Source organism: Azoarcus taiwanensis (genome assembly GCF_012910885.1).
Taxonomy (GTDB): domain Bacteria; phylum Pseudomonadota; class Gammaproteobacteria; order Burkholderiales; family Rhodocyclaceae; genus Azoarcus_F; species Azoarcus_F taiwanensis.
In genome coordinates this window covers 1-56,864 of record NZ_WTVM01000006.1, presented here as the reverse complement: position 1 = coordinate 56,864, position 56,864 = coordinate 1, and the positions used below count along the sequence as shown (strand labels likewise).

The following is a 56,864-nucleotide window of genomic DNA, read 5'->3' as shown; positions in this document are numbered from 1 at the left end:
GAAAACAAGCCCGGTCAGGCCGGCTCGCTCGCGGTGTACAACCATCTGGCGCAGATCTTTGGTGCGATCACCCCCGATGCCGGACGCAAGGGGCTGGAGCTCTATGCAGAGCATACCGAGGACGCTCGTGCCAACCCAGGCAAGCATCCCAACATCGACCGCCTGTTCGGCCTCGTCGAGCGTGACGAGACGCTGACGATCAAGCAGGTGTTTGCGCTCTGAGGCTCGGCCGGCGAGTGAATCGCCGGTGTGAAAACGACTACGCCCCTGACCGGCGACTGCCGGCAGGGGCGTAGTGTTTCGGCGGTTGGGACAGCGTCAGACGACCGCTTCTTCCTTTTCCTTCTTCGGCTTGATGAACTGCTCGCGCGACACGCCGAGCCACATCACGACCGGGCTGGAGACCAGCATTGAGGAGTACATGCCGAAAATAATGCTGATCGCGAGGGCCAGCGAGAAGTAGTGCAGGGTCTCGCCACCGAAGATCAGCATCGTGAACACCACCATCAAGGTCGTCGTGTGGGTAATGATGGTGCGTGAGATGACTCGGGTGATCGCATGGTTGATGACTTCGGGGGTGTTCATGCCGCGCTTCTTCTTGAAGGTCTCGCGGATGCGGTCGAAGATGATCACGGTTTCGTTCACCGAATAGCCCAGTGCTGCCAGCACTGCGGCTAGCACCGCGAGCGAGAAATCCCACTGGAACAGTGCGAAGAAGCCCAGGATCACGATCATGTCGTGCAGGATTGCGACGATAGCGGCAAGCGAGAAGCGCCACTCGAAGCGCAACGCGAGGTAGATCATGATGCCGATGAGCACGAAGAGCAGGGCGAGCGCACCGTCCGCCGCTAGCTCGTCACCGATCTGCGGACCGACGAATTCGACACGGCGCAGTTCTGGGTCGGGACCGTCCATCGCCTGCAGGGTCGCCAGCACGTTCTCCGAGATCCGGTCGGAGTCCATGCCCTCGCGGGTCGGCAGGCGCACCAGCACGTCCCGGGCACTCCCGAAGTGCTGCACCTGAGCATCGGTATACCCTTCGCGGGAGAGTGCCTGACGGATCGGTTCCACTTGCACCGCCTCCGGGTAGCTCACCTCCACCAGCGTGCCGCCGGTGAACTCCACGGACAGGTTCAGCCCGCGGGTGACCAGAAAGAAAATCGCGAGCAGTACCAGGGTGACTGAAAAGACATTGAACTTCACGGCATGGCGCATGAAGGGGATGTCGTTATTGACGCGGAAGAATTCCATTTTGAGTGTTTCCTTTGTCTTCCGATGAGGCTCAGCCGATACGGATGCCGGCGAGCTTGCGCTGGCGTCCGTATAGGAAATTCACGAACATGCGTGACACCAGCACAGCGCTGAAAACCGAGGTGATGATGCCGAGACAGAGTACTACCGCGAAACCGCGCACCGGCCCGGAGCCGAATACCAGCAGGGCGATGCCGGCAATGAAGGTGGTGACGTTGGCGTCGAGAATGGTGTCGAAGGCGCGGTCGTAGCCGGCGTTGATCGCAGCCTGCGGGGAGGAGCCGTTGCGCAACTCCTCCCGAATCCTCTCGTTGATCAGCACGTTTGCGTCGATTGCCATGCCCAGCGTCAGCGCGATTGCAGCGATGCCGGGCAGCGTCAGTGTGGCCTGGAGCAGCGACAGCAGCGCGATGAGCAGCATCAGGTTGGCAGTCAGTGCCGCAACCGACATGATGCCGACCGCCGAGTAATAGACCGCGATGAAGATGGCGATTGCAACCATGCCCCACATCACGGAGTTGAAGCCGCGGGCGATGTTTTCGGCGCCGAGGCTTGGGCCGACCGTGCGCTCCTCGATGATCTCCATCGGCGCCGCCAGGCTGCCGGCGCGCAGCAGCAGCGCGACCTGGTTGGCCTCGGTGGTGGTCATGCGGCCAGAGATCTGCACCCGGCCGCCGCCGATTTCGGTACGGATGACCGGGGCGGTGACCACTTCACCGCGCCCGCGCTCGATCAGCAGAATGGCCATGCGCTTGCCGACGTTTTCGCGGGTGACGTCGCGGAAGATGCGTGCACCGGCCGAATCGAGCGTGAGGTGCACCGCCGGCTCATTGGTCTGGCCGTCGAAGCCGGGTTGGGCGTCGACCAGGCGATCGCCGGTCAGCACTACTTCGTTGCGCACCAGCAGCGGCGAACCACCGCGCTCAGTGTAAAGCTCGGTACCAAAGGGCACCTGGCCCTGCAGCGCTGCTTCGAGCGCACCCGGCGAATCGTCGACCATGCGGATCTCGAGCGTCGCAGTGCGGCCGAGAATGTCCTTGGCCTTGGCGACGTCCTGCACACCGGGTAGCTGAACGACGATACGCTCGGCGCCCTGCTGCTGGATGATCGGTTCGGCCACACCAAGCTCGTTGATCCGATTGCGCAGCGTGGTGATGTTCTGCGTAATCGCGAATTCCCGAATGGTTTGCTGCGCCTGTGGCGTCAGCGTGGCGATCAGTCGCAGGTCGTCGTCGGCGTCGTCGCGCTCGACCAATTGCAGATCGTTGGTGTTGTTCAGGATCGCGGTGCGGGCGGCGGCGCGTTGTTCCGCGTCGCGGAAGCGCAGATGGATGCTGTTGCCCTCGCGATTGATCCCGGCGTGGCGAATGCGACGGTCGCGCATCAGGGTGCGCAGATCGCCGGCAGTGGAATCGAGTCGGTTGACCACTGCGCCGGGCATGTCTACCTCGAGGAGGAAGTGTACGCCGCCGCGCAGGTCGAGGCCGAGATACATCGGCAGCGCGCGGATCGAGGTCAGCCAGTTCGGCGTTGCGGGAAGCAGGTTCAGCGCGACGATGTAGGAGGGGTCGGCCGGGTCCGGGTTCAGTCGTCCTTCGATGAGGTCGCGGGCACGGATCTGCTCTTCCGTATCGTCGAAGCGGAAGCGGATGCTGTTCTCGTCGATCAGCACCGCAGTGGGGTTGAGCCCCTCCTCGCGAAGTGCGCGATCGAGTGGCTGAACCAGGGCGCTTTCCAAATTGACGGTCGCCTTGCCACTGGAGATCTGCACGGCGGGAACTTCGCCGTAGAAGTTCGGGATGGTGTACACCAGACCGAAAAGCAGAACCAGGATGATGAGGGTGTTTTTCCAGATCGGGAAGCGATTCATGGCGGGGAGGGTTCTTTCAGTTGGTGAGGCTGCGCCGCAGGGCGGCGGGAGGGCGTCAAGCGACGACCGGAGCGGCGGGCTTGTCGGCCCGCTGCTCCGGGTTTGGTCCTCACAGGGTCTTCAGCGTTCCCTTGGGAAGCACAGTGGCGATGGATGGGCGCTGGACGACGATATTCACCTTGTCCGCGACTTCGAGGTGAACAAAGTTGTCGCCGAGGTCGGTGATGCGCCCGGCAACGCCGCCCTGGGTCACGACTTCATCACCCTTGGCGAGGGCTGCGACCATGTTCTTGTGCTCCTTGGCGCGCTTCATCTGCGGGCGAATCATCAGGAACCACAGGATCACGAACATCAGGATCAGGGGCAGCAGCCCCATGAAGCCGCCGGCGGCATCGCCGCCAGCCTGAGCGTAGGCATTGGAAATGAACACGTGAAACTCCGGTTGGGTTTGACAAACGAGACAGTATAGCAGGTGGTCGATCGGGCAGACTCCACCCGAGAAACGTGCCAATCACGAGTCTCGCCCGCCATCGATGCCGAAGGTGGCGTGCAAAGTTCGGACACCGGAGGTCCGCGGCGCGGGGCCGGTTTGTTCAGAGCATGGCTTCGTAGAGTTCGACAATCTCTTCGGCCATCTCGAGGATGCGCTCACTGGTTGTCGCCACGCTGGTGGCGAGCGTTTGGTCGTCGAGGCGACGTTCGTCCAGCGCGCTTTCGAAAAAGTACCATTGCTGTCGGAGGAGCTCCAGCCGGCTCTTGACGGGCAATGTATTGTCGGGATGCTCGGACAATTCGTTGAGCGCCGCGACGAATGCTGCGCGGACATTGTTCAGTTCGTCTGCGAGCGCCTCATTCTGAACACCCCAGGATATCGCCTGGTAGTTGCGGGCCATCCGTTGTGACAGAAACCGCAGATGTCCGGAGCGGTTCACCAGATAGCCCGAACTCGTATCGGCCAAAGCCTCAAGCTGGTTGGTTCCCTGATGGGCGAGCGCCAGCACGCGGTCAGACAGCTCAAGAACCGCGTGGGCATTATCGAGCTGTGGGGTGGCGCCTACGAGCAAATCCTTGAGTGGGATCCAGGTTTGTTCGAGTTCGAGATAGGTCTCACGGATCTCATTATTTGGCGCGTAGTTCTTGAGCTCCACGAGTTGGCGGTCGAACTGTGCGAGAGACGTGTCGAGTATGCGCTGCGAACGTTGTGTGTCGACATCCTGGCCGAGCTGAAAGTAAACCTTGGCCATGCGCTGGGAAAGCATGCGCGCTCGCCCGGCCTTGTTGATCGCGGTGTTGATGTCGGTAATCTGAGCGGTTGCCGAGCTTGGCAACGCAAGCAATACCAAGAGAAACATCAGCAGCAGGACATGCGGTGTACTGGTCCGTACGACGGTCATTATGGCTCCGATGGGATCGCGTAGATCGCGAAATTATGACGATGTGCATGGCCTGGCCCATGACATCAATCAAAATTACCCAAATCGAGCACCTGTTCCAAACGGGGATTCTCGTGACAGGCTGCACGGAATTGAGGCATGCGTCACACGCCTGAGGCCCCGGTCGCTCTTTCTTCAGCAAACCGCGCGCGAAACCCGGCGAACTGGCCAGCGGCAATTGCGTCGCGAATCTCGCCTGTGAGCCGCTGGTAGTAACGCAGATTGTGGATGGTGTTGAGCATGCTGCCGAGAATCTCGTTGGTCTTGTGCAGATGATGCAGGTAGGCGCGTGTGAAGTTGCGGCAGGTATAGCAATCGCAGGACGGATCCAGCGGCCGGGTGTCCTTCTTGTGGATGGCGTTTTTGATCTTGAGGTCGCCATAGCGCGTGAACAGCCAGCCGTTGCGGGCGTTGCGGGTCGGCATTACGCAGTCGAACATGTCGATACCGGTGGCGACGCCAGCGACGATGTCCTCCGGAGTGCCTACGCCCATGAGGTAGCGCGGTGCCTCGGTGGGTAGCTGTGGTGTGGTGTGCGCGAGAATACGCGCCATGTCGTCCTTGGGTTCACCGACGGAAAGGCCGCCGATCGCATAGCCGGAAAAACCGATCTCGGTCAGCCCGGCGAGCGACTCGTCGCGCAGGTCCTCGTACATTCCGCCCTGGACGATGCCGAACAGGGCATTGCTATTGTCGAGGCGGTCGAATTCGTCGCGTGACCGGCGGGCCCAGCGCAGCGACATTCGCATCGAATCCGCTGCTTCCTGGTGAGTGGCGGGGTAGGGTGTGCACTCGTCGAAAATCATGACCACGTCGGAGTCGAGCACGGTCTGGATGCGCATCGACTCTTCCGGGGTCAGGAACAGGCGTGCGCCATCTATTGGGGAGGCGAACTTCACGCCTTCCTCGCTGATCTTGCGTAGCGCGCCGAGGCTGAACACCTGGAAGCCGCCCGAATCTGTGAGGATGGGCTTGTCCCAGCCCATGAACCGATGCAGGCCGCCGTGGGCTTCGATCACCTCCAGCCCCGGGCGCAGCCAGAGGTGGAAGGTGTTGCCCAGGCAGATTTGCGCGCCGATGTCGCTGAGCGACTGTGGGGTCATCGCCTTGACGGTGCCGTAGGTGCCGACCGGCATGAACACCGGCGTTTCGATGACACCGTGGGCGAGCGTGAGACGAGCGCGGCGGGCGTCGCCGTCGCGGTTGATGAGTTCAAATTTCATGTGAGACTTTGTCGTTGCGGTGGGCGATGAACATCGCGTCACCGTAGCTGAAGAAACGGTAGCGCTGTTCGACTGCGTGATCGTAGGCTCGGCGCATGCGGTCCATGCCGGCCAGGGCGGAAACCAGCATCAGCAGCGTTGACTTTGGCAAATGAAAGTTGGTGATCAAGGCGTCGGCTACCTGGAAGCCGAAGCCGGGCAGGATGAAGAGTTCGGTTTCGTTCGAGCCAGGCTCCAGCGGACCGTCCTGAGCGGCAGCTTCGAGTGCGCGCAGGCTGGTCGTGCCTACCGCGATGACCCGACCGCCGGCGGCACGCGTAGCCTTGATGGCGTCCACGGTTTCTTCAGGAATCACGTAGCGCTCTTTGTGCATGCGGTGTTCGCCGAGGTCGTCGACGCGGACTGGTTGAAATGTGCCAGCGCCCACATGCAGGGTGAGCCAGGCGCGGCCGACGCCTTTGGCTGCGAGCCGTTCGAGCAAGGCATCGTCGAAGTGCAGTCCGGCGGTGGGCGCGGCAACCGAACCGGGTTCCCGTGCGTAGACAGTCTGGTAGCGTGATTCGTCATGGTTGTCCGCGCTTCGCCGGATATACGGCGGTAGCGGCAGTTCGCCATGATTGTCGAGCAGGTCGAGCAGGTTCTCGCTGTCGGGGAAGCGTAGATGGAAGAACTCTCCGACCCGGCCGAGGACGGTGACGTCGAAGGCACCGGCAAGCCGCAGGCTGGAACCTGCACGCGGAGACTTGCTGGCGCGGACCTGCGCGAGCGCCTCATGGCGACCGATTGGCCGCTCGATCAGGACTTCGACCTGTCCGCCGCTGTCCTTGACACCGTAAAGGCGCGCATGGATCACCCGTGTGTCGTTGAAGACCAGCAGGTCGCCCGCATTGAGGTAGTCGGGCAAATCGGAGAAGACCCGGTCTTCGAGCCGGTCATTGTCGATGACCAGCAGTCGGCTGGCGCAACGCTCTGGCAGGGGAGTCTGCGCGATCAGTTCTTCGGGCAGGTGGTAGTCGAAATCGTCAAGTCGGAGAGGCATCTGCTTGCTGACCTTGGGGCTCTTGTGGATAATACGGCTCCCGCGCCGGGATGGCGGAATCGGTAGACGCAGCGGACTCAAAATCCGCCGGTGGTGACACTGTGAGGGTTCGAGTCCCTCTCCCGGCACCAAGCCTTCGTGCGCATTCGCGTGCGGATGGTTCAAGAAAGCCGCCGCTCGCGAGGAGCGCGCGATGATACCTCAGCCGGGCTTCTGCTCACAGCTGCGGCTTGATTCCAGTTCTCAGCTTCCCTGTCACGCTTCTCGATCGCGCTGTTGTGGCGCGCAGATCGCCAGCGTTGCCGGATGCGTGTTACGGCGGCTCACCGTAATTGCGTAAAAGCTTTCCAGCAGATCGAGCGGCTTGCCGATGCGGCTCACCTCGTATTGCCGGCAGACCTGGTCGGCGATGAGTTCCGGTGCCGGGAATATGCCGATACCGGCCTGGCCGAAGGACTTCATCAGGGCGCTGTCGTCGAATTCGCCGACGATCGACGGTGTGACACGGTTGCGCTCGAACCAGTGCAGCAGGGGTTGGCGAATCGTGGCGTCGGCCCCGGGGAGCAGCAGCGGTACCCGGTCCAGGCATGCCGGAAAATCGTCGCCGAGGGTCTGGGCGAGGCGTTCCGCGGCGAAGAGGCTGATCCGCGATTCGACCAGTTTCTGACTCTGCCCACGCACATCCATATGAGTTGGCATCGGGCTGTCGGCGAGAACGAGGTCGAGCTTGTGAATCGCCAGGTCGCCGAGCAAACGTTCGAGTTTGTCTTCGCGACAGTGGATGCGGACGCGCTCACCGAGTTGCATGCTGGGTGCGAGTAGCTGCCACGCGATGCTCTTCGGCACCACGTCGGCGACCCCGACCCGGAACGGGATCGTGCGGCTGCTGGCCCGATTGGCAACTGCCTCCTCGAGTTCGGCGCCGACGCGGAAGATCTCCTCAGCGTACGCGAGCACTGTGTGGCCGGTTTCGGTGAGAGCCAGCCGCCTTCCTTCGCGGCGAAACAAGGTGGCGCCCATGCTGGCCTCGAGCGCTGCGATCTGACCACTCAGAGTCTGCGGCGCCAGCCCCGAACGCTCGCTGGCGCGGGCGATCCCGCCCGCGCGGGCGACGTTCCAGAAGTGATGAAGTTGCTTGTAGTTGATCATGTGATTGTTCGAAGAAAACGGATAAACATTTCGTTGAACTCGTATATTATCGAACAGTCTTAGCCTTAGCATTCAGGCACCGGGTGGCTTGACCACCATGCCCGGGGGTATGACCGGGTTTTCATTCATCATGTTGTAGCCGTGTCTCGCGTGACTGCGCGGGAGGCGGATCTGGTAGGAGGAAGCGATTCCATGGACAACCGTAGCATGACGATGAACCGCGCCGAGGCGTCGGTTCTGGCGACCAACAAGGTCATCCGCAACACTTACATCCTGCTGTCGATGACGCTGGCGTTTTCCGCCGTCGTCGCCGGCTTCTCGATGGCCTTGGGGCTGCCGCATCCGGGGCTGATCCTGACCCTGGTGGGCTACTTCGGCCTGCTTTTCCTCACTGCGAAGCTGCGTAACAGCACCGGTGGTCTGATCGCGATCTTCGCGCTGACCGGTTTCATGGGTTACACCCTGGGTCCCATCGTGTCTCACTATCTGTCCTTGCCGAATGGTCACGCGATCGTGATGCAGGCGATGGGCGGTACCGCTGCGATCTTCCTCGGCCTGTCGGGCTATGCGCTGACCACCCGGAAGGACTTCTCCTTCATGGGCAGCTTCCTGATGGTCGGCATTCTTGTCGCTTTCCTGGCGGGCCTCGGCGCGATCTTCTTCTCGATGCCGGGACTTTCGCTGGCGGTGTCGGCCATGTTCGTGATGCTGATGGCCGGCCTGATCCTGTATCAGACCAGCGCAATCATCCATGGCGGTGAGACCAATTACATCATGGCGACCGTCACGCTGTATGTGTCGATCTACAACCTCTTCACCAGCCTGCTGCACCTGCTCGGCGTGTTCAACAGCGACTGATTCAGGCTTTCAGCAGGGTCTTGGGGCGCCTCCGGGCGCCCTTTTCGCGTGTGCTCGGGTGCGATGATGATTGCAGTGGGCCGGACCAGCGTCGCGCTGCAGCCTGGCAAGCGGGTACAATGCTTCACTTTACGTTCGGGGCAGGGTAGATGTTGAGAACCGCCTTTCTGGATTTCGAGAAACCGATCGCCGACCTTGTCGAGAAGATCGAGCAGTTGCGCTTTGTGCAAGACGATCCCGCTGTGGATATTTCGGGCGAGATCGCACGTCTGGAGAAGAAGTGCCAGACGCTGACCCGTGACCTCTACGCGAAGCTCTCACCCTGGCAGATCGCGCAGGTCGCCCGTCATCCACAGCGTCCGTATACGCTGGATTATGCGAAGTCGGTCTTTACCGATTTCCAGGAACTCCATGGCGACCGCGCTTTTGCCGACGATCATGCGATCGTGGGTGGCCTGGCCCGATTCAATGGCCAGAGTTGCGTCGTCATCGGCCACCAGAAGGGCCGCGACACCAAGGAGAAGATCCAGCGCAACTTCGGTATGCCGCGCCCCGAGGGCTATCGCAAAGCGCTTCGGCTCATGCGATTGGCTGAGAAGTTCGGTCTGCCCGTATTCACCTTTGTCGATACGCCGGGCGCTTATCCCGGTATCGGCGCCGAGGAGCGGGGGCAGTCCGAAGCCATCGGGCACAACATCTACGTGATGGCCGAACTCAAGGTGCCGATCATCTCCACGATCATCGGTGAGGGTGGATCCGGCGGTGCGCTTGCGATTGCGGTCGCCGATCAGGTGCTGATGCTCCAGTACTCGACGTATTCGGTGATTTCCCCGGAGGGTTGCGCTTCGATTCTGTGGAAGAGCGCGGAGAAGGCCTCGACCGCCGCTGAGGCGATGGGCATCACTGCCGATCGTCTCAAGGAGCTTGATCTGGTTGACAAGATCGTGCCCGAGCCGGTTGGCGGCGCGCACCGGAACCATGAAGAGATGGCGGCCGCACTACGGCGTTCGCTGCAGGAGTCGCTTCGTCTCGTCAGTGGCTTGTCGCCGGAGGAGCTGGTCGAGCGTCGCTTCGAGCGGCTCATGGCCTATGGTCGTTTCAAGGACCGCGACGCTGCCTGAGTTCCGACTGGAGCAGACGGTTTCCGAAGCGCTCGCTCATGCGCGGGTTGGCGCAGGGAGCAGGCTCTGTGTCGCGTTCAGCGGCGGCGTTGATTCGGTCGCCGTGCTCGACGTGCTGACCCGGCTCGCTCCCCGGATGGGTTTCGAACTTCGAGCGGTTCATGTTCATCACGGTCTCAGCGCCCATGCCGATGCATGGGCGCTTTTTTGCACGCGGTTCTGTGAAGTGCGAGGCGTGCCGCTGGAGGTGTTCCGGGTGAGCGTCGCGCGCGACGATCCCGATGGCCTCGAGGGCGCTGCGCGGCGAGCTCGCCACGCAGCGCTGGCTACCATCGAGACCGACTGGTTGGTGTTCGGCCACCACCTTGACGATCAGGCCGAAACCGTGCTGTTCAGGCTGGTGCGCGGTACCGGAGTGCGTGGAGCGGCTGGAATGGCGGCGATTGTGCCGGCCCAGGGTTTGGGGGCGGGGCGCCTGCGTCCGCTGCTCGGGTGCCGTCGGCGAGCGATTCTCGAATACGCCAAGATGCGGGGGCTGGAGTGGGTCGAGGACGACAGCAATGTTGACTTGCGTTTTGCGCGCAATTATCTGAGGGCCGTCGTGCTGCCGGTGTTGGAGCGAGGTTTCCCCGGTGCGGTCGACTCGATCGGGCGAGCTGCAGAGATCTTTCGGGAAGGCGAAGGATTGCTCGAGACCCTGGCGCAGCTCGACCGCGAGCGTTGCGACCCGGACGCAGAGGGCACGCTCGCGCTCAGTGCCGTCCTCGAACTGGCGGATGCGAGGGTCTTCAACCTGCTCCGCCTCGAAGTGCATGCGCGTGGGCTGGCCGCGCCTTCACGCAACCGCCTCATCGAAACGCTTCGGCAGCTCCGGTCCGCGCCAGATCGTGCGCTGCACCTGCCGCTCGGGTCGGCGGCATGTTGTGCCTACCGGGGTCGGATATGGGTCGAGCGCAGCATAGATCAGGCGTTCGAACCGGTGGCCTGGCGTGGCGAGACGGCGCTTGCCTGGGGCAGCGGACAAGTTGTTTTCGAACGGGTCGTTGGATCTGGCGTGGCCCTCGAGTTGTTGAGTGCAGCCCGCTCCATCAGGCTGGCGCCGCGTTGGGAAGGTCTTGCCATGCGAGCCGGGCCGGGGCGTCCGCGCCGCAGTCTGCGCAAGCTTTGTCAGGATGCGGGCCTGCCGTCCTGGATGCGTTCCCGCCTGCCGATTCTGGAGGTTGATGGTGAGGCAGCGTGGATTGGAGGCCTGGGAGTGTCGGGTGATCATCGCTGTGCCCCAGGGGAGCCAGGTGTCCTGCCGGTCTGGCGCCGCTAGTCGCCTGTTCCAATTCTGGCCGACGGATCGCCATGGCGAATGAGAACAGGCGCTGAGACTCAGGTTTCCGCGTCGCGCACCAGCTGAACCAGCTCGACAGCCGAGCGCACCCCCATCTTCTCGAAGATCTTCGAACGATGCGCCTCGACCGTGCGCATCGAGATGTTCAGGGTGTCGGCAATTACCTTGTTGTACTTGCCTTCGACGATGTGCTGCATGACTTCCTGCTCGCGGGCAGTCAGCAAGGCGAGGCGGCGACGAATGTCCTCGCGCACGTCCTCGCTGCGCCGGCGCTCGTTGTCCAGCTCGAGCGCACGCGTCACGATTGCGACCAGTTCGGTGTCGTCGAAGGGTTTTTCGACGAAGTCGAAGGCGCCTTTCTTCAGCGCGGAAACCGCCATTGGCACATCGCCATGGCCGGTGATGAAGATGAGGGGGAGCTTGCAGCCACGGGCCGTGAGCGTATCGAAGCATTCGAGTCCGCTCATCCCGTGCATGCGGATGTCGAGCACGATGCATCCGCGCCATTCCGGCGTCCACTCGGCGAGAAAGGCTTCGGCGCTGTCCCAGGTCGTGCTAGGCAGCTTTCGTGACTTGAAAAGCCATTCGAGCGCGTCGCGAATGGCTTCGTCGTCGTCGATGATGTGAGCGCAAGGGTTCATGGTCGTTCCATTTCGGGCATGTGGCTTCTCTTTCTGGCGGTGACCGCCATGGAGGCCGGATGCAACGCGGCTAGACCGGTAGCGAGAGAACAAAGACGGTACCGCCTGCGGGGCGGCGTTCATAGCTCAATCGGCCATGGTGGAGCTCGGCAATCGTACGACAGATATTGAGCCCCATGCCCATGCCCTCGGGTTTGGTCGTGAAAAAGGGTTCGAACAGCTTGCGTGCGGTCTCATCCGGGATGCCGGCGCCTTCGTCCGCAACGCGTACCGTGACGACGTCGTTCTCCTGCGCAGTCGCGAGCGTTACCCGCCGCTGAGCCCTGGGCGTGTCGACCATGGCATCCATCGCGTTGCGAAGCAGGTTCACCACGACTTGCTCGATCATCAGTGGATCGGCGCAGACTGTGGGCAAGCCGGAGGTGAGTTCCTTGACGACGCGCATGCCCCGTTTGCGCACGTCGGGCTCGAGCAGTGCCAGTGCCTCGAGAATCACGGCGTTGAGGTCAAGCGGTGCCCGTTTGGGTTCGGAACGTCGAACGAAATCGTGCACCCGCCGGATGATCTCGCCGGCGCGCTGCGCCTGGCGCGCGATCTTTCGGTGTATTTCGACCAGTTCCTGCTTGTCGATGTCGCCGTCTTCCAGTCGGTTGAGGCTGCCGCTGCTGTAGCTGCTGATTGCGGTCAGGGGCTGGTTGAGTTCGTGCGCCAGCGTTGAGGCCATTTCACCCATGGTGATGAGGCGTGATGTCGCCTGAAGGCGTTCGTCCTGCTGGCGGGCCAGCTCACGGGCACGGCGCTGCTCGGTGACATCCATCATCGATCCCATCCAGCCGGTGTGCCGGCCTTCTGCGTCGATCAGCGGTGCCTCGAAGATCATCGCGTCGAGCCGTTGTCCATCCTTGCGTCGCAGCTGAAGCTCCACGCCTTCGGCCGGAGGGTTGCCCGACAGGATGAGGTCATGCACCTCGACGGTCCGGTCGATGTGCTCCGGGTCCCAGTAAGGCATCGGTGGCATGCGGTCGATCAATTCGTCGGCGGTGAAACCGGTGATGCGGCAGAAGGCCGGGTTTACGTAGGTGATCCGGCCGTCCAGATCCCGCGCGCGCAGACCAGTCATCAGCGAGTCTTCCATCGCCTTGCGAAACAGTATCTCGCCGCGCAGGGCCTGCTCGGCTGCCTGGCGTCGCCCGAGCTGCAGACGAAGCTGCCAGATACTCCAGACGATGATGCCGCCGAGCAAGAGGATGGAAGCGATCAGCAGTGCCGGTATCCAGCGGATCTCGTCCTTGTAGGCGGTAATTCTCAGGACCAGCCCGTGGCCTGGCGGGTCAAAGGCGATGCTGTAGCTCAACGCGTCGGATAGCGGCGCCACTTTTGACTTGGCTGCAATCTCGCGTCCGCTCGCATCGATGACGCTGACGCGGTAGCGTTCTGAAAACCACCAAGGCAGCTCGCGGATGATCAGGTTGTCGAGCGAATACACGCCGACCATGCCGGCGATTGCGCCGGTATCCGAAGGGATGGGCACATGGGCCTCGAAGTGGTGCTCGGTGCCCGCCACCTCGTAAGCCGGTGCGTAGACGGTGCGCCCGACGCTGAGCGCAAGGCGAAAGGTCGAACGCGAGGGCACCGCGCCGCGTGACTCTCCGATCAGGTGGTCGTCGGTGAGTGGCGGCATGGCGGCAATTGGCTGACCGCTGCGGTCGAGCCAGATCACCCGGACAAGTCCGCTCTCGGCGCGCAGCAGATGTCGCAGCTTGGCCTCGGCCTGTGCGCTCATCCCATCTTGCAGAATGGGCCCGAGCTCTGCGAGTTGTGCTGCGTTGCGATCGAGATGGAACTGCACGTTCTGCTCCATCCACAAGACGTCGCTAATCAACGTGTTGTACTGGGTTTCACCGTCGTGCACGCGCGTCAGCCAGATCAAGGCGGCGAGCGATAGCAGAAACAGGGCCAGCGCGGCATAAGGCAGGCGAAGCTGCCAGGCGGCCGAGGGCGCAGTGATCGGACCGGGTTTTTCCATCGGGCGACTCGGTAGTTCACAATAGCGGGCGAATTCGCACTTGGCGGCCCGTCGGGTCGTGGCTGGAGGTCAGGGGATGGAGTATCGCATGTTGTACGTCTTGCTCGTTGTAATGTGTCTGGCAGCGGGGCCGACCTGGGCGGACGAGATCGTGATTCGCTTCAGCCATGTGGTGGCTCCCGACACGCCAAAGGGCAAGGCGGCCGACTTTTTTGCAGAACGCGCGGCGGCACTGACCAACGGCCGGGTGCGGGTCCAGGTTTATCCGAACAGCACGCTGTATCGTGACCGGGAGGAGATGGAGGCCTTGCAGTTGGGGGCGGTGCAGATGCTGGCACCTTCGCTGGCGAAATTCAGCGTGCTCGGGGTATCGGACTTCGAACTCTTCGATCTGCCGTACATTTTCGCGGATCGCGATGCGCTGGCCCGGGTGACCGAGGGTCCGATCGGCCGGCGCCTGCTCGGCTTGCTGGAGCCACGCGGCATCAAGGGGCTGGCCTTCTGGGACAACGGCTTCAAGTCGTTCTCGGCAAACCGACCGATCCGCAGCCCCGAGGACATGGTTGGCCTGCGTATGCGCATCCAGGCGTCCAAGGTGCTCGAAGCGCAGATGCAGGCGCTCGGCGCAACGCCGGTGATGATGGCTTTTTCAGACGTCTATCCGGCATTGAGTGCTGGCGTCGTCGATGGAACCGAAAACCCTCACTCGAATCTGTACACCCAGCGCATGCACGAGGTCCAGCGCTATCTTACGGTCAGCGATCACGGCTACCTCGGTTACGCGGTGATTACCAGCAAACGCTTCTGGGACAGTCTGCCGCGTGCGGTCAGGCGCCAGCTGGAGCAGGCCATGCGTGAAGCGAGTGAATACGCCAACCGGATCGCGTATGAGGAGAACGTGCGCGCGCTCGAGGCGGTGCGGGCCGCCGGTACGACGACGATCATCGAACTCGATGCCGACCAGCGCGCCGAATTTCGCCGCGCCTTGCTTCCGGTACATGAGCTGATGGCAGGGCGTATCGGGTCAGATCTCATCCGTTCCGTGTACCGCGAGACCGGCTTTGATCCGCTGTTGCGTTAGTGCACGAAGATTCCTGGACGGCATTTCGGCTGGTGTGAGTGAGGCGGTCGAAGTTAACTGATAAACTACAACGTTTTGTTTTACATCAACCCATCACCGACATTCCGGAGAACCATCAGATGGCCATCGAGCGTACCCTTTCCATCATCAAGCCCGACGCAGTCGCAAAGAACGTCATCGGCAAGATCTACCAGCGTTTCGAAGACGCCGGCCTCAAGATCATCGCCTCGCGCATGATGCACTTGTCCGAACTGGAGGCCGGTCAGTTCTATGCAGTGCACAAGGAGCGTCCCTTCTTCAAGGATCTCGTGTCCTTCATGATCTCTGGTCCGGTAATGGTGCAAGTGCTGGAAGGCGAGAACGCAATTGCCAAGAACCGCGAGCTGATGGGCGCCACCGATCCCAAGAAGGCTGACGCCGGCACCATTCGTGCTGACTTTGCCGATTCGATCGACGCCAACGCGGTGCACGGCTCCGATGCACCCGAAACCGCTGCCGTGGAAGTCGCTTTCTTCTTCCCGGGCATGAACATCCACTCGCGCTGATCGGGCGGGTGCGGCTTTTCGAATGAATCAAGCGGTCAATCTCCTCGATTTCGATCTCGACGGCCTCGTCGCGTGGTTTGCCGAGCGCGGCGAGAAGGCCTTTCGCGCGCGTCAGGTCATGCGCTGGATGCACCGCGAAGCTTGTGACGATTTCGAGCGGATGACCGATGTTGCCAAGGCGCTGCGTGCGCGGTTGAAGGCCGAGGCCTGCATCCGTGCGCCGGTGCCGGTGCGCGACAGCATTTCGCAGGACGGCACCCGCAAATGGCTGCTCGATGTCGGCAATGCCAATGCCGTCGAGACAGTGTTCATTCCCGAGGCGAGTCGCGGCACGCTTTGTGTCTCCTCGCAGGCGGGCTGTGCCCTCGATTGCGCCTTTTGCTCGACTGGCAAGCAGGGTTTCAACCGGAACCTGTCGGCAGGCGAGATCATCGGTCAGTTGTGGCTTGCGAACCGGCTGCTTGGCGCGGCTCAGGGCAGCGAGCCTGAGAGCAGCGACGACAAGGACAACGGCCGGGTCATCAGCAACGTGGTGATGATGGGCATGGGCGAGCCGCTCACCAACTACGACAACGTGGTCACCGCCTTGCGCGTCATGCTCGACGATCACGCCTACGGCTTGTCGCGGCGCCGGGTCACGGTGTCGACATCGGGCATCGTGCCGGCCATGGATCGTCTTCGTGAGGACTGCCCGGTTGCGCTCGCGGTTTCACTGCATGCCCCGGACGATGCCTTGCGTGATCGGCTGGTGCCGATCAACCAGAAGTATCCGCTGCGCGAGCTGATGGCCGCCTGCCAGCGCTATCTTCAGCGCGCACCGCGGGACTTCATCACCTTCGAATACGTCATGCTTGCGGGTGTCAATGACTCCGATGCCCAGGCGCGTGCGCTGGTCGCGCTGGTGCGCGACGTGCCCTGCAAATTCAACCTGATCCCGTTCAACCCCTTCCCGTCATCCGGCTTCGAGCGTTCCTCGGCCGAGCGCATTCGTCGTTTCGCCGGCATTCTGATCGAGGCAGGTATCGTCACCACCACCCGCAAGACGCGCGGTGAGGATGTCGATGCCGCCTGTGGTCAACTGGCTGGCCAGGTGACCGACAAGACGCGTAGAACGATTCGACTCACCCGTGAGGTTAGAGCATGAAGCGCCACCTGCTACCCCTGATGCTTTCGGCCGCCGTGTTGGCTGGATGCGCCACCACGATGCCGGGTGGCGGCGCCCCGACGACGACCGATCGTCCGATGCTGGATTCGCCGCCGGCCAACCAGGCGCAGGCGCGTGCCATGGTCAATGTCGAGCTCGGCACGGCCTACCTCGAGGTTGGCCGATTCGACGTCGCGATGGACGAGGCGAGAAACGCCTTGACCCATGCACCGTCCTATCCCCCGGCTTTTCACCTGCTCGGTCTGGTGTATATGTTCGTCGGCGACACGGCTGCAGCCGAGGACTACTTTCAGCGTGCGCTTCGCGCGGCGCCGAACGACCCGGATTTCAACAATAGCTACGGCTGGTTCCTGTGCGGTACCGGTCGTGAAGAGGAAGGCTTGCGTCGCCTTGAGTTGGCGGCTCGCAACCCCTATTACCGGCACGCGACCCGGCCGTATACAAACGCTGGCCTGTGTTACCTGCGCCTGAACAACAATGAGGCGGCACGCGAGCAGTTCCGCCGCGCGGTACTGGTCGACGGCAGCAATGCGCAAGCGCTCTACAATCTGGCCGCGATCGACTATCTTCGCGGCGATTTTGCCTCGACGCGGGACCTTATGGTCCAGTTTCACCAGCAGCTCGAACCGACAGCCGAGACTGTCTGGCTCGGCTTGCGCGCCGAACGGCGGCTTGGCAACCGTGATGCAGAGGCGAGCTACGCCGCGCAGTTGTCCGGACGTTTTCGTGATTCGCCCGAATACCAATCGATGATGCGGGGTGATTATCAGTGACTGAGACCGATCAGGAGCAGTTCTCGGCTCCGGCTTCGATAGGCGCGATGCTGCGTCAGGCGCGCGAGCGGCGGGGCGAGACCCTGTCCGATGTCGCACATGCTTTGAAGCTCTCTCCCTACCAGGTCGAGGCGCTCGAGCAGGAGCGCTACGATGTGCTCCCGGGCGCGGCCTTCGTGCGCGGATTTCTCCGCAATTTCGCGCGTCACGTGCATCTCGACCTTGACGCGCGCATTGCTGCGCTCGATCTTGGTGGCGGAGGGACGGTTGCAAGACTGTCAACCGTGACCAACGCCTCCGGTGAGATACCGGTTGGTGGCGAGCGTGCACGCAAGGGTGTCAAGCCAGCCCTGGTCGTCATCGTCGGCATGGCGCTGGCTCTGGGTGCCGGATGGTACTTCGACTGGTTCAAGGTCGACGAGCAGCCGCAAACCACCGCGCCGCGCGCGCTCGTGGAGCCCGTCGTGACGCCTGCACCCTTGACCGAAGCGCCGCGCCTCGGTGGCGCGGAGGCGCCGCCGCTGATCGCGGTGCCGGAAGCGTCGGACGTCGCGACGGTGGACCTGGACGAGCCGGCGGCCGACGGCACCACCGACGGCCTACGCGAAGGCGCAGAATCGGCGGTCGAGGGTGACATGGGCGACGCGAACGAGGGCGCCGGAGTGGCGACCGAAACACGGGCGGCGACCGAGGACGCCCCGCCGGAAGCTGCGGTGCCGTCGGCGTCGGCTGAAGAAACCGAGCTTGCGCCGGGCGCCGGCCGTCTGTCTTTCGCCCTGCGCGGCGAATCCTGGATTCAGGTCCGCGATCGCGACGGAGTCGCGCTGTTTACCGGTACTGGCGGGCCGGGTTCCAGCCGGGTGGTTCAGGGGCAGCCTCCGTTCGCCATCGTCGTGGGCAATGCGGCGATGGTGTCGCTCGAGTTCAACGGCCAGCCGGTGGATCTGACCCCTCACACGAGCCCCGGCGGTGTGGCCCGGATGACGGTGCAGTAAGCGCTCAAGATGCAGTCGAACATCAACAACATTGGCGGCTTCGGCGCTATGCCCCGTCGCAAGACCCGTCAGCTGCGCATCGGTGCGGTCAGCGTCGGATCCGACTCGCCGGTGACGGTGCAGTCGATGACCAACACCGACACCGCCGACGTGCTCGCCACTGCCATGCAGGTCGCCGAACTCGCGCGTGCCGGGTCGGAGTTCGTCCGCATCACGGTCAACAACGAGGCCGCTGCGCGCGCGGTGCCGCATATCCGTGATCGCCTGCTGGCGCTGAACATGGACGTGCCGCTGGTGGGCGACTTCCACTACAACGGTCACAAACTGTTGACCGATAACCCGGCCTGCGCCGAAGCGCTGGCCAAGCTGCGCATCAACCCGGGCAATGTCGGAGCCGGGTCGAAGCGTGACCCTCAGTTTGCGGCGATCGTGGACATCGCCTGCCGTTACGACAAACCAGTCCGGATCGGCGTCAACTGGGGCAGTCTGGACCAGTCCGTGCTTGCTCGCGTCATGGACGAGAACGCGCGGCTTGCCGAGCCAAGGGATGCAGGTGCGGTGATGCGCGAGGCCCTGGTGGTGTCGGCGCTGGAGTCGGCAGCCAAGGCCGAGGAGTATGGCCTGGGGGGCGACCGCATCATCCTCTCGGCCAAAGTATCGAGTGTGCAGGACCTCATCTCCGTCTATCGCGAACTGGCGCGCCGCTGCGACTATCCGCTGCACCTGGGTCTGACCGAGGCCGGCATGGGCTCAAAGGGGATTGTCGCGTCGACGGCGGCATTGTCGGTCCTGCTTCAGGAAGGCATCGGCGACACCATCCGCATCTCGCTGACGCCGCAGCCGGATGGCAAGCGTACCGAGGAGGTCGTCGTTGCGCAGGAGATCCTGCAGACCATGGGTCTGCGCGCCTTCACCCCGATGGTGACCGCGTGCCCGGGCTGCGGCCGCACCACCAGCACTTTTTTCCAGGAGCTCGCCGCCAGCATCCAGGCCCATGTGCGCGAGCAGATGCCGGTGTGGCGCGAGCAGTTCGACGGCGTGGAGAACATGACCCTGGCGGTCATGGGCTGTGTCGTCAACGGCCCGGGTGAGAGCAAGCATGCCAACATCGGCATCTCCCTGCCCGGCACCGGAGAAAGCCCGGCCGCGCCGGTCTACATCGACGGCGCCAAGGCGCTCACGCTGCGGGGCGACAACATTGCCGCCGAGTTCCGTGCCATCGTCGACGACTACGTCAATTCCCGTTACCCGAGAAAGGCGGGCGAACGCCCGTGAGAATCCAATGAGTCGAGCTTTGCAGGCGGTCCGGGGGATGAACGACATCCTCCCGGAGGACGCAGAAGTCTGGGAACAATTCGAGGATCTGGTCCGCGACTGGCTGAGGAGTTACGGCTACCGGCCGATCCGCATGCCCATCGTGGAGCCGACGCCATTGTTCAAGCGTGCGATCGGCGAGGTCACCGACATCGTCGAGAAGGAGATGTACTCCTTCGTCGATGCGCTCAATGGCGAGCATCTGACCCTGCGTCCGGAGGGGACCGCCTCGTGCGTGCGCGCAGCGATCCAGCACAAGATGCTGCATGTGGGGCCGCAGCGGCTGTACTATCACGGGCCGATGTTCCGCCATGAGCGTCCGCAGAAGGGGCGCTACCGGCAGTTCCATCAGATCGGAGTCGAGGCACTCGGCTTTGACGGGCCGGACATCGACGCCGAGCTCATCCTGATGTGTGCCCGCCTGTGGGACGATCTCGGGCTGGAGGACGTGCGGCTCGAACTCAACTCGCTCGGCTCGAGCGAGGAGCGTGCCGCCCATCGCCAGGCGCTGATTGCCTATTTCGAGCGCCATCTGGATGTGCTGGACGAAGATGCCCGCCGCCGGCTGCACAGCAATCCGCTGCGTATTCTCGATACCAAGAACCCGGCAATGCAGGAACTGGTCGAAGCTGCGCCCAAGCTCGGAGATTATCTCGGTGACGAGTCCCTGCGCCATTTCGAAGGCGTCAAGGCGATCCTTGCCGAAGCCGGTATTCCATACCGGATCAATCATCGTCTGGTGCGGGGGCTCGACTACTACAACCGCACCGTGTTCGAATGGGTGACCACCCGTCTCGGCGCGCAGGGTACGGTATGCGCCGGTGGTCGTTATGACGGGCTGGTCGAGATGCTGGGCGGCAAACCTGCTCCGGCGGCAGGATTCGCGATGGGGGTCGAGCGTCTGCTCGCCCTGTGGCGTGAGAGTGGCGCCGAGACTGTATCCTTGTCACCCGACGTCTATGTGGTGCATGTCGGCGAGATGGCTGCCCGGGCGGCGTTTCGTGTCGCCGAAGCCTTGCGTGGCTATGGTTTCGCGGTCGTCACGCATTGCGGCGGTGGCAGTTTCAAGTCACAAATGAAGAAGGCCGATGCGAGCGGCGCCGCGCTGGCGGTGATCATCGGCGAGGACGAGGCGCAGGCCGGTGAGGCGGGCCTGAAGCCCTTGCGGGGCGCCGGCGTGCAGCAGCGTATTGCACTTGAGCGTATCGCCGAGGCGGTCGCTGACACCTTATTTACTGAGGAAGAGGAAGCAGATGGCGGTATATGACCTCGAAGAGCAGGAACAGCTTTCCAAGATCAAGGCCTGGTGGGAAGAGTACGGTAATTTCGTCACTGGCATTGCGGTCGCGGCTGCGATCGCATCGGTGAGCTGGCAGGGTTACAGCTGGTATCAGAACAAACAGGCGCACGAAGCCGGCTCGCTGTATTTCCTGGTGCAACAGGCGGTCGAGCAGGGCGATACCGCGCGGGCGCGTGAAGCCACCGGGCAGATCATCGAGCGCCACGGAAAATCGCCCTATGCCGCCATGGCTGCACTGAAGTCCGCCGGATTGCAGTTCGAGGCGGGTGACTATCAGAATTCGCGTGCGCACCTCGAGTGGCTCAAGCGTCAGGCCGACAACCCGGTACTGGTTGAGATCGCCACGCTCCGTCTTGCCACCGTGAGGCTGGCCGAAGGTGACGCTGATGGCGCTCTGGCGGAGCTGAGCTCGGTGACGCCGGGCGCGCTCAAGGCCCGCTTTGAAGACCTTCGGGGCGATATTCTGTCCCTCAAAGGCGACAAGGAGCAGGCCATCGTCGCCTATCGCTCGGCGCTCGAGGCTTTTGCCGCGTCGCCAGCCGAAGGCGCAGACGCCTTGCGCGAAGTCACCCGGATCAAGCTCGAATCTCTGGAGAATTGAGGCTTATGAAGACCATGACCCGGTCCCTGTTGCTGCTCGCGGCGGTGTCGCTGTTAAGCGGTTGCTCCTCGCTGAATCCGTTTTCTCCCAAGGCCCCCAAGCCCGCGGAGTTGGTGAGCTTCCAGCCTGACGCCGAGCTGCGTTCGTTGTGGCAGGTGCGAGTCGGTTCCGCCGGCAACTACGTTTTTCATCCGGCAGTGATCGAAGCTGACGTTTATGCCGCAGCTCACGACGGTTCGTTGATGCGGGTGTCCGACGGCCGTGTGGTGTGGCGGGCGACTGCCGGCGCACGCCTGTCGGCTGGCGCCGGATCGGACGGGCGTGTGGCCGCGGTGGTCACCGTGGGCGGCGAGGTCGTGGCCTTTGACGCCAGCAATGGTGCGGAACGCTGGCGCGCGCCGGTTGGGGCCGAGGTCCTGGCGCCTCCTGCAGTCACTGCTGCCGCCGTCGTAGTGCGTGCCTCCGATCATCGCGTGACCGGCTTCGATGTGAATGACGGCCGCCAGCTGTGGACCTTCGAGCGCACCACGCCGCCGCTGGCGCTGCGCAGTTCTGCCGGCATGCTGAGCGACGGTCGGGTTGCCATCATCGGATATCCCGGAGGCAAGCTGGTCGCGATCGACACCGTAAATGGCGCACCGCTGTGGGAGCTTACCGTCGCCACGCCTCGCGGCGTGACCGAACTCGAGCGCATTGCCGATATCGCGGGTACCGCGGTTGTGAGCCGCCGCGAAATCTGCGCTGTCGCTTTTCAGGGGCGGGCGACCTGCTTCGACCTTGAAAGCGGAAACGCGATCTGGTCGCGCGAGTTCTCCAGCGCCGTCGGCATGGATCGGGATACCCGCCTGGTCTTCATTACCGATGCCGGCGACGCAGTCCATGCCCTCGATGCCTTCAGCGGCTCCAGCGTCTGGAAACAGGATGCCATGACACGGCGCAAGGTATCTCGTCCGGTCGCGCTTGATGACTTCGTCGCGGTGGGTGACATGGATGGCTATGTCCACCTTCTGCATCGCGAAACCGGCCGATTCGCGGCCCGCACGCGCGCCGACAGCAGTGCCATTGTCGCGGGGCCGCAGCGTTTGCCGGGGCAGCAACGGTTCGTCGTGCAGACGCGCGACGGAAGCCTCGTGGCCTATGAGGCCCGTTGACGGAAGAATCAGGTGAAACCAACTCTCGTTCTGGTCGGCCGGCCCAATGTCGGCAAGTCGACCTTGTTCAACCGTCTCACGCGCAGCCGTGACGCGCTGGTCGCCGACCAGCCCGGCCTGACCCGGGATCGACATTACGGCATCGGTCGCGTCGGTGAGCGCGACTATCTGGTGGTGGATACGGCGGGCTTCGATCCGGTCGCCAAAGACGGCATCATGCATGAGATGGCACAGCAGGCCGAACAGGCGATTGCCGAGGCCGACGCGCTGCTCTTTCTAGTCGACGGTCGGGTCGGCATGACGCCGCATGACCAGCAGATCGCCGAGCGCCTGCGCCGAGCCGACCGGCCGGTCTATCTCGTGGTCAACAAGGCCGAGGGCATGAATCGCGCGGTTGCCGCGTCGGAGTTCCATGCGCTCGGTCTTGGTGATCCGCTGGCGATTTCGGCTTCGCATGGCGACGGCGTCAAGGAGTTGGTCGCCCTCGTTCTCGAGCCTTTCCCCCAGGATGCCGATGAAGCGGAAGAAACCCGCGACAAGTCGCCGCGCATTGCAATCGTCGGTCGTCCGAACGTTGGCAAGTCGACACTGGTGAACGCGTTGCTCGGCGAGGAACGTGTGATCGCGTTCGACATGCCGGGTACCACTCGCGATGCGATCGCGATTCCCTTCGAGCGCAACGGCAGGAAATACACGCTCATCGATACCGCCGGCCTGCGCCGCCGCGGAAAGGTGTTCGAGGCGGTCGAGAAGTTCTCGGTGATCAAGACGCTGCAAGCCATCGAGCGCTGCAATGTCGTGGTCCTGGTGCTTGACGCCGCCCAGGACATTTCGGACCAGGATGCGCACATCGGTGGTTTCGTGCTGGATTCGGGGCGGGCGCTGGTGGTGGCGGTGAACAAGTGGGACGCGGTTGACGACTACCGCCGCGAGCGGATCAAGGCGGACATTTCGCGAAAGCTCGGCTTTCTGTCGTTTGCCCGCTTCCACTATATCTCGGCACTCAAGGGCAGCGGTGTCGCTGTCGTGCTGAAGTCGGTCGACGCCGCTTTTGCCGCAGCGATGTCGGACCTTTCGACACCGCGTCTGACGCGAACGCTGCAGGTCGCGGTGGCCAAACAGGCGCCCCCGCGGCACGGCGTCTTCAGGCCGAAGATGCGCTACGCGCACCAGGGCGGAAGCAATCCCCCGGTGGTCGTGATTCATGGCAGCGCGCTGGATCAGGTTCCGGCCTCCTATGTGCGGTTTCTCGAACGCAGTTTCATCGAGGCATTCAAGTTGCAGGGCACTCCTCTGCGCATACAATTCAAAACGGCGCACAATCCCTACGCGACCAAGTAATGACATCCACACCCGGGACTAGTGGCGAACTGTTTTGTGGCAGTGCACCATAATTTCCGATACATTCACAAGAACGAAAAGTTCGAGGAATCAAAAATGAGTAATAAAGGGCAACTTCTACAAGACCCGTTTCTGAATACCCTGCGCCGCGAGCACATCCCGGTCTCCATCTATCTGGTCAATGGAATCAAGCTTCAGGGGCAGATCGAGTCCTTCGATCAGTACGTCGTCCTGTTGCGCAACACCGTCACGCAGATGGTGTACAAGCATGCGATTTCAACCGTCGTGCCCGCGCGACCGGTGAATTTCCAGCAACAGGATTCGGATGCGAACTGATCGCCTCAACGCAGGCGCGCTTGATGTTTGAGCGTCCCGCCTCGGGGGAGAAGGCGGTTCTCGTCCAGCTCGACCTCAACCAGGGCGAGTTGCAGGAACGGCTCGGCGAACTGAAGTTGCTCGTGGAGAGCGCAGGCGCCACTGTCGAGGCTGTGGTTACCGGCAGGCGGGCAAGCCCCGACCCCGCGACATTCGCCGGGCGCGGCAAGGTCGAGGAGATCGCCTCGACGCTCGCCGCCCACGGCGCCGACCTGGTTGTGTTCAATCACGCGCTCGCACCCGGGCAACAGCGCAACCTCGAACGCGCGCTGCAATGCCGGGTAATCGATCGCACCGCGTTGATTCTTGACATCTTCGCACTGCGCGCGCGCAGCCACGAGGGCAAGCTCCAGGTTGAACTTGCTCAGCTGGAGCATCTGTCGACGCGCCTCGTGCGCGGATGGACCCACCTCGAGCGTCAAAAGGGTGGCATTGGCCTGCGTGGTCCGGGCGAAAAGCAGCTCGAGACCGACCGGCGCCTGCTCGGAGTCCGGGTGAAGATGCTCAAGGGGCGTCTGGCCAAGACCGAGAAACAACGCAAGGTCAGGCGGCGCGGGCGCGAACGGGGAAATGCACTTTCGGTTTCGCTGGTCGGATACACCAATGCCGGCAAATCCACGCTCTTCAATACCCTGACCAAGGCAGGCGCTTACTCGGCCGATCAGCTGTTTGCGACCCTCGACACCACCTCACGTCGTCTTTACGTCGGCGAAGGCGGGAACGTTGTGCTGTCCGACACGGTCGGATTCATTCGTGATCTTCCGCATGCGCTCGTCGCAGCGTTTCACGCCACGCTGGAAGAGACCGCGAACGCGGATCTGCTTCTCCACGTGGTCGATTCGGCGAGCGAGGATCGCGAAGCGCAGATCGATGCGGTCAACCAGGTGCTTGAAGAGATCGGCGCCGGGGACGTGCCGCAGATCATGGTCTTCAACAAGATCGATCTGACGCGGGCGAGTCCGGCGGTCAATCGGGACGAGTGTGGTAACATCACGGGCGTTTTTTTGAGCGCCGTGACCGGCGAGGGTGTGGCTTTGCTTCGCGAAGCGCTTGCCGAAACCGCACGCGAGACCGCCGCTGCGGAGGATGCGAAAAGGGCGGCTCAGGAGTAAGTGTCTTGAGCGGTTTACGAACGTTTCAACAGGTCTGCCAATGTCACTGAATGATCCTCGCTGGGGAAACCAGGGGAATGACGACGACAAGCGCGGCGACAAGGGTCGCCGCGATGATCAGGGCCCCCCTGATCTCGAAGATGTCTGGCGCGATTTCAATCAGCGCCTGTCGGGCATTTTCGGTGGAAAACGCGAAGGAGGCGGTCAACGCCCCGGTGGTGGCAACAACGGCGGCGGTGGTGGCACCGGCCCGCAATTGCCCCAGTTCAGCTTCAAGCAGTTCGGCGGCGGCATTTTCGTGCTGCTGGCGCTGCTCGTCGTGGTGTGGCTGGCGAGCGGTTTCTACACGGTCGAAGCCAACGAGCGCGGCGTTGTGCTTCGCTTCGGTCAGCATGTGGAAACCACCGAGCCTGGTCTGCGCTGGCGCTTCCCGGCGCCGATCGAGCGCCACGAGAAGGTCGACCTTTCCGGCGTTCGTACGATCGAAGTCGGCTATCGGGGCACCGAGCGAAACAGGGTTTTGCGTGAAGCGCTGATGCTGACCGACGATGCCAACATCGTCGATATCCGCTTCGCGGTGCAGTACATCCTGCAGAGCCCAGAGGATTTCCTGTTCAACGTGCGCTTCCCGGATGATGCGGTGATGCAGGCGGCGGAAACCGCGATGCGCGAGATCGTCGGCAAGAGCACGATGGATTTCGTGCTTTACGAGGGCCGCGAGGAGATCGCAGCGACCGCGCACGCCCTGTTACAGAGCATTCTCGATCGCTATCAGACCGGTGTGCTGATCAGCCGTGTGACCATGCAAAACGCCCAGCCGCCGGAGCAGGTGCAGGCTGCATTCGACGATGCGGTCAAGGCCGGACAGGACCGTGAGCGTTTGAGAAACGAAGGTGAAGCCTATCGTAACGAAGTGGTACCGCGTGCTCGTGGTACGGCCGCGCGCCTGATCGAAGAAGCAAACGGTTACCGCGACCGGGTGGTTGCAAACGCCGAGGGTGAGGCTGCACGCTTCAATCAGATCTACGAGCAGTTCGCACGGTCGCCGGATGTGACCCGCGAGCGTCTCTACCTGGAGACGATGCAGCAGGTGTTGAGTGCCACCAGCAAGGTGCTGATCGACGCCGATAGCGGCGGCAACCTGCTCCTGATGCCGCTGGACCGGTTGATGCAGGGCGGTGGTATGGGTGGTGCGGCCGCCAGTGGCGAACCGCGTGTCTCGAATCAATCGACCGACGCGCCTATGACTCGGCAGTCCAATACACCTTTTGATCCGCGCGACCGCGACATGATGCGCTTCCGCGATCTGGGAGGTCGCTGACATGGGAAATAAAACCAATATCGTTGTAATCGTACTGGTCGCGCTGGGTCTGCTTGCCTCGGCGACGCTGTTCACCGTCGATCAGCGCCAGTTCGCAATCGTTTTCCAGCTGGGTGAGGTCAAGGAAGTCATCAGTGAACCGGGCCTCAAGGTCAAGCTGCCGGTGATCCAGAACGTGCGCTTCTTCGACAAGCGCATCCTGACGATCGACACTCCGGAGCCGGAACGTTTCATTACCGCCGAAAAGCAGAACGTGCTGGTGGACCACTTCGTCAAGTGGCGAATCATCGATCCGCGTCTGTATTTCGAGTCGGTCGCCGGAGACGAGGTGCGTGCCCGTACGCGCCTGCTGCAGACGGTCAACGCCGGCCTGCGTGAGGAGTTCGGTCGCCGTACCGTGCCCGACGTGGTGTCCGGTGAGCGCGACCTGATCATGGAAAACATGCGGGTGCGTGCCGATACCGATGCACGTCAGATCGGGGTTCAGATCGTGGACGTGCGTCTCAAGCGGGTGGACCTCCCGACCGAGGTTTCCGAGTCGGTGTATCGCCGAATGGAGGCGGAGCGTCTGCGAGTTGCCAACGAGCTGCGTTCCGAAGGTGGTGCGATCGCCGAGCAGATCCGTGCGGATGCCGATCGTCAGCGTGAAATCATCATCGCCAACGCGAACCGTGAGGCACAGACCATCATGGGTGAGGGCGACGCGCGCGCTACCGAGATCTATGCCGACGCGTTCGGGCGAGATCCGGAGTTCTTCTCGTTCTTCCGCAGTCTTGAAGCCTATCGCGAGAGTTTCAGCAGCCGTAGCGACGTCATGGTCGTTGATCCGAGCTCAGACTTCTTCCGGTTCCTGAAGAGTCCCGTCGGAGCGAGCAGAGACTGAACGATTCGATGGGTAGTACCCTGTTGATGGCCTTCGCGCTGATGCTGATAATCGAAGGCCTTCTTCCCTTCCTCGCGCCAGCAAGCTGGCGCGAAGCCTTTTTGAAACTCGCCAGCATGGCCGATGGACAGATCCGTTTTCTTGGTCTTGCGTCGATGCTGGCGGGTCTTGTGCTTTTCATTCTGGTGACCTGACCATGCGCTGGGTACTTCCCGACCACATCCAGGATGCGCTGCCGGCCGAAGCGTCACGCCTCGAAGCCTTGCGGCGCAAGCTGCTCGACGCTTTCCGTGCCCACGGCTATCAGCTCGTGATCCCTCCGATGCTCGAATACCTGGACTCTCTGACCACTGGTGCTGGCCAGGATCTCAAACTGAGAACCTTCAAGCTTGTCGATCAGCTCTCAGGCAAGACCATGGGAGTGCGCGCGGACATGACGCCGCAGGTTTCGCGCATAGACGCCCATTTGCTGAATCGTCGCGGTGTGACCCGCCTGTGCTACTGCGGCAGTGTGCTGCATACGCTGCCTTCGACACTCACCGCGACTCGTGAGCCGCTGCAGATCGGGGTGGAGTTGTACGGCCATGCCGGGCTCGAGGCCGACATCGAGGTCATTCGGCTTCTTGCCGAGTCGATGTGCGTCGCAGGTGTGCCCGCCGCACGGATCGACCTCGGTCACATGGGGATATTCCGCGCCCTGGCTGCCGGTGCCGGGTTGATTCCCGAACGGCAGGAAGAGTTGTTCGGCCTTCTTCAGGCCAAGGATGTGCCGGACCTCAAGCTGCTGGTAAAGGACGTCGCTTCACCGTGGCGTGAAGCGCTGCTGGCACTGCCCTCCTTGTATGGTGGCATCGAGACCCTGGATCACGCGGCCGAACGCCTGCCCGATCTGCCCGACATTCGGGCGGCTTTGTCGGACCTGCGCCGGCTCGCCGCCGCACTCGGTGAGCTCCCGGTCAGTTTCGACTTCGCGGATCTGCGTGGTTATCACTACCATAGCGGCCTGATGTTCGCGGCTTACGGCGACGGCTCGCCGGCAGCGCTGGCGCTTGGCGGGCGTTACGATCTGATCGGTGCCGCCTACGGTCGGGGCCGTCCGGCAACAGGCTTCAGTCTCGATCTGCGGGAATTGGCCTTGCGCGTCGATTCGCAAGCGTCCGCAGGCGCAGTGCTCGCCCCGGCGGACGATGACCCAGCCCTGGCGACGGCGGTCGCCCGTTTGCGGGCGCAAGGACAGGCAGTGGTCACCGCCTTGCCTGGACATGAAGGAACTTGGCAGGAAGCCGGCTGCGACCGGCAACTAGTGCGGCGCGATGGCGGCTGGACCGTCGTAGCCCTTGAGGGAGAAATCTAGCATGGCAAAGAACGTTGTCGTCATCGGCACCCAGTGGGGCGACGAAGGCAAGGGCAAGATCGTTGACTGGCTCACCGACCATGCCGAGGGCGTGGTGCGTTTCCAGGGAGGGCATAATGCGGGCCACACCCTGGTCATCGGTCAGAACGAGTACAAGCTGAATCTGGTGCCGTCCGGCATCGTCCGCGAGGGCGTCGCCTGCTACATCGGCAATGGTGTCGTCCTCGACGCTCACCATCTGCTCGGTGAAATCCGCAAGCTCGAGGATGGCGGCATCAAGGTCCGCGAGCGCCTGCGTATCAGCCCGGGCTGTCCGCTGATCCTCGGCTACCATGTCGCGCTGGATGCCGCCCGCGAGGCCGCACGCAGCGTCGATACCAAGATCGGCACCACTGGCAAGGGCATCGGCCCGACCTACGAAGACAAGGTCGCACGCCGCGCGCTGCGTGTGTACGACTTGTTCGACCGTGAGCGTTTCGCCGAGAAGCTCAAGGCCAACCTCGAGTATCACAACTTCGTGCTGACCCAGCATCTCGGCGCCGAGCCGGTCGATTTTCAGACCGAGTTCGACCGTGCGATGGCAGACGCGGACGAGATCCGGCCGATGGTTACCGACGTCTCGGCAGAGTTGTATGAGGTCAACAAGGGCGGTGGCAGCCTGTTGTTCGAAGGCGCTCAGGGCTCTCTGCTCGACATTGACCACGGCACCTATCCCTTTGTCACCTCGAGCAACTGCGTTGCCGGGCAGGCCGCAGCCGGTTCAGGCGTCGGCCCGGGGCGCCTGCACTACGTGCTTGGTATCACCAAGGCCTATTGCACCCGGGTCGGCGCGGGCCCGTTCCCGACTGAGCTAGATATCGACACCGCCGGCACACCGGGTGAGCAGATGTCCACCAAGGGACGCGAATTCGGCACGGTGACCGGGCGCAAGCGTCGCTGCGGCTGGCTCGACCTGGCTGCGCTCAAGCGCTCCATCATCATCAATGGCGTGACCGGACTGTGCATCACCAAGCTCGATGTGCTCGATGGCCTGCGAGAATTGAAGCTCTGCACCGGTTATATGTTCGACGGCAAACGCATCGATCTGCTGCCGATGGGTTCGGAGGAGGTCAAGCGCTGCGAGCCGATCCTCGAGACGATGCCGGGCTGGAGTGGCACCACGTTCGGCGCACAGACCTGGGAGGCCTTGCCGCCCGAGGCCCGGGCCTATCTGCACCGTATCGAGGAAATCTGCGAGATCCCGATCGACGTGATCTCGACCGGACCCGAGCGGGACGAGACCATTCTGAGGCGTCATCCGTTTGGTGCCTGAGCGGTCCCGCAGCGAAAGACTTGCCGGCGCCAGTAAGTTGCCGGTACTAAACAGAAGAGCCGGTCTTTCGACCGGCTCTCACTTGAAACTGGTGCCCAGAAGAGGACTCGAACCTCCACGCCTCGCGGCACTAGTACCTGAAACTAGCGCGTCTACCAATTCCGCCATCTGGGCAAGAGCCGCGCATTATAAGCATCCCATACCGAATGTCAATGAAAAGAGAAAAAACCGTAAAGAACCCCCGGGCAAAGCCCCGTGAGCGGGTCAGCGAGGTCCGCCGTGCGGACCCCTTCTTCCAGCGCGAGAGTGCGCAATACGAACAACCCCTGCCCAGCCGCGAATACGTGACTCAGGTACTGACCGAACAGGGCGTACCCCTGCGCCTGGATCGCCTGTGCGCGCTGCTCGATGTCGCCGAGCACGAGGTGGACATGTTCGAGCGTCGCCTGCGGGCGATGGAGCGCGATGGTCAGGTGGTGCGTAACCGGCGTGGTGCCTTCATCCTGCCGGACAAGGCCGACCTGATCCGCGGCCGGGTGGCGGGTCATGCCGATGGCTTCGGCTTTCTGGTGCGCGACGACGGCCAGCCCGATGTTTTCCTCGGGCCGAAGGAAATGCGCGAAGTCCTTCACGGCGATAGGGTTCTGGTGCGTATCGCGGGGGTGGATCGCCGCGGGCGTCCCGAAGGCAAGATCGTCGAAGTACTCGAGCGTGCCAACACCAGGGTTGTCGGCCGGGTCCTCAATGAGCACGGCGTCCTGCTGGTAGTGCCCGAGGACCGCAGGATTGCGCAGGACATCCTGATTGCGCCCGGGGGCAAGCGCGCGACTGAAGGCCAGGTGGTGACCGTCGAGCTGGTCGAGCAACCGAACAAGTTCGCGCAGCCGATCGGTCGGATCGTCGAAGTACTCGGAAACTATGCCGACTCCGGCATGGAGATCGAGATTGCGCTGCGAAAGCACCAATTGCCGTTCGAGTTTTCCGTCGAGAGTCGCGGCCAGGCGCGCAAGCTCCCGGCGAAGGTGAGGAAGAAGGATTACGCCGGCCGCGAGGACATCACGGATCTGCCGCTGGTGACGATTGACGGCGAAACCGCCAAGGATTTTGACGACGCAGTGTACTGCGAGCGTCAGGGTCGTGGCTATCGCTTGCTGGTGGCGATCGCCGACGTCTCCCATTACGTGGAGCCGGGTTCGCCCCTCGACGTCGACGCCCAGGACCGGGGCAATTCAGTGTACTTCCCGCGCCGTGTCATTCCGATGTTGCCTGAGAAACTGAGCAACGGCTTGTGCTCGCTCGTGCCCGAGGAAGAGCGCCTGTGCATGGTGTGTGACATGAGCATCTCGACCACTGGCGAGATCAAGGCCTACCGCTTCTATCCTGCGGTGATGTTCTCGCACGCCCGGCTGACCTACACCCAGGTTGCAGCCGCGCTTTACGACAAGGACGAGGTGCAGCGTGAGGCGATCGGCGAACTGCTGCCTCACCTCGAGAACCTCGACCGTCTGTTCCGCGTGCTGCTCAAGGCGCGGGCCAAGCGGGGTGCAATCGATTTCGAGACCACCGAAACCCGCATGATCTTCGACGACAATGGCAAGATCGAGCGCATTGTGCCCGAGGTGCGCAACGACGCCCATCGACTGATCGAAGAGTGCATGCTCGCGGCCAATGTCTGTGCCTCCGAGTTTCTGCAGGCGCGCGAACAGCCCGCGCTGTATCGTGTGCACGAGGGGCCGACGCCGGAAAAGCTCGTGAAGCTGCGCGAGTTCCTGAAGGAGTTCGGCTTCGGTCTTGCCGGCGGTGACGACCCAAGCGCCAAGGACTACGGCAAGCTGCTCGATCAGGTGCGCGAACGGCCGGATGCTCAGTTGCTGCAGACCGTGATGCTGCGCTCGCTGCGCCAGGCGGTCTACAGCCCCGACAACGTCGGTCACTTCGGTCTGGCTTACGAGGCCTACACCCACTTCACCTCGCCGATCCGGCGCTATCCCGATCTGATGGTCCACCGCGCGATCAAGGCGGCGCTCACCGGGGGGCACGTGAACGCAGGCGACTGGGATGCCATCGGCCTGCACTGCTCGCAGACCGAGCGTCGTGCCGACGAGGCGACCCGTGATGTGGTCAATTGGCTCAAGTGCTACTTCATGCAGGACAAGGTCGGAGAGGAGTTCTCCGGCAGCGTGTCTGCGGTGGTGCCGTTTGGCCTCTTCGTCGCGCTGGACGACATCTTCATCGAAGGTCTGGTCCACATCTCCGATCTGGGCACGGATTATTTCCGTTTTGACGAGATGCGGCATGAACTTGCCGGCGAGCGGACCGGTGTGCGCTACCGACTGTCGGACCGGGTGCGGGTGCAGGTGGTGAGAGTGGATCTGGCGACGACGAAGATCGACTTCCGCCTTATCGAGTCCTTGCCAAAGGCGCTCGGCAACGCTACGCCCGATGCCGATCCTGCAGCAGGTAGCGGACGATCCACTCCCGAGCGGGGCGAGCGGCGACGCAAATCACCTGCCGAAGGGCAATCCCGTCGCGGCTCGCCGCCGACCGGCAAGCCGGCCTCCCGCCGAAGTGCAGAGACAACCGGCGGCCGTGGTGCCAGCAAACAAGGCAAGGCGGCTGCGGCTGAGAAGCAAGCCGCACCCGTAAAGGCCAAGCGACCAGCGGCGAAGACAGACAAGGCCAAAGCGCCGATCGTCGGCAGCAAGCACAAGACCCCGTCAAAGCCGTCGAAGCCGGCAAAGGCTGGCAGTGGCGAGAAGCCGAAGACGAAGGCCAAAGCCACCAAAGGAAAGCGTCGTGGCTAAGCGGAATCCGCCGCGTACCGGCGGCAACCCAGGTGAAGAGGGGCAGGGTGCCGGCAGCCGGCTCATCTACGGCTTTCATGCCGTGCTGGGCAAGATGCGCCGCGATCCGGAGGGCGTGTTCGAGGTCTATCTTTCGTCGCAGCGCCAGGATGTCCGTGCCCGCGATGTAGCGCGGCTTGCGGAGTCCGAGGGGGTACGCCTGGTGCAGTCCGATGGTGAGCGCCTCGACCGCATGGTCGGCACTCGGCGTCATCAAGGGGTTGTCGCGCGCATAGACGCCCGACAGCGCGAGCTCAAGCTCGCCGACGTACTCGAGGGGCTGGAGGAGAATGCGTTGCTGCTCGTGCTCGACGGTGTTCAGGATCCCCACAACCTGGGGGCCTGCCTGCGAGTGGCCGATGCCGCCGGCGCGCATGCGGTGATCGCACCCAAGGACCGAGCGGTTGGTCTCAACGCCACCGCGATCAAGGTCGCCAGCGGGGCGGCGGACACAGTGCCCTACATTACGGTGACCAACCTCGCTCGTTCACTGCGCGAGATGCAGGAGGCGGGCATTTGGGTCGTCGGCGCCGCTGGCGAGGCGGACAAGTCGCTCTACGAGATCGATCAGAAGGGTCCGGTCGCCTGGGTTTTGGGCGCCGAGGGCGATGGCCTGCGTCGTCTGACCCGCGAGACCTGCGATGAGTTGGCGAAGATTCCGATGCTTGGCAGTGTCGAGAGTCTGAACGTGTCGGTCGCGAGCGGCATCTGTCTGTTTGAGGCTCGCCGCCAGCGAGGTTGATGTCGCGCACCGTTCCGGCGGAAGGCGGCGTTATTCAGGCTGCTCCGCCGTGCCAGTGGGCCCGTCGGGTGGTGCGGCGAACAATCCCTCCCGTGCGACCCGGCTCATCTCCCGCAGGCCGGGGTGGGTCAGCAGCCGTTCGGTGCTGATCAGATAGACCTCTTCCTTTACGGCTTCGATTTCTGCAACTCGGTGAACCCGGTACTGACTCACTATGAACTGGGCAATTGCAGTTTGTGCAACGAAGAGCCCATCGCCCGACTGGCCAAATGCCTTGAGTAATGCGAGATCATCGAATTCGGCAACCACGCTGGGTTCGATGTCCGCGTCCGCGAACCACTGCACCAGTGCGGGGCGAAACGCGACATCCTCTCCCGGCATGAGAAACGGGGCGCCGTCGAGCATGGCGGGAAAGTCGTTGCTGAGGCGTTCGAGCAGTTCGGGGGCACCGAACAAGGTCAGCGAACTGCGCCCCAGCAGGTGACTGAAAGCCCGCACGCTCAATCCGCTTGGCGCGACACGATCGGCGAGCACCGCGTCCAGGCGGTGCATCGCCAGTTCGCCGACGAGATGGGGTAGCCGCCCCTCGATGCAGATCAGACGCATCGGCGTATCGAGCCGCAGGATCGGACGCAACAGGCTGGACGCGATGCTTTTGGGCAGGGAGTCGGCAATGCCGATGCGCATTCTGGGTCGCAGGTTTCGACCGCTCTCGTCCATTGAAGCCAACGCTTCGTCACCCAGCGCGAAGATTCGGTCGGCGTAGTCAAGGAGTCGTTGTCCGGCCTCGGTGAGTCTGCGTAGGCGGCCGCTGCGAGCGAACAAGGCAACGCCCAGCCCCTGTTCGAACTGAGTCAGCTGCCCGCCGACTGCATGCGGCGTCAGGTGCAACCTCTCTGCCGCGCGGGCGATGCTCCCGCATTTCGCCACCATCCAGAAATAGCGCAGGTGTTTGTAGTTTAGCGTTCGCGCCATCTGATACTCGAAAAATTCGATCAATCGAGAGATTAAAAACGATCCTGTCGAGGGAACGCAAGTGCGGCGCAGGAGCCTGAGGAAGAGAGTACCCACCACAACAACGCACAGGAGGTCAGACAATGAGGTCATACGAGAACGACAACGCAAAAGCTGTCGCGCGAATCATTTCCATGGCGCTGCTTGCCGACGGCGTGCCGGACAGGTCCGAGCTTGAGCACCTGACACGACGTCGGGCGCTCAGCCGCTTCGGTATCGATCAGGCGGTGTTCGATGAAGTGATGCAGACCTTCTGCGAGGACTTGCAGCAGAGTGTGGCCTGGTTCGAGGGCTTGCGTGGCGAGTTTGCACCGGAACTGATTGACGCGTTGCTCGACGAGGTCGATGACGTCGATCAGCAGCAGAAACTGTTCGCGTTGCTTCTCCAGCTGGCCACCGTCGATGGGGAAGTCAGCGAAGGGGAAAGTCGTTTGATCTCGCGCGCGCGCCAGAAATGGGGTCGCGCAGGACGCTGGCCGATTCGGCTGCGTCCACGATTTGATGCGCAGCCGAGGCTGCCCGTTTGATCGACCTCTCTGGCGGACGGTGACGTCCGCCACTTCGGAGCCCGATTCTGGAGTGATGATGCCGATACCGACCGACTCCACCGCCAAGCATGCCGACGTTCACGGCCCCGGAGACAACCATCTCGACCCCGAACACCACGACCCCCTCATTGGCGGCATGAACCGAGTGATTCGCCACAGCATCCGCCTGCTCGCGGGGCTGATGGTGCTGGTGATTCTCTGGTGCATCGCCGATGTGGTGCTGGTGATGTACGAGAAGCTCTCGACGCCGCCGATTCTGTTGCTCGAGTTCAACGATATCTTCGTCGTGTTCGCCGCTTTTCTTGCGGTGCTGATCGCGATCGAGATCTTCGCGAACATCGCGCTCTATCTTCGAGACGACGTCATTCACGTCAAATTGGTGGTCGCCACCGCGTTGATGGCGATCGCCCGAAAGGTCATCGTGCTGGATCTCAGCGTGATCGACGCCGAGTACCTTTACGGCATCGGTCTCGTGGTCCTCGCTCTTGGCGTGACGTACTGGCTGGTTTCCAATCGCGCTCGCACCTGACCGGGGTGGCGTCGCCCGACGGCGATGGCGCGAAACTTGCTGCGCCCGAGCTGTCCGGGCGAGCCATTACGGCTCGCATCAAGCGAGAGGGGAGGTTCGGTTATGGACGGGGTGCGCGAATTTCTGCTGGCGGCCAAGCATGCGGAGATGCGTTTGCTCGAGCAACTGTCCTTGAGTTGCGAACTCGTGGCCACGGTCTCGGCGTTGGTGCATGCACTACAGCGTGAGCGTGGGGCCTCGAACATGTTTCTGGCTTCAAAGGGCGAACGTTTTGTGACCGAGCTCGGGGGCTTTCGCGCGGATGTGGCGCCGTGCGAAACCGCACTGCGGGCGGCGCTGGCGCGACTGGACACCGATGCTGCCCGGAGCGCGGGGAGTGTCAGACTGTTCAGCCGGATCGCGTTCGTGCTGCACGCGCTCGACTCCTTGCCTACCCTGCGCAAACGCGTCGATGAGTACGCGCTGTCGCCTGATGAGCTAGCCGCTTCGCTCGGTCGCCTGGTGTCGGGCCTGCTCGCGGTAGTGTTCGAGACTGCGGACGCGGCGGCAGATCCCGAGGTGTCGCGTGCCCTGGTGGCCCTGTTCAACTTCATGCAAGGCAAGGAGCTTGCGGGCCAAGAGCGTGCCGCGGGGGTGGCTGGCTTCGCACTGGGGGGCTTCGATGATGCGCGAAAGCAAAGGTTGGAACACCTGATCGAGTCGCAGGACCGTTGTTTCGAGATTTTCGTCGAGTTCGTCGACGCAGACATGGTGCTGCGCTGGCAGCAACTCCTCGATCCTCGAGACGAGGCTCCCTTTAAACGGCTGCGTGCCGCTGCGCGCAGCGGCGCCACCGACTCGACCACCAGCGAGTTGTGGTTCTCGCTCGCTACCATGCGAATCGATGCGATGCGGGGCATCGAGGTGGTGCTCACCCAGCGTCTGGCGGGACTTTGCGCCCGTCGAATTGCAGACGCCGAGGCTGACCTGAAGTGCCATCGCAACATGCTCGACGCTCTGGGCGGTCTCGATACGCCGGACGGATCGTCGGCTGCGTTGTTGCCGGCCACCCCGCCGCCCCTGCGTGCAGCCGACACGGTTTTGGACGGTGGTGATCTGCCGACCGGGCTGGGTCGTTCGATTCTTGATCTGGTACTTGCGCAAGCTCAGCGCATTCAGCAAATGGGTGATGAACTGAATGCCGCGCGCACGGCGCTCGAGGAGCGAAAGCTCATCGAGCGCGGCAAAGGCCTGCTGATGGCGCGCCGCGCCCTCACCGAGGAACAGGCCTACCGGCTGATGCGCCAGACCGCGATGGACCAGGGTCGCAAGCTGGTGGATGTGGCTCAAACGGTGTTGGCGCTTGGCCCATTGCTCGGTGAGCCGGTCGCGCCCGATCGAATGCGCTCAAGCCGCTGACGGTGCCCTCATCGAGTGCATGGATTTCGATTGTGCACCGCAATAGGGCGTAGTTCGAGAGTCGGCCGCCTCTCCCACCTGCAGCTCAACCCCTCGCAGAACACGGGTTTTCAGGGTTTTGCATAAACTGGCACGACACCTGCTTAGAGAGAACCAGGCAGTCAGTGCCCGGCCAACGGCGGTCGAAGACTGACGGCACGGACAACGGCGTCCATTTCCCAACGGTGCGACCCATCGCGCCCGGCGGAAGTGGGCGCCGTTTTTTGCTTTCGCAGCAGCCAGTTCAAGGAGTTGACCATGAACGACCGCAAGAACCAGTCGAATCTGTCCCGCCGGGGCTTTATCAAACAGACCGCCGCACTCGGCAGCGCCGCCATGATGGGCGGCCTTTGGTCAGGCCATATCTTCGCGTCGAATAACGGCGCGCTGGAAACCCGCGCGGCCAAACTCGGTTTCATCGCCTTGACCGACGCGGCGCCGCTCTTCGTCGCCGACGAGAAGGGCTTTTTCAAGAAGCACGGCATGACCAATGTCGAGGTTCTCAAGCAGTCCTCCTGGGGCACCACCCGCGACAACCTGGTGCTGGGTTCGGCGCGCAACGGCATCGACGGCGCCCACATCCTGACGCCGATGCCATACCTGATCAGCACCGGTGCGATGACAGCCAACAACGTGCCGACGCCGATGTACATCCTCGCGCGCCTGAACCTCGGCGGCCAGTGCATATCGGTGGGTAACGAATACAAGGACATCAAGGTCGGGCTCGACACCTCGGTTTTCAAGGATGCACTCGCGGCCAAGGCGGCCTCCGGCCGGCCTGTCAATGCGGCAATGACATTCCCAGGCGGCACCCACGACATGTGGATCCGCTACTGGCTGGCTGCGGGCGGCATCGACCCCACACGCGACATCTCGACCATCGTCGTGCCGCCGGCGCAGATGGTCGCCAACATGCGGGTGGGCAGCATGGACACCTTCTGTGTGTGCGAGCCGTGGAACCATCAGTTGATCAACCAGGTCATCGGCTACACCGCGAACACCACCAGCGAGTTGTGGCACAACCACCCGGAAAAGGCTTTCGCGATGCGTGCCGATTACGTCGAGGCCAATCCCAATTCGACCCAGGCTCTGCTGATGGCGGTCATGGAAGCCCAGATGTTCTGCGAGGACCCCGCCAACCGCGAGGAGGTCGCGCGCATCTGTTCGCGCCGCCGCTGGATCAATGCCCCCTTCGAGGACATCGTCGATCGTATGCGCGGTGATTTCGACTACGGCACAGGCCGGGTCGTCGAGAACAGCCCCTACCAGATGCGTTACTGGAAGGATCAGGCCTCCTACCCCTTCAAGAGCCACGACAAGTGGTTCATCACCGAGAACATCCGCTGGGGTTACCTGCCGACCGACTTCGACATCTCCGGCTGGGTGGACAAGGTCAATCGCGAGGATCTCTGGCGCGAAGCAGCCCAGGCGCTCGGCGTGGCGGCAGCGGACATCCCCGAGGGGATGTCCCGTGGCCTCGAGACCTTCTTCGACGGCAAGGTCTTCGACCCCGACAACCCCAAGGCCTATCTCGACAGCCTCGAGATCAAGACCTTGCGCGGCGCCTGACCGCCGTCAGCTGACAGGAGAGCAATATGAATCCGACTCAAACATTCGACCGGACCCGATTACCGGGCACAGAAGACAAGGGCGTGAGCCTGCTCGCCCGGCTAGAACCGCTGAAGGCGGTGCTGTTGTCGCGGGTGCTGCCGCCGCTGATCATTCTCGGGGCGCTCGTCATGCTGTGGGAGGTGTTGTGCTCGCGGCCCGGCGCCGCCTTGCCCAGTGCTTCGCAGATGGTCCGTGAGACCTGGGAACTGATCACCGACCCCTTCTACGACAATGGCGGCAACGACGTCGGCATGGCCTGGCAGATTCTCGCCAGCCTGGAGCGTGTGGCCTACGGCTACTCGCTGGCGGTGGTCGTCGGAGTGGGCCTAGGGGTGCTGGTCGGTCAATCGACCTGGGCGCTGCGCGGACTGGACCCGCTGTTCCAGGTGCTGCGCACCGTTCCGCCGCTCGCCTGGCTGCCGATCTCGCTCGCGGGCTTCCAGGACAGCAACCCGTCGGCGATCTTCGTGATCTTCATCACCGCGATCTGGCCGATCATCATCAACACCTCGGTCGGCATCCGCAACATCCCGGAGGACTACCGCAACGTCGCCCGCGTGATCCGGCTCAACGGCTTCGAATACTTCTGGAAGATCATGCTGCCGGCGGCCGCCCCCTATATCTTCTCGGGGCTACGCATCGGCGTCGGGCTGTCCTGGCTGGCCATCGTCGCGGCCGAGATGCTCATCGGCGGCGTCGGCATCGGCTTCTTCATCTGGGACGCATGGAACTCGTCGCTGATCAGCGACATCATCCTCGCCCTCATCTACGTCGGCATCGTCGGCTTCCTGCTCGACCGCATGGTCGCTTGGGTCGGCAACCGTGTCACCCGCGGCACCGCGGCAGGCTGAAGGAGAATCATCATGAGCAAGGCATACCTGAACATTTCGCGGGTCGACATGGACTTCACCCGCAACGGGGTCACCAACCCGGTGCTGCGCGACATCAATCTCGATGTGATGCGTGGCGAGTTCATCTCGCTGATCGGCCACTCGGGCTGCGGCAAGTCGACGGTGCTGAACATCGTGGCCGGTCTGCTCAAGGCGAGCGCTGGCGGGGTCATCGTCGATGGCAAGGAGGTAAACGCACCAGGGCCGGATCGCGCGCTGGTGTTCCAGAACCACTCGCTGCTGCCTTGGCTGACGGTGTATCAGAACGTCGAGATCGCGGTGGAGAAGACCTTCCGTCGCACCAAGTCCGCCGCGGAACGGCGCGAGTGGATTCTGCACAATCTGGAAATGGTGAACATGGGCCATGCGCTGGAGCGTCTTCCGTCGGAAATCTCCGGCGGCATGAAGCAGCGCGTGGGCATCGCCCGGGCCCTCGCGATGGAGCCCAAGGTGTTGCTGCTCGACGAGCCCTTCGGTGCGCTCGACGCGCTCACCCGGGCTCATCTCCAGGATGAGGTCATGCGCATCCAGGCTGAACTGCACAACACGGTGATGATGATTACCCACGACGTGGACGAGGCAGTGTTGCTGTCGGATCGCATCGTGATGATGACCAACGGCCCGTCGGCGACCATCGGTCAGATCATGGACGTCGAGTTGCCGCGTCCGCGCGACCGCATCGCGTTGGCAGACGACGCCCGCTACAACCACTACCGCCACGAAGTGCTGAGCTTCCTCTATGAGAAGCAACGCAAGGTCGAGGATATCGGCAGCCGGCGCGCTCGCGCGCGCAGTGGCGACGCGGAGAAGGCCGCGGTGCGTGCCTGAGGAGCGCCGCCTCCTGCCCGACGAGAACGCAGACGCCCCGTCACGCCCAGCGTGGCCCGAAGGAGACAAGGACAATGCGAAAGCAAAGACTGGTGATGGTAGGCAACGGCATGGCCGGCATGAAGACCATCGAGGAAATCCTCAAGCACGCACCGGATGTGTTCGACATCACGGTGTTCGGCGCCGAACCGCACGGCAACTACAACCGGATCCTGCTGTCCCCGGTGCTTGCCGGCGAGATGACGCTGGCCGACATCATGCTCAACGACCTCGACTGGTATTCCGCCAACGGCATCACCCTGCATGCCGGGCGCAAGGTGGTGGAGGTCGATCGCGTGCGTCGCGTGGTGCGCTCCGAAGATGGCACCGAGGAGGGCTATGACCGGCTGCTACTGGCGACAGGGTCGAATCCCTTCATTCCGCCGGTACCCGGGCGCGAACTCGAAGGGGTGATCGCCTACCGCGACATCGCCGACACCGAGACCATGATCGAGGCCGCCTGCAACTACCGTCATGCGGTGGTCATCGGCGGCGGCCTGCTTGGGCTGGAGGCCGCCAACGGCCTGATCCTGCGCGGCATGGAGGTCACCGTCGTCCATCTCGGGGAGTGGATCATGGAGCGCCAGCTCGACAGGCCGGCAGCCGAGATGCTGCAGGCCTCGCTCGAGGCCAAGGGCATGCGCTTCCGGCTCGGCGCGCAGACCGAGGCCTTGCTGCCGGCGGCGGATGATCCGGCCGGTCGTGTGGCGGCGGTGAGACTGGCCGGCGGTGAGACGATCGCGGCCGACCTCGTGGTGATGTCCGCCGGCATTCGGCCGAACACCGCGCTGGCCGAGTCCGCGAGGCTGCACTGCGATCGCGGCATCGTGGTCACCGACACCATGCAGACCGTGACCGATCCGCGCATCTATGCGGTCGGCGAGTGTGTCAGTCATCGCGGCGTGGCTTACGGCCTGGTCGCACCGCTGTTCGACCAGGCCCGGGTTTGCGCCAATCACCTGGCCGGATTCGGTATCGGCCGCTACGAGGGCTCGGTGACTTCGACCAAGCTCAAGGTCACCGGTGTCGACGTGTTCTCGGCCGGCGACTTCATGGGCGCGGAAGACTGCGATAACATCGTGCTGCACGACCGCGCCGGCGGGCGCTACAAGAAGCTGGTGCTCAAGGACGACCGCCTGATCGGTGCGGTGATGGTGGGCGACACCAGCGACGGCAGCTGGTACTTCCAGCTCGTGCGCGAGGGTCGCAACATCGCAGCGATGCGCGACCAGCTGATGTTTGGCCAGAGTTTCGCCCAGTCGCAACTCGGTGATGCCGGCCATCAGGGGCAGAACCAGGCGGCGCTGCTGCCCGACAGTGCTGAAGTCTGCGGCTGCAACGGCGTGTGCAAGGGCACTATCGTCAAGGCGATCAAGGAAAAGGGATTGTTCTCGCTGGATGAGGTGCGCAAGCACACCAAGGCGTCCAGTTCCTGCGGCTCCTGCACCGGGCTGGTCGAGCAGATTCTCGCCTCGACCGTAGGCGGCGCCTATCAGGCGGTGGACAAGCACGCCAAGCCGGTCTGCGGCTGCACCGATCACACTCATGCCGAGGTGCGCGCCGCGATTCGCGAGCACAAGCTGCTGTCGATTCCGGCGGTGATGAAGGCGCTCGACTGGAAGACGCCGAACGGCTGCGCGACCTGCCGGCCGGCGCTCAATTACTATCTGGTATCCACCTGGCCGCACGAGGCCGAGGATGACCCGCAGAGCCGCTTCATCAACGAGCGGGCCCACGCCAATATCCAGAAGGATGGCACCTACTCGGTGGTGCCGCGCATGTGGGGCGGGCTGACGACCCCGGCCGAGCTGCGGGCGATCGCCGACGCGGCCGAGAAGTATCAGGTGCCGACGGTCAAGGTCACCGGCGGGCAGCGAATCGACCTGCTCGGCGTGAAGAAGGACGACCTGCCGGCGATCTGGGCCGATCTCGGCAAGGCGGGCATGGTGTCCGGCCATGCCTACGGCAAGAGCCTGCGCACCGTAAAGACCTGCGTCGGCGCGGAGCACTGCCGTTTCGGCACCCAGCACTCGATGCGCACCGGTGTGAATCTCGAGAAGATGCTGTTCGGCATGTGGTCGCCACACAAGGTCAAGCTCGCGGTGTCCGGTTGTCCACGCAACTGCGCGGAGTCCGGCATCAAGGACGTGGGCGTCATCGGCGTCGATTCCGGCTTCGAGATCTATGTCGCCGGCAATGGTGGCATCAAGACCGAGGTGGCGCAGTTCCTGTGCAAGGTCGCGACCGAGGAGGACGTCAAGGAGATGACCGGCGCCTTCCTCCAGCTCTACCGCGAGGAGGGCTTCTATCTCGAGCGCACCTGCCATTACGTCGAACGGGTTGGGCTCGACTACGTAAAGCGCCTCGTCGTAGAGGACGCCGACAGTCGCCGCGAACTGCACGAGCGCCTGCTCTACGCGCTCAAGGACGCGCCGGATCCGTGGGCGGAACAGCAGGTCCAGCCGCTCGCCCGTCACTACAAGACCATCCAGATTCACGACCTTTCAGGGGAGAGCAGCCATGGCATGGCAGAAAGTGTGTCCGCTTGAGGAGATTCCGTTGCTCGGTGCGCGCGTCGTAGAACACCGTGGCGAGCGCATTGCGGTGTTTCGTGCCGAGGGTGACACCGTGTTCGCGCTGCGCGACGCCTGCCCGCACCTGGGCGGCCCGCTGTCCCAGGGCATCGTCAGCGGCAGCGGTGAGAACGCCCGGGTGACCTGCCCCTTGCACGGCTGGAACATCGGCCTGGCCAGTGGTGAGGCCTGCGCACCGGACGAGGGTTGCGCCCGCCATTACCCGACACGGCTCGCCTCGGGCGAGGTGTGGCTGGAGTTGTGAGGGCGCGACGATGCGACGTGGCGGACATCCTCGCGCGTGCCGGTGCAGCGTCGCGGGTCTGGTGTTGATCGTATCGCTGGGTGCCTGTGCGCCGGCCGAGCCCTTCGGTGATGCAGGGCGCTCGGCAGACGACAGTCCGGCCCGGGATGGCCGTGAGGCCGTCGAGGATGCCGCGCGGCGCATCGCGGCGGCGGGCGCTAGCGTGGCGAGACAGCTGGGTGAGGCCGCACGAAATCTGCAGGCGAAGACGGGTGAAGAGGGTGGTGAGGGTGATCATGCCGACGCCGCGATCGACCCGGCTCAGATAGAGGAGGCTTCATGAACATGCGCGACGACGCTTTCCGTGACCTGGGCGAGACTCGCAGCATGTGCTGCTACTGCGGCACCGGTTGTGGCGTGCTGGTGCAACACGCTGGCGGTCGCATCCTCGGGGTGCGGGGCGACCCGGACCACCCGGCAAACCACGGGCGCTTGTGCACCAAGGGTGCGACGCTGCACCTGAGCGCGCATGAAGGGGGGCGGGTGTTGCGCCCTATGATACGGGAACGGCGCGAGCATGAACTGAGCCCGACCTCCTGGGAGCAAGCGCTCGACACCGCAGCCGAGCGCTTCGCCGACATCATCGAGCGCCACGGACCGGATGCGGTCGCCTTCTACGTATCAGGGCAGTTGCTCACCGAGGATTACTACGTCTTCAACAAGCTCGCGCGTGCACTGGTCGGCACCAACAACATCGATTCCAACTCTCGCCTCTGCATGTCAAGCGCGGTGGCAGGCTACAAGGCGACGCTGGGCGCGGACAGTGTGCCGGCCTGCTACGCCGACATCGACGAAGCCGATCATCTGCTGATCGCCGGTGCCAACCCGGCCTGGGCACATCCCATCGTCTTCCGGCGCATCGAGGCCGCGCGCGAACGCAATCCGGAGCTCACAATCACGGTCGTCGATCCGAGGCGTACGGAGACTGCAAGCTTCGCCGATCAGCACCTGCAGATCGCACCGGGTTCGGATGTCCTGTTGTTCAACGCAATGCTGCATGTGATGCTTTGGGAGGATCTGGTCGACCGCGACTTCATTCGCGAGCACACCGAGGGCTTCGACGCTTTGCGCGCAAGCCTGGCCGAGTGCTCTCCGGGCAACGTCGCCCAGGTCTGCGGCGTCGCGGCGGAGAAGATCGTGCGCGCCGCGAGAAGCTTCGGCCGCGCTCGTGCGGCGCTGTCGATGTGGTGCCAGGGACTGAACCAGTCCCACCATGGCACTGCCTCCAATGCCGCGCTGATTCACCTGCATCTTGCGACTGGCCAGATCGGCCGGCCGGGTGCCGGGCCGCTCTCGCTTACTGGTCAGCCCAACGCCATGGGAGGGCGCGAAACCGGCGCCATGGCGAGCTTGTTGCCCGGGCATCGCGATCCTGCAGATCCGGCCGACCGCGACGAAGTCGCCCGAACCTGGGGTGTGCCTGCGCTGCCGGACACGCCCGGTCTACCCGCGGTGCAGATGTTCGAGGCCTTGCGCGAGGGGCGGTTGAAGGCGATCTGGATCGCGTGCACGAATCCGGCCCATTCGCTGCCAGACCAGACGCGGGTGCGCGAGGCCCTGCGCGCCGCGGAGTTCGTGGTGTTGCAGGAGGCCTACCAGGATACCGAGACCGCCGACTTTGCCGATCTGCTGCTGCCGGCAGCTAGCTGGGGCGAGAAGGAAGGCACCGTGACGAACTCGGAACGAAGAGTGAGTCGTGTGCAGGCAGCGGTGTCGCCGCCTGGCGAGGCCCGCGCCGATTGGCGGATTGCCACGGATTTCGCTCGCCGCCTGGGGAGGCGTCTCGAACGCGATATCGGTGGCTTCGGGTTCGCTTCTACCGCCGAGATCTTCGCCGAGCACGTGGCGCTGACCGCCGGGCGCGACTGCGACATGAGCGGCCTTTCGCATGCGGTGCTCGAACGCAACGGGCCGCAGCAGTGGCCCTTCCGCTCCGGCGCGCGGTGTGGGGTCGAACGCCTCTATGCCGACCACGCGTTTCCGACCCCGAGCGGCCGAGCCCGCTTCGCGGCGGTTGGGCACCCGAGCCGGCATGCGCTGCTGCCGGAGGCGCAGGGCGCGCGCCAGCCACTGATCCTGATCACCGGTCGGCTGCGCGACCAGTGGCACGGCATGAGTCGCACCGGAAAGCTTGCTCGCCTGTGGGGGCACACGCCCGAGGCCGCGGTGGCGATGAGCCCGGTCGACATCGTGCGACGGGGTTTGCACGCCGGCCAACTGGTACGTGTCGAGAACCCACGTGGGCGTATCGTCCTGCCACTGACCGAGGACGATGCCCTCGCGCCCGGTCAGGTGTGGATTCCGATGCATTGGGGTGAGACCTGGCTCCCCGGTGGCGCGGCGAACCGCCTGTGTGCATCGCTTACTGATCCGGTGTCGCACCAGCCGGCACTGAAGGCGGCGGCGGTGTCGGTGCGGCCGGCCGGCACGCTGGCGTGGCATGGCGCATGGGTGGTTGCCGCATCGGACGAACGTGCCCTGGCCGAACGTATCCGGTCTCTGCGGCCGGTGCTGCAGGGGATCGAATATGCCGCGCTGTCGCTCTCGGGCCACACGCATCCGGTGCTGATGTTGCGGGTTGCGTGTGAGAAGCCGCTGGCCCCGGAGCGTGTGAGCGAGATCGACGAGGCGATTGAACTGGTGGCCGAGGACGTCCTCGGCCTGGACGACGTCGGTCGTGGCGTCAGCAAGCGTGCGACACTTGTGGGCGAATGCCTCGTTGGGGTCCGTCTGCTCGGCGAGACGGCAGCCCTGCCGTGGCTGCGGGGCCTGATCGTCGAGGGGGCGCCGGTCGGCCCTCTGAGGTCGTGGCTATTGGCTCCGCTTGCACAGCCGCCGGGCGGAGAGACCTTGGTGTTGTCCGGGCGGACGATCTGCTCGTGCAGAAACGTCGGCGAGTCCGAGATCGATGCGCTTGTGGCTGGTGGCGCCGACCTGCCCATGCTGCAGCAGCGACTCGGTTGTGGAACGGTGTGCGGCTCATGTCTGCCCGAGCTGCGGGCCCGGGTGGCGAGGGGCGGTCGCGAGACGGCAACCGTCTGAGAAGCAGCCGGTGTAGGCCGCGTGGCTTGCGCCGCTCGCCTTCGGCGGGTCAAAATGGGCCGGACCGGGATGCGCACCCTTATCCAGTCCGATGCATGTCCTGGACCCAGAGCGACACAAGTCGCCGATCCGACCAATACCGAAGGAGATGTCATGCCCGCGATCGACGCGTTCATCGCCGCCCGCGATTTTCTGCTGGCACACCGTCACGACTACGACACCGCCTACGCCGGCTTCAAGTGGCCCGAGTTGGGGGAGTTCAACTGGGCACTCGATTATTTCGACGCCCTCGCCCGGCGCAACGATAGTCCGGCCCTGTGGATCGTCGAAGAGGATGGCAGCGAGGCCAGGCTCTCCTTCGCCGAGATGTCCGAACGCTCCAACCGGGTGGCCAACTGGCTGCGGACGCTGGGTGTCACCCGGGGCGACCGTATCCTGGTGATGCTCGGCAATGAGGTGCCCCTGTGGGAGACCATGCTCGCGGCCATGAAGCTTGGTGCGGTCGTCATACCGGCGACCACCTTGCTCAGCGAGGCCGACCTGGCGGATCGACTCGAGCGCGGTCAGGTGCGCCATGTCGTCGCCGGCAGCGCGCACACTGCCAAGTTCACGAACCTGCCTGGAGACTACACACGGGTTGCGGTTGGAGCGCCGGTCGACGGCTGGCACGACTTCGCAGAGGCCTCGACTGCATCGGCCGAGTTTACGCCCAATGGTGCCACCCGGGCGACCGATCCCCTGTTGTTGTATTTCACCTCCGGCACCACGTCCAAACCCAAGCTCGTCGAGCACACCCACCAGTCGTATCCGGTCGGACATTTGTCGACGATGTACTGGATAGGCCTGCAACCAGGCGACCGCCACATGAACATCAGCTCGCCAGGTTGGGCCAAGCATGCCTGGAGTTGTCTGTTCGCGCCCTGGAACGCAGGCGCCTGCGTATTCCTTTACAACTACAGCCGCTTCGACGCCAAGGCCTTGCTCGATGTGCTGGTGAAGTACGAAATCAGCACCTTGTGCGCGCCGCCCACCGTTTGGCGGATGCTGATCCAGCAGGATCTGGCCTCGGTGAAGACCTGTCTGCGCGAACTCATCGGCGCGGGTGAGCCGCTGAACCCGGAGATCATCGAGCAGGTTCGCAAGGCTTGGGGTATCACGCTGCGCGATGGCTACGGCCAGACCGAAACCACCGCGCAAATTGGCAACACACCGGGTCAGAAGCTCAAGCCCGGTTCGATGGGCCGGCCACTTCCGGGCTACCGCATCGCCTTGCTCGACCCGGACGGCAAACCGGCGACCGAAGGCGAGATTTCGCTGGTGCTGGAGGCTCGACCGCTTGGCCTGATGACCGGCTATGCCGGTAACCCGGAGAAGACCGCCGAGGTCATGCGTGACGGTCACTATCGTACAGGCGACGTCGCGAGCATCGATGACGAGGGTTACATCACCTATGTCGGCCGTGCCGACGATGTCTTCAAGGCCTCGGACTATCGCATCAGTCCGTTCGAGCTCGAGAGCGTGCTGATCGAGCACCCCGCAGTGGCCGAGGCGGCGGTGGTGCCCAGTCCTGATCCGGTGCGCCTCGCGGTGCCCAAGGCCTTCGTGATTCTAGCCGGCGGCCATGAGCCAAGCCGTGAGCTCGCAAAAGACATCCTTGCCTTCACCCGCGAACGGCTGGCGCCCTTCAAGCGCATCCGGCGGCTGGAATTCTCCGACCTGCCCAAGACCATCTCAGGCAAGATTCGCCGGGTCGAGCTTCGCAAGGCCGAACAGGATCGCGCTCAGGACAGCCGCGGCAAGATGGAATACTTCGAAGAGGACTTTCCTGAGCTCAAGGGCTGAGTTGGCATGGGGCGAGCATCGACCGTGGAGCCTCGGGAAGGGCGCTCGCCACCGTCTGCAGGAGCGGCGTGAGCCGCAAACAGGGCGGCGTATTTGGCACCGGGCTCCCCACAAAGCCACCGCCGCATTCGCGGCTTACGCCGCTCCCACAGGCGGTGGTGTCGTCGTCATCCGGCGCCACCATTGCCTGTAGGAGCCGCGTGAGCGGCGAACCCCGGCGCTTGGGGTTGGCGCCTGTGATCGAGATGCCGCAAAGGTTCGCGGCTCACTCTGCTCGCACAAGTGGCGGAAGCCTTGGTGCGACAACAATGGACAGGACGTCAACCTTCCCGCCCACAAGCTGTTAGAATTCGCCCCGTGGCGGGTCTCCCCGCATTGCAGCGCGGTGAACCTGGTCAGGGCCGGAAGGCAGCAGCCACAGCCGTATCCTGCAAGTGCCGGGGGTCAGGCTCGCCACCCTTTCTTCTCCCCGGCGCCATCCGGTTGCCGACTTACTTCAGCTTGAACCCGAGATTGTGCAGCGCCTCGACCAGACGGTCGCGGCCAGTGAGCGATTTCGCCTCGGAGATACGCTTGGATGAATGCACCGCCCAGGTGCCATGGACATCCATGTGCTGCGATTCATAGAAGTCGCCCATCGTGCGGTTGTAGTCGTCGACGGCCGCGTCCAGGTTCTTCAGCGGCTGATAGCGCATCATGATGCAAAACCGCGGATTGCGGCAGGCGTGGCTTGATGGCCGCAGCACCGGCGCTGTCATCCTCGATGCCTATCGTCATGCCGAACACAGCGAACACCTTGGGTGGCAGTCCGAGCAGCTCGGCGACTTTCTCCGGTTGGTTGCGCATGCCCCCGATGTAGCAGCCGGACAGGCCTAGCGACTGCGCCGCCGCGATTGCATTCTGGGCTGCGAGGGCGGCGTCGACCACCGCGATGACGAACATCTCCATGTAATCCAGCGCGGCACACGGGCGTTCGGCCAGGCGGGCGACATGTTCCAGGCGGGCGAGGTCCGCGAGCCAGACGAGTTGCAGCGGGGCGTCGCGGACATGTGCCTGGTTGCCAGCGCATTCGGACAACGCTGCACGAGTCGCTGGGTCCCGCACCGCGACGACGCTCCAGGCATGGAGGTTGGATGAGGTCGCCGCCGACTGCGCTGCCGCGATGATGGCGGTGAGCTGGTCGTCGCTGACTGGATCCGGGCGGTAACGGCGCACCGAGCGGTGGTCAAGCAAGTGGTCGATCACCGGCGACCAGGTTTCGGGTGCCGGCAGCCTGCCGGGGCCGTAACGGAGGTCGAGTTTCTGCTGTTCGCTTGTCGTCATTGATGTATCTGTCTCTGTCGTTATTCGAGGAGGTGGTGTGTACTTATACCCGAGGATACGACACTTGATCGTTAGTCGGGCTTGAGTGCAGCGATTGCACCAATGGGAAGAGCGGCCCGGTGGGCCGCTCTAGAGTCATCGTCAACATGTTCAGCTCAGCCGAGCATCGTATCGAGCATCATCATGATCACGAAGCCGGTCATCAGCCCCGCGGTGGCCAGGGTTTCGTGACCGCGGCGATGCGACTCCGGGATGATCTCGTGGCTCACCACGAAGAGCATCGCGCCGGCAGCCGCTGCCAGGCCCCATGGCAAGAGTGCTGCCGAGGCGGTGACCATGAGCGACCCCATGATCGCGGCGAGCGGCTCGACCAGCCCGGACAGCGCGGCGATCGCGAAGGAGAACACCCTGCCGTAGCCTGCGCTTGCCAGCGCGATTGCGACGATGAGCCCTTCCGGCACGTTTTGCAGCGAGATGCCGGTCGCCACCGCATTTCCGCTGCCGGCATCTCCGGCGGCGACGCCGATCGCGAGCCCTTCGGGTATGTTGTGCACCGCGATTGCGAACACGAAGAGCCAGACCGCAGTGACGCTGCGCGATTGACCCGGCGCGTGTGTGTGGGGCAGTGCACGGTCGAGCGCGAGTAGCAATGCGGCACCGATCGCGAGACCGCTCGCCACGACCAGAGTCGCGCCGGTTTCGGTCGCACCGCGCGCGATCGCGGCATCGAAGCCGGGGAGCAACAGAGAGAATACGCTCGCGGCGAGCATGACCCCGGCACCGAAGCCGAGCAGCAGGCCCTGGGTGCCAGCGCCAATGCGACGCATGAACAACACCGGGGCGGCGCCGAGCGCGGTGGCCGAGGCGGCCATCAGACCGCCGAGTGCGGCGTCGCGCAAAGCGCCATCCAAGGCTGGCAGGCCACCGGCGAGCTGGGCCGCGAGCACAAGCAGGCCGCCGACGGCGATCGACCAGCCGGCAATTGCGCGCATCAGCGCGCCGAGTCCGGCGGACTGGAAGTGCAGCTTGGCGAGTCTGGCTACCATGACGGATCCTCCTTGTGAATCACGACTTCTGATTCAAGTATGGGGAATCCGTGGCGATAGTGCCAATTGAATGAAACGAATCGTACGATAGAGCGTGACTAAATACTACTGGCCCACACGCCGATATCCGGCTGATACCCCTCGCGGCGACATGACCAACTGCCATAACTGTGTAGTGCGTGCCCTGAAGGTGCCTGCACAGGCGAGAAGGTAGTAGCGCCACATGCGGCGAAAGCGCTCGCCGTAGCGGTCCGAAAACTGTGACCAGGCGGCTTCGAAGCGGGCGTGCCAGGCCATCAGGGTGCGGTCGTAGTCGGCGCCGAAGTTGTGTACGTCTTCGGTCACGAAGAGGTCTTCCGAGGCATCGGCGATCTGCCCCAGAGATGGCAGGTCGCCATTAGGGAAGATGTATCGGTCGATCCACGGGTCGGTGGGGTCGCGCCGCAGGTTCTTGCCGATGGTGTGGAGTAGAAAGAGACCTTCCTCGGGCAGGACACGGCGGGCGAGTTCGAAGAAATCGCGATGATTCTTGTGGCCCACATGTTCGAACATGCCAATGGAGGCGACCCGGTCGAAACGACCTGCGATATCGCGGTAATCCTTCAGTTCGAACTCGACCGGCAGGCCGGTGCATCGCTCGCGGCCGTAATCAGCCTGTTCGCGTGAGATCGTCACGCCGACGCATTCGACACCATAGTGGGTGGCCGCATGCCGCATCAGACTGCCCCAGCCGCAGCCGATGTCGAGTAGCTTCATGCCCGGCTGGAGCCCGAGCTTGCGACAGATGAGGTCGAGCTTGGCGTGTTGGGCGGCATCCAGGTCACCGCTATTCTCGATGCCGGCCCAGTAGGCGCAGGTGTAGGCCATGGTTTCACCCAGCATGGCCTCGAAGAAGTCGTTGCCGAGGTCATAGTGGGCTTGCCCAACCTGCCAGGCACGACGCAGGTTCTGCAGGTTGAACAGACGGGCGCGAAGACTCTGCATGATGAGCTCGGTGCTGCGCACCTTGCGATCCAGCTCGTGCCGAAGCATGCGGCAGATGAGCTCATCCAGCTGATCACTGTCCCACCAGCCGTCCATGTAGCTCTCTCCCATGCCGAGGCTGCCCTTGGCGAGCACGCGACTCGCGGTCTCCAGGTGATGGATGCGCATGTCCCAAGGGCGGTCACCATTGATCGCAATGTCAGCCTGACCAAGCAGCTTGGCGAACGCCCGCTGTGCCTGATCGCTGGTCTTGCAGTTGTATGAGCCGCTAGGCGCAGGAGGGTCGGATTCGTTGGTCCGTGTGATCGTGTCAGGCGCTTTTTCCATTCCGCCCTCGTTCCGATTGCGCGTCAAAAGACTCCGCAGGAGAGGCGCTCGGGTCGACCGGCGCGCAAAATCAGTCTAGTAAAGGGAGAGTATGGTGCCAAGGACGATGCCCACGCCGTTCCGGGGTGAGCGACGCGTGCGACTGGCCTGGCTCGGCGCGATCAGTGCGCGCATGCGTAGGCCGCCAGTACCGCAAAGAGGGTATCGAGGATGTTGTCGGGAAGCGCCATGTAGGACCTCCGGTGCAGGAAGCCGGCGCCTGTACGCCAGCCATGTTCTGATGCTAGGCGGTAGAATCATGCAGGGCAAATTGTGCTGAATGATCGCTTCGATAGTGCGCTTTGATGGGTGACCGAAAGCGGATTCGCAAACGGTGAACGCGTCGCACGATGCTCAGGCCTTCGGACTGATAGAATCCGCTCCCATGAGCTATCAGGTTCTTGCCCGAAAGTGGCGTCCCCGATCATTTGCCAGCCTTGTCGGCCAGGAGCACGTGGTGCGCGCGCTGACGCATGCGCTGGAAACCGGCCGCCTTCATCATGCATGGCTGTTCACCGGCACCCGCGGTGTCGGCAAGACGACGATCAGCCGCATTCTGGCCAAGGCGCTCAACTGTGAAACTGGTGTGACCGCCGAGCCCTGCGGGCAGTGCTCCGCCTGTCTGGCCATCGATGCCGACCGCTTCCCGGATTACGTCGAGATGGATGCCGCTTCGAATCGTGGTGTCGACGACATGGCCGCGCTGCTCGATCAGGCGATGTATGCACCGGTTCAGGGGCGCTACAAGGTCTACATGATCGACGAAGTCCACATGCTCACCGGTCACGCGTTCAATGCAATGCTCAAGACGCTCGAGGAGCCGCCGGAGCATGTGAAGTTCATCCTCGCGACGACCGACCCGCAGAAGATCCCGGTCACCGTGCTGTCACGTTGCCTGCAGTTCAATCTCAAGCAGATGCCTCCAGGGCACATCGTCGAGCATCTGTCGCGTGTGCTCGAGGCTGAAGCGGTGCCATTCGATGCACCGGCTTTGCGCCATATCGCAAAGGCTGCCTCCGGTTCCATGCGTGATGCGCTTTCCTTGCTTGATCAGGCGATTGCGCACGGCGCGGGCAAGGTCGAGGCCGAGCAGGTCGCCAACATGCTGGGCACCGTGGGCGACGATCATCTTTACGCGGTGCTCGAAGCACTCGCAGCGGGTGACGTGCGTGCCATGCTGGAGGTCGCCGATGGCATGCAGGCCCGCAGCCTGTCCTTCGACGCCGCGCTGCAGACCCTGGCCTCCTTGCTGCATCGCCTCTCGCTGATGCAGTTCGCACCGGAAGCAATCTCGGATCCCGCCGAGCGCGAGACCCTCGCCTCTTATGCGGCGTTCTTCGAGCCCGAGTTCCTGCAGCTTGCCTACCAGATCGTCATTCATGGTCGCGACGAGCTTGCATTGGCGCCGGATGACTATGCCGGTTTCACCATGGTGTTGCTGCGGCTGCACGCCTTCCGGCCGGAGACGCCGGCCGCTGGCGCGGAGTCGGGGGGCGGGCGTTCCGCGGTCGAGAGCGGCGCGAAGGCCCCTGCTGCGAGGCTTGCGTCGCCGCCGTTGTCAGCAGCTTCCGCGACGGGTGGCCGCATGTCGGTTCCCGATGCTTCGCCATCCCGTGCCGAGTCCGGACCGACCCCAAGTCCCGCGGAGAGGGCGGTGGCTGCGGACAATGAACCGGTCCCGGCGGTGGAAGCGAATGCGCAGACGAGTGCCCCCGGTTTGCGCTCGCGTGGCGATGTGCCGCCCTGGGAGGCGTTGCCCGAGGAGGCAGCGGGAGCTGATGAAGCGTCGCTGTCCGGCATCGCCGACCGAGCTGAAACCGAGATCGCCTCGCACGCTGAGATCTCACGGCCGGTGGATGCCTCATCCCCACAACCGCTTGGCCAGCAGCCGGCTTGTGACGGCGTTCAGGCAATGCTTGCGGCAGGTGACTGGCATGGTGTGTGTCAGACGCTCGAACTCGGCGGCATGTTGCGTGAGCTGGCGCAGCACTGCGAGTGGGTGGGTATGGAAGGCGCCGCGGTCGATCTGCGCCTGTCGACCACGCATCACCATCTTCTCGATTTGAATACCGCTTTGCCCGGACGCCTCGGTGAGTTGCTCTCCGAGCGGGTAGGGCGGCAGCTGAAAGTGCGCATTCAGCTCGGCGAGATTGCCGGTGAGACTCCGGCCCAGCGCAACGAGGCCGAGCGTCTCGCGCGGCATGCCGACGCGGTGGCCGCGCTCGAGGCCGACCCCTTCGTGCGCGAACTGATCGAACGATTCGATGCCACGCTAGTCGAGGCATCGGTCAAACCTCTTTGACATCCCAGACGGAGAAAGCAGTCATGATGAAAGGTGGAATCGCCGGGCTGATGAAGCAGGCCCAGCAGATGCAGGAAAACATGAAAAAGGTGCAGGACCAGCTCGCCTCGGTCGAAGTCGAGGGACAGTCGGGCGCCGGCATGGTCAAGGTGTTGATGACCTGCAAGTACGATGTGCGTCGTGTCACGATCGACGATTCGGTGATGGACGACAAGGAAATGCTCGAGGACTTGCTCGCAGCGGCGGTCAATGACGCCGTGCGTCGAGTTGAGACCACGACGCAGGAGAAGATGGCTGGTTTTACCGCAGGGCTCAATCTGCCGCCGGGCATGAAGCTGCCGTTCTGACGCGGGCCTGATTGCCGGTCGTACCGTGACCCCTTCCTCGCTTGATGCCTTGATCGACGCCCTGCGCTGCCTTCCGGGCGTCGGGCCGAAATCTGCGCAGCGCATGGCGTATTACCTGCTCCAGCGAGACCAGCGCGGCGCGCACCGGCTGGCCGAATCCCTGGAGCGAGCGCTGTCGTCCCTGCAGCATTGCGAGCGCTGCAATACCTTCACCGAGGAGCGCATCTGCCAGCGCTGTGCGAACCCGCAGCGCGACGCACGACTCCTTTGTGTGGTCGAAATGCCCGCTGATCTAGCGATGATCGAGCAAACGCTCGCCTATAAGGGTCTCTACTACGTCCTGATGGGGCGACTCTCCCCCCTCGATGGCATCGGACCGCGTGAGCTCGGCCTGGAGAAGCTCCTGGCGCGTGCGACTGATGGAGTTGTGGAAGAGGTCATTCTGGCAACCAACTTCACCAACGAGGGCGAGGCGACTGCTCATATGCTGTCCGAGCTGCTTGCGGCCCGCGGTGTCAGGGCCAGCCGTCTGTCGCGTGGCGTGCCGGTGGGAGGGGAATTGGAGCACACGGACTCCGGTACGATCGCCCAGGCCCTGGTAGAGCGTCGCACGCTCTGAACCTGGCCCGTCCGCTCCCGATTTGCTGCATTGCGGGATGGTGCTGCTTCGTATAAGTCCACAAGTCCTGCTTAAGGCCTTGATCCATCGGCATCTTCACGGTCAGTGCTTTCGTTGCTGCGGGCTTTCCCTTATAATGAGCCGGTTTTTTGAACCGAAATTTGGTTTCCTTTCAGGAAGAGGTCATGAGCGTGGATCAAAAGATTGACAGTAGCCGCCGCACGCTGCTGGTCGCGACCAGCGCAGTGGGTGGAGCGGGTGTCGTCGCGACGGCCGTGCCGTTCGTAGCCAGTCTTACGCCGTCGGATCGGGCGAAAGCCGCCGGTGCGCCGGTCGAGGCCGATATCAGCAAGCTCGCGCCGGGTGAAATGATGACGGTGGAGTGGCGCGGCAAGCCGGTGTGGATTCTGCGCCGGACGCCGGAGATGCTGGCGTCGCTCGAGCACACTGAATCCCAGGTGCTTGATCCCACCTCAGAGCGAGAGCAGCAGCCGGCCTACGCCAAGAACCAGCACCGTTCGATCAAGCCAGAGTATCTCGTCGCGGTCGGCATCTGCACCCACCTGGGCTGCTCGCCGTCCGAGCGTTTTCGTACCGGCGCGGCAAGCGGGGTCAGCGATGACTGGCAAGGTGGCTTCTTCTGTCCCTGTCATGGCTCGTACTTCGATCTCGCAGGTCGTGTTTTCCGGAGCATGCCGGCGCCGTCGAACCTCGTGGTGCCGCCGCACAAATACCTTACGGATGCCACGATTGTCGTGGGTGAAGACGAGGCATAAGCTATGACCACAAAATCCCAGGCACTGCTCAACTGGATCGACGAGCGTTTCCCGCTGACGTCGACCTACAAGGCGCATCTGTCCGAGTACTATGCGCCCAAGAACTTCAACTTCTGGTACTTCTTCGGATCGCTCGCGCTGCTCGTGCTGGTCATCCAGATCGTCACCGGTATCTTCCTTGTCATGCATTACAAGCCTGACGCTGCGCTCAACGCGTCCGGCGTGCCGATCGCCTTCGCCAGCGTCGAATACATCATGCGCGAGGTGCCGGGTGGCTGGTTGATCC

General features: G+C 63.4%; 52 protein-coding genes, 2 tRNA genes, 1 other RNA gene and 1 pseudogene (1 of these 56 running past the window's edge). 41 read left to right on the top strand and 15 right to left on the bottom strand.

Translation table 11 applies throughout. The features are described from left to right. Window positions 1-222: the 3' portion of a DUF2322 family protein gene (locus GPA21_RS02000; RefSeq protein WP_168986539.1), read on the top strand. The gene continues 96 nt to the left of window position 1, outside the view; the window shows 222 of its 318 coding nt (coding positions 97-318); the start codon falls outside the window, past its left edge; its stop codon occupies window positions 220-222. Between the two features lie 96 nt (window positions 223-318). Here GPA21_RS02000 and secF read toward each other — a convergent pair whose 3' ends face one another. The 6 genes from secF to queA all read right to left on the bottom strand — a co-directional run bounded on the left by secF (window position 319) and on the right by queA (window position 6,816). Beyond that, complete coding sequence (secF, locus tag GPA21_RS01995; protein WP_168986538.1) at window positions 319-1,251, bottom strand: protein translocase subunit SecF; 933 nt, start codon at window positions 1,249-1,251, stop codon at window positions 319-321. Between the two features lie 31 nt (window positions 1,252-1,282). Beyond that, on the bottom strand, window positions 1,283-3,121 hold the full coding sequence (gene secD, locus GPA21_RS01990; RefSeq protein WP_168986537.1) for a protein translocase subunit SecD: 1,839 nt from the start codon (window positions 3,119-3,121) through the stop codon (window positions 1,283-1,285). Between the two features lie 109 nt (window positions 3,122-3,230). After that, window positions 3,231-3,551 (bottom strand): preprotein translocase subunit YajC, encoded by a 321-nt coding sequence (gene yajC / locus GPA21_RS01985; protein ID WP_168986536.1) that lies wholly within the window; start codon window positions 3,549-3,551, stop codon window positions 3,231-3,233. A gap of 163 nt (window positions 3,552-3,714) precedes the next feature. Further along, complete coding sequence (locus GPA21_RS01980) at window positions 3,715-4,515, bottom strand: type IV pili methyl-accepting chemotaxis transducer N-terminal domain-containing protein (protein WP_168986535.1); 801 nt, start codon at window positions 4,513-4,515, stop codon at window positions 3,715-3,717. Between the two features lie 143 nt (window positions 4,516-4,658). Continuing rightward, window positions 4,659-5,777 carry a tRNA guanosine(34) transglycosylase Tgt gene (tgt, locus tag GPA21_RS01975; protein ID WP_168986534.1) on the bottom strand — a complete coding sequence of 373 codons (1,119 nt, stop codon included), beginning with the start codon at window positions 5,775-5,777 and terminating at the stop codon, window positions 4,659-4,661. After that, a complete protein-coding gene (gene queA, locus GPA21_RS01970) occupies window positions 5,767-6,816 on the bottom strand; it encodes a tRNA preQ1(34) S-adenosylmethionine ribosyltransferase-isomerase QueA (RefSeq protein WP_168986533.1) in 1,050 nt (349 codons plus the stop codon). The genes tgt and queA overlap by 11 nt, the downstream gene beginning before the upstream one ends. A gap of 44 nt (window positions 6,817-6,860) precedes the next feature. Between queA and GPA21_RS01965 the strand changes: the two genes are divergently transcribed. Next, window positions 6,861-6,947, top strand: a tRNA-Leu gene (locus GPA21_RS01965). Between the two features lie 124 nt (window positions 6,948-7,071). Here the strand turns inward: GPA21_RS01965 and nhaR are convergent. After that, window positions 7,072-7,965 (bottom strand): transcriptional activator NhaR, encoded by an 894-nt coding sequence (gene nhaR, locus GPA21_RS01960; protein WP_168986532.1) that lies wholly within the window; start codon window positions 7,963-7,965, stop codon window positions 7,072-7,074. Window positions 7,966-8,157: 192 nt separating this feature from the next. On the opposite strand from nhaR, the gene GPA21_RS01955 reads away from it, so the two are divergent. The 3 genes from GPA21_RS01955 (at window position 8,158) to tilS (ending at window position 11,262) form a co-directional block, all read left to right on the top strand. Next, the gene (locus GPA21_RS01955; protein WP_168986531.1) at window positions 8,158-8,823 is read left to right on the top strand and encodes a Bax inhibitor-1/YccA family protein; all 666 of its coding nucleotides are present in this window, start codon (window positions 8,158-8,160) and stop codon (window positions 8,821-8,823) included. Window positions 8,824-8,975: 152 nt separating this feature from the next. Then, on the top strand, window positions 8,976-9,944 hold the full coding sequence (locus GPA21_RS01950; RefSeq protein ID WP_168986544.1) for an acetyl-CoA carboxylase carboxyltransferase subunit alpha: 969 nt from the start codon (window positions 8,976-8,978) through the stop codon (window positions 9,942-9,944). After that, on the top strand, window positions 9,913-11,262 hold the full coding sequence (gene tilS / locus GPA21_RS01945; protein WP_168986530.1) for a tRNA lysidine(34) synthetase TilS: 1,350 nt from the start codon (window positions 9,913-9,915) through the stop codon (window positions 11,260-11,262). Before GPA21_RS01950 ends, tilS begins: the two co-directional genes overlap by 32 nt. A 59-nt stretch (window positions 11,263-11,321) precedes the next feature. On the opposite strand, the gene GPA21_RS01940 is transcribed toward tilS, so the two are convergent. Together GPA21_RS01940 and GPA21_RS01935 are read right to left on the bottom strand one after the other, a co-directional pair. Then, entirely contained in the window at window positions 11,322-11,924 is a 603-nt protein-coding gene (locus tag GPA21_RS01940) for a response regulator transcription factor (RefSeq protein ID WP_168986529.1), read from the bottom strand. 70 nt (window positions 11,925-11,994) lie between these two features. Continuing rightward, window positions 11,995-13,950 (bottom strand): sensor histidine kinase, encoded by a 1,956-nt coding sequence (locus GPA21_RS01935; protein ID WP_168986528.1) that lies wholly within the window; start codon window positions 13,948-13,950, stop codon window positions 11,995-11,997. 76 nt (window positions 13,951-14,026) lie between these two features. Here GPA21_RS01935 and GPA21_RS01930 point away from each other — a divergent pair, with 76 nt between their 5' ends. From GPA21_RS01930 to GPA21_RS01850, 17 genes are all read left to right on the top strand, one after another. Further along, window positions 14,027-15,031: a TRAP transporter substrate-binding protein gene (locus GPA21_RS01930; protein WP_168986527.1), complete on the top strand. Its 1,005-nt coding sequence runs from the start codon at window positions 14,027-14,029 to the stop codon at window positions 15,029-15,031. A 119-nt stretch (window positions 15,032-15,150) separates the two neighbouring features. Further along, on the top strand, window positions 15,151-15,576 hold the full coding sequence (gene ndk, locus GPA21_RS01925) for a nucleoside-diphosphate kinase (protein ID WP_168986526.1): 426 nt from the start codon (window positions 15,151-15,153) through the stop codon (window positions 15,574-15,576). A 22-nt stretch (window positions 15,577-15,598) separates the two neighbouring features. Further along, window positions 15,599-16,720 carry a dual-specificity RNA methyltransferase RlmN gene (rlmN, locus tag GPA21_RS01920; protein ID WP_168986525.1) on the top strand — a complete coding sequence of 374 codons (1,122 nt, stop codon included), beginning with the start codon at window positions 15,599-15,601 and terminating at the stop codon, window positions 16,718-16,720. Beyond that, the gene (pilW, locus tag GPA21_RS01915) at window positions 16,717-17,514 is read left to right on the top strand and encodes a type IV pilus biogenesis/stability protein PilW (protein WP_168986524.1); all 798 of its coding nucleotides are present in this window, start codon (window positions 16,717-16,719) and stop codon (window positions 17,512-17,514) included. Before rlmN ends, pilW begins: the two co-directional genes overlap by 4 nt. Then, the gene (locus GPA21_RS01910; protein WP_168986523.1) at window positions 17,511-18,509 is read left to right on the top strand and encodes a RodZ domain-containing protein; all 999 of its coding nucleotides are present in this window, start codon (window positions 17,511-17,513) and stop codon (window positions 18,507-18,509) included. Before pilW ends, GPA21_RS01910 begins: the two co-directional genes overlap by 4 nt. A 9-nt stretch (window positions 18,510-18,518) precedes the next feature. After that, window positions 18,519-19,784, top strand: coding sequence for a flavodoxin-dependent (E)-4-hydroxy-3-methylbut-2-enyl-diphosphate synthase (gene ispG / locus GPA21_RS01905; protein ID WP_168986522.1), 1,266 nt, complete (start codon window positions 18,519-18,521; stop codon window positions 19,782-19,784). 7 nt (window positions 19,785-19,791) lie between these two features. Further along, window positions 19,792-21,090 (top strand): histidine--tRNA ligase, encoded by a 1,299-nt coding sequence (gene hisS, locus GPA21_RS01900; RefSeq protein ID WP_168986521.1) that lies wholly within the window; start codon window positions 19,792-19,794, stop codon window positions 21,088-21,090. Then, the gene (locus GPA21_RS01895; protein WP_168986520.1) at window positions 21,077-21,724 is read left to right on the top strand and encodes a YfgM family protein; all 648 of its coding nucleotides are present in this window, start codon (window positions 21,077-21,079) and stop codon (window positions 21,722-21,724) included. The genes hisS and GPA21_RS01895 overlap by 14 nt, the downstream gene beginning before the upstream one ends. Window positions 21,725-21,729: 5 nt before the next feature. Continuing rightward, window positions 21,730-22,875, top strand: coding sequence for an outer membrane protein assembly factor BamB (gene bamB, locus GPA21_RS01890; RefSeq protein WP_168986519.1), 1,146 nt, complete (start codon window positions 21,730-21,732; stop codon window positions 22,873-22,875). Window positions 22,876-22,887: 12 nt separating this feature from the next. Continuing rightward, a complete protein-coding gene (der, locus tag GPA21_RS01885) occupies window positions 22,888-24,216 on the top strand; it encodes a ribosome biogenesis GTPase Der (protein WP_168986518.1) in 1,329 nt (442 codons plus the stop codon). A 96-nt stretch (window positions 24,217-24,312) separates the two neighbouring features. Further along, the gene (gene hfq, locus GPA21_RS01880; RefSeq protein WP_168986517.1) at window positions 24,313-24,552 is read left to right on the top strand and encodes an RNA chaperone Hfq; all 240 of its coding nucleotides are present in this window, start codon (window positions 24,313-24,315) and stop codon (window positions 24,550-24,552) included. Window positions 24,553-24,575: 23 nt separating this feature from the next. Continuing rightward, window positions 24,576-25,703: a ribosome rescue GTPase HflX gene (hflX, locus tag GPA21_RS01875; RefSeq protein WP_168986516.1), complete on the top strand. Its 1,128-nt coding sequence runs from the start codon at window positions 24,576-24,578 to the stop codon at window positions 25,701-25,703. 40 nt (window positions 25,704-25,743) lie between these two features. Beyond that, complete coding sequence (hflK, locus tag GPA21_RS01870) at window positions 25,744-27,024, top strand: FtsH protease activity modulator HflK (protein WP_168986515.1); 1,281 nt, start codon at window positions 25,744-25,746, stop codon at window positions 27,022-27,024. 1 nt (window position 27,025) lies between these two features. After that, window positions 27,026-27,907, top strand: coding sequence for a protease modulator HflC (gene hflC / locus GPA21_RS01865; protein WP_168986514.1), 882 nt, complete (start codon window positions 27,026-27,028; stop codon window positions 27,905-27,907). An 8-nt stretch (window positions 27,908-27,915) separates the two neighbouring features. Continuing rightward, a complete protein-coding gene (locus GPA21_RS01860; RefSeq protein ID WP_168986513.1) occupies window positions 27,916-28,101 on the top strand; it encodes a DUF2065 domain-containing protein in 186 nt (61 codons plus the stop codon). A gap of 2 nt (window positions 28,102-28,103) precedes the next feature. After that, entirely contained in the window at window positions 28,104-29,261 is a 1,158-nt protein-coding gene (locus GPA21_RS01855; RefSeq protein ID WP_168986512.1) for an ATP phosphoribosyltransferase regulatory subunit, read from the top strand. Between the two features lies 1 nt (window position 29,262). Beyond that, entirely contained in the window at window positions 29,263-30,573 is a 1,311-nt protein-coding gene (locus tag GPA21_RS01850) for an adenylosuccinate synthase (RefSeq protein ID WP_168986511.1), read from the top strand. A gap of 89 nt (window positions 30,574-30,662) precedes the next feature. Here GPA21_RS01850 and GPA21_RS01845 read toward each other — a convergent pair. Next, window positions 30,663-30,747, bottom strand: a tRNA-Leu gene (locus GPA21_RS01845). A 38-nt stretch (window positions 30,748-30,785) separates the two neighbouring features. On the opposite strand from GPA21_RS01845, the gene rnr reads away from it, so the two are divergent. Continuing rightward, on the top strand, window positions 30,786-33,377 hold the full coding sequence (gene rnr, locus GPA21_RS01840; protein ID WP_422614207.1) for a ribonuclease R: 2,592 nt from the start codon (window positions 30,786-30,788) through the stop codon (window positions 33,375-33,377). Window positions 33,378-33,441: 64 nt separating this feature from the next. Then, the gene (gene rlmB / locus GPA21_RS01835) at window positions 33,442-34,158 is read left to right on the top strand and encodes a 23S rRNA (guanosine(2251)-2'-O)-methyltransferase RlmB (RefSeq protein WP_339379897.1); all 717 of its coding nucleotides are present in this window, start codon (window positions 33,442-33,444) and stop codon (window positions 34,156-34,158) included. A gap of 30 nt (window positions 34,159-34,188) precedes the next feature. On the opposite strand, the gene GPA21_RS01830 is transcribed toward rlmB, so the two are convergent. Continuing rightward, window positions 34,189-35,133, bottom strand: coding sequence for a LysR family transcriptional regulator (locus GPA21_RS01830; protein WP_168986508.1), 945 nt, complete (start codon window positions 35,131-35,133; stop codon window positions 34,189-34,191). 122 nt (window positions 35,134-35,255) lie between these two features. Between GPA21_RS01830 and GPA21_RS01825 the strand changes: the two genes are divergently transcribed. The 12 genes from GPA21_RS01825 to ffs all read left to right on the top strand — a co-directional run bounded on the left by GPA21_RS01825 (window position 35,256) and on the right by ffs (window position 49,273). Continuing rightward, a complete protein-coding gene (locus GPA21_RS01825; protein ID WP_168986507.1) occupies window positions 35,256-35,699 on the top strand; it encodes a TerB family tellurite resistance protein in 444 nt (147 codons plus the stop codon). Window positions 35,700-35,757: 58 nt separating this feature from the next. Then, on the top strand, window positions 35,758-36,249 hold the full coding sequence (locus tag GPA21_RS01820; protein ID WP_168986506.1) for a phosphate-starvation-inducible PsiE family protein: 492 nt from the start codon (window positions 35,758-35,760) through the stop codon (window positions 36,247-36,249). A 102-nt stretch (window positions 36,250-36,351) separates the two neighbouring features. Continuing rightward, complete coding sequence (locus tag GPA21_RS01815; RefSeq protein WP_168986505.1) at window positions 36,352-37,647, top strand: nitrate regulatory protein; 1,296 nt, start codon at window positions 36,352-36,354, stop codon at window positions 37,645-37,647. A 297-nt stretch (window positions 37,648-37,944) separates the two neighbouring features. Continuing rightward, complete coding sequence (locus GPA21_RS01810; RefSeq protein ID WP_168986504.1) at window positions 37,945-39,255, top strand: CmpA/NrtA family ABC transporter substrate-binding protein; 1,311 nt, start codon at window positions 37,945-37,947, stop codon at window positions 39,253-39,255. Between the two features lie 26 nt (window positions 39,256-39,281). Beyond that, entirely contained in the window at window positions 39,282-40,148 is an 867-nt protein-coding gene (ntrB, locus tag GPA21_RS01805; protein ID WP_168986503.1) for a nitrate ABC transporter permease, read from the top strand. 6 nt (window positions 40,149-40,154) lie between these two features. Next, complete coding sequence (locus GPA21_RS01800) at window positions 40,155-41,015, top strand: ABC transporter ATP-binding protein (RefSeq protein WP_339379896.1); 861 nt, start codon at window positions 40,155-40,157, stop codon at window positions 41,013-41,015. Window positions 41,016-41,089: 74 nt separating this feature from the next. Beyond that, complete coding sequence (nirB, locus tag GPA21_RS01795) at window positions 41,090-43,603, top strand: nitrite reductase large subunit NirB (protein ID WP_168986501.1); 2,514 nt, start codon at window positions 41,090-41,092, stop codon at window positions 43,601-43,603. Then, entirely contained in the window at window positions 43,575-43,892 is a 318-nt protein-coding gene (gene nirD / locus GPA21_RS01790; protein ID WP_168986500.1) for a nitrite reductase small subunit NirD, read from the top strand. Before nirB ends, nirD begins: the two co-directional genes overlap by 29 nt. Before the next feature lie 61 nt (window positions 43,893-43,953). Further along, window positions 43,954-44,214, top strand: coding sequence for a hypothetical protein (locus GPA21_RS01785; protein ID WP_168986499.1), 261 nt, complete (start codon window positions 43,954-43,956; stop codon window positions 44,212-44,214). Beyond that, window positions 44,211-46,973 carry a nitrate reductase gene (locus GPA21_RS01780; protein WP_246261692.1) on the top strand — a complete coding sequence of 921 codons (2,763 nt, stop codon included), beginning with the start codon at window positions 44,211-44,213 and terminating at the stop codon, window positions 46,971-46,973. The genes GPA21_RS01785 and GPA21_RS01780 overlap by 4 nt, the downstream gene beginning before the upstream one ends. Before the next feature lie 153 nt (window positions 46,974-47,126). Beyond that, a complete protein-coding gene (locus GPA21_RS01775; protein WP_168986498.1) occupies window positions 47,127-48,815 on the top strand; it encodes an AMP-binding protein in 1,689 nt (562 codons plus the stop codon). A 359-nt stretch (window positions 48,816-49,174) separates the two neighbouring features. Further along, an RNA gene (gene ffs / locus GPA21_RS01770) (signal recognition particle sRNA small type) lies at window positions 49,175-49,273 on the top strand. Between the two features lie 33 nt (window positions 49,274-49,306). On the opposite strand, the gene GPA21_RS20800 is transcribed toward ffs, so the two are convergent. The 4 genes from GPA21_RS20800 to cfa all read right to left on the bottom strand — a co-directional run bounded on the left by GPA21_RS20800 (window position 49,307) and on the right by cfa (window position 52,495). After that, window positions 49,307-49,453 (bottom strand): hypothetical protein, encoded by a 147-nt coding sequence (locus GPA21_RS20800; protein WP_246261690.1) that lies wholly within the window; start codon window positions 49,451-49,453, stop codon window positions 49,307-49,309. Continuing rightward, window positions 49,437-50,138 (bottom strand): nitroreductase family protein, encoded by a 702-nt coding sequence (locus GPA21_RS01765; RefSeq protein ID WP_246261688.1) that lies wholly within the window; start codon window positions 50,136-50,138, stop codon window positions 49,437-49,439. The genes GPA21_RS20800 and GPA21_RS01765 overlap by 17 nt, the downstream gene beginning before the upstream one ends. Before the next feature lie 155 nt (window positions 50,139-50,293). After that, a complete protein-coding gene (locus GPA21_RS01760) occupies window positions 50,294-51,184 on the bottom strand; it encodes a ZIP family metal transporter (protein ID WP_168986497.1) in 891 nt (296 codons plus the stop codon). Window positions 51,185-51,289: 105 nt separating this feature from the next. Next, on the bottom strand, window positions 51,290-52,495 hold the full coding sequence (cfa, locus tag GPA21_RS01755; protein ID WP_168986496.1) for a cyclopropane fatty acyl phospholipid synthase: 1,206 nt from the start codon (window positions 52,493-52,495) through the stop codon (window positions 51,290-51,292). A gap of 424 nt (window positions 52,496-52,919) precedes the next feature. Here cfa and dnaX point away from each other — a divergent pair, with 424 nt between their 5' ends. The 5 genes and pseudogenes from dnaX to GPA21_RS01730 all read left to right on the top strand — a co-directional run. Further along, window positions 52,920-54,836 (top strand): DNA polymerase III subunit gamma/tau, encoded by a 1,917-nt coding sequence (gene dnaX, locus GPA21_RS01750; protein ID WP_168986495.1) that lies wholly within the window; start codon window positions 52,920-52,922, stop codon window positions 54,834-54,836. A 23-nt stretch (window positions 54,837-54,859) separates the two neighbouring features. After that, window positions 54,860-55,183 (top strand): YbaB/EbfC family nucleoid-associated protein, encoded by a 324-nt coding sequence (locus GPA21_RS01745; protein WP_168986494.1) that lies wholly within the window; start codon window positions 54,860-54,862, stop codon window positions 55,181-55,183. A gap of 25 nt (window positions 55,184-55,208) precedes the next feature. After that, window positions 55,209-55,802 (top strand): recombination mediator RecR, encoded by a 594-nt coding sequence (gene recR / locus GPA21_RS01740; RefSeq protein WP_168986493.1) that lies wholly within the window; start codon window positions 55,209-55,211, stop codon window positions 55,800-55,802. Window positions 55,803-55,987: 185 nt separating this feature from the next. After that, a complete protein-coding gene (gene petA / locus GPA21_RS01735; RefSeq protein ID WP_168986492.1) occupies window positions 55,988-56,578 on the top strand; it encodes a ubiquinol-cytochrome c reductase iron-sulfur subunit in 591 nt (196 codons plus the stop codon). A gap of 3 nt (window positions 56,579-56,581) precedes the next feature. Further along, window positions 56,582-56,864 (top strand): annotated as a pseudogene (locus GPA21_RS01730) (cytochrome b); the annotation flags it as partial.

Coding starts and splice junctions, on each gene's coding strand:
- hflC (WP_168986514.1), top strand. CDS start 27,026: ATGGGAAATAAAACCAATATCGTTGTAATCGTACTGGTCGCGCTGGGT.
- hfq (WP_168986517.1), top strand. CDS start 24,313: ATGAGTAATAAAGGGCAACTTCTACAAGACCCGTTTCTGAATACCCTG.
- GPA21_RS01860 (WP_168986513.1), top strand. CDS start 27,916: ATGGGTAGTACCCTGTTGATGGCCTTCGCGCTGATGCTGATAATCGAA.
- GPA21_RS01855 (WP_168986512.1), top strand. CDS start 28,104: ATGCGCTGGGTACTTCCCGACCACATCCAGGATGCGCTGCCGGCCGAA.
- nirB (WP_168986501.1), top strand. CDS start 41,090: ATGCGAAAGCAAAGACTGGTGATGGTAGGCAACGGCATGGCCGGCATG.
- GPA21_RS01810 (WP_168986504.1), top strand. CDS start 37,945: ATGAACGACCGCAAGAACCAGTCGAATCTGTCCCGCCGGGGCTTTATC.
- ntrB (WP_168986503.1), top strand. CDS start 39,282: ATGAATCCGACTCAAACATTCGACCGGACCCGATTACCGGGCACAGAA.
- hflX (WP_168986516.1), top strand. CDS start 24,576: ATGTTTGAGCGTCCCGCCTCGGGGGAGAAGGCGGTTCTCGTCCAGCTC.
- secD (WP_168986537.1), bottom strand. CDS start 3,121: ATGAATCGCTTCCCGATCTGGAAAAACACCCTCATCATCCTGGTTCTG.
- GPA21_RS01930 (WP_168986527.1), top strand. CDS start 14,027: ATGGAGTATCGCATGTTGTACGTCTTGCTCGTTGTAATGTGTCTGGCA.
- GPA21_RS20800 (WP_246261690.1), bottom strand. CDS start 49,453: ATGGGCGACTTCTATGAATCGCAGCACATGGATGTCCATGGCACCTGG.
- GPA21_RS01935 (WP_168986528.1), bottom strand. CDS start 13,950: ATGGAAAAACCCGGTCCGATCACTGCGCCCTCGGCCGCCTGGCAGCTT.
- GPA21_RS01775 (WP_168986498.1), top strand. CDS start 47,127: ATGCCCGCGATCGACGCGTTCATCGCCGCCCGCGATTTTCTGCTGGCA.
- GPA21_RS01815 (WP_168986505.1), top strand. CDS start 36,352: ATGGACGGGGTGCGCGAATTTCTGCTGGCGGCCAAGCATGCGGAGATG.
- GPA21_RS01780 (WP_246261692.1), top strand. CDS start 44,211: ATGAACATGCGCGACGACGCTTTCCGTGACCTGGGCGAGACTCGCAGC.
- tgt (WP_168986534.1), bottom strand. CDS start 5,777: ATGAAATTTGAACTCATCAACCGCGACGGCGACGCCCGCCGCGCTCGT.
- rnr (WP_422614207.1), top strand. CDS start 30,786: ATGAAAAGAGAAAAAACCGTAAAGAACCCCCGGGCAAAGCCCCGTGAG.
- bamB (WP_168986519.1), top strand. CDS start 21,730: ATGAAGACCATGACCCGGTCCCTGTTGCTGCTCGCGGCGGTGTCGCTG.
- nirD (WP_168986500.1), top strand. CDS start 43,575: ATGGCATGGCAGAAAGTGTGTCCGCTTGAGGAGATTCCGTTGCTCGGT.
- pilW (WP_168986524.1), top strand. CDS start 16,717: ATGAAGCGCCACCTGCTACCCCTGATGCTTTCGGCCGCCGTGTTGGCT.
- GPA21_RS01830 (WP_168986508.1), bottom strand. CDS start 35,133: ATGGCGCGAACGCTAAACTACAAACACCTGCGCTATTTCTGGATGGTG.
- GPA21_RS01765 (WP_246261688.1), bottom strand. CDS start 50,138: ATGACGACAAGCGAACAGCAGAAACTCGACCTCCGTTACGGCCCCGGC.
- GPA21_RS01850 (WP_168986511.1), top strand. CDS start 29,263: ATGGCAAAGAACGTTGTCGTCATCGGCACCCAGTGGGGCGACGAAGGC.
- secF (WP_168986538.1), bottom strand. CDS start 1,251: ATGGAATTCTTCCGCGTCAATAACGACATCCCCTTCATGCGCCATGCC.
- GPA21_RS01760 (WP_168986497.1), bottom strand. CDS start 51,184: ATGGTAGCCAGACTCGCCAAGCTGCACTTCCAGTCCGCCGGACTCGGC.
- GPA21_RS01745 (WP_168986494.1), top strand. CDS start 54,860: ATGATGAAAGGTGGAATCGCCGGGCTGATGAAGCAGGCCCAGCAGATG.
- queA (WP_168986533.1), bottom strand. CDS start 6,816: ATGCCTCTCCGACTTGACGATTTCGACTACCACCTGCCCGAAGAACTG.
- GPA21_RS01955 (WP_168986531.1), top strand. CDS start 8,158: ATGGACAACCGTAGCATGACGATGAACCGCGCCGAGGCGTCGGTTCTG.
- GPA21_RS01940 (WP_168986529.1), bottom strand. CDS start 11,924: ATGAACCCTTGCGCTCACATCATCGACGACGACGAAGCCATTCGCGAC.
- dnaX (WP_168986495.1), top strand. CDS start 52,920: ATGAGCTATCAGGTTCTTGCCCGAAAGTGGCGTCCCCGATCATTTGCC.
- ispG (WP_168986522.1), top strand. CDS start 18,519: ATGCAGTCGAACATCAACAACATTGGCGGCTTCGGCGCTATGCCCCGT.
- GPA21_RS01895 (WP_168986520.1), top strand. CDS start 21,077: ATGGCGGTATATGACCTCGAAGAGCAGGAACAGCTTTCCAAGATCAAG.
- tilS (WP_168986530.1), top strand. CDS start 9,913: ATGGTCGTTTCAAGGACCGCGACGCTGCCTGAGTTCCGACTGGAGCAG.
- cfa (WP_168986496.1), bottom strand. CDS start 52,495: ATGGAAAAAGCGCCTGACACGATCACACGGACCAACGAATCCGACCCT.
- nhaR (WP_168986532.1), bottom strand. CDS start 7,965: ATGATCAACTACAAGCAACTTCATCACTTCTGGAACGTCGCCCGCGCG.
- ndk (WP_168986526.1), top strand. CDS start 15,151: ATGGCCATCGAGCGTACCCTTTCCATCATCAAGCCCGACGCAGTCGCA.
- GPA21_RS01825 (WP_168986507.1), top strand. CDS start 35,256: ATGAGGTCATACGAGAACGACAACGCAAAAGCTGTCGCGCGAATCATT.
- GPA21_RS01820 (WP_168986506.1), top strand. CDS start 35,758: ATGCCGATACCGACCGACTCCACCGCCAAGCATGCCGACGTTCACGGC.
- hflK (WP_168986515.1), top strand. CDS start 25,744: ATGTCACTGAATGATCCTCGCTGGGGAAACCAGGGGAATGACGACGAC.
- hisS (WP_168986521.1), top strand. CDS start 19,792: ATGAGTCGAGCTTTGCAGGCGGTCCGGGGGATGAACGACATCCTCCCG.
- petA (WP_168986492.1), top strand. CDS start 55,988: ATGAGCGTGGATCAAAAGATTGACAGTAGCCGCCGCACGCTGCTGGTC.
- rlmN (WP_168986525.1), top strand. CDS start 15,599: ATGAATCAAGCGGTCAATCTCCTCGATTTCGATCTCGACGGCCTCGTC.
- GPA21_RS01980 (WP_168986535.1), bottom strand. CDS start 4,515: ATGACCGTCGTACGGACCAGTACACCGCATGTCCTGCTGCTGATGTTT.